The sequence below is a fragment of the Lactococcus nasutitermitis genome (genome assembly GCF_018403765.1).
GTDB classification, from domain to species: Bacteria; Bacillota; Bacilli; order Lactobacillales; family Streptococcaceae; genus Lactococcus; species Lactococcus nasutitermitis.
This window is the reverse complement of record NZ_BOVQ01000005.1, coordinates 230,687-277,178: the sequence shown is the minus strand read 5'-3', so window position 1 is coordinate 277,178 and position 46,492 is coordinate 230,687. Positions and strand designations below refer to the sequence as shown.

The following is a 46,492-nucleotide window of genomic DNA, read 5'->3' as shown; positions in this document are numbered from 1 at the left end:
CCTCCAAGTGTTTTCTTTTGACTTTGTCAAAAGAAAATGCGGTATTTACGTAGTAAATATAGCATTTTGAATTTTTTTATCAGTCGCCTTGACTTTCAATGACTGGCTCTTTTTGCTAAAATGATTAAATGAGAAAAAAATTAGCTGTTATATCAGATTTTCATATGGATATCAACCATTTTTCGTTAAATGATTTGGCGGTTTTTCGCAATGTTTTGCTGGAAAATGCTGTGACAGATGTTCATTTTGCTGGTGATATGTCCAATGATTTCCATCAGTTGACGGAACCTTTTTTGACAGAACTATCAAAAACTTTTTCAGTTACTTTTAATCTGGGAAATCATGATATGGTTACTTTGTCAGAAAATGAAATTGAACAGTCAGATTTTCAGGTCAAATGGTTTGGAAATACCGCTTTTGTCAGTTTTCATGGCTGGTATGATTATTCTTTCATGGAAAAAATTGATGTCAAAAAAATCGAACAATTTAAACACAATTTTTATTTTGACAGAAAAATTCATCGTGATTTTGATGATATTATCACGACAGAAAATATTTTGACAAAACTGTCAAAAATCTTGTCAGGTCTTGCTGCTAAGCGAATTATCATTGCGATGCACTTTGTGCCAGAAAAACATTTTATCATCAATACACGCTACGAAAAATTTGCACGGTTCAATGCTTATCTCGGTTCTGAACATTTTCATGAGATTTTCATGAGATTTCCAGAAATCACAGATGTCGTTTTTGGTCATGCGCATCATCGGATGCCCCCGCAAAAAATCATTGAGAATAAGCACGCAATCAACTATCATGCACGTCCGCTAGGTTATCCTTACGAATGGCAATTAGTCAGAACTTTTTTACAAAAATTTCCTCACTATCAAATTGATGAAGCTTGGCAACTTCGTCAGCAATACAAAGCTGTCAAAGATTTGACAGACTGGCAAAATTTCCGTCAAAAACATTTGGCTGAGGAATTTCGATCTGCTCTCACATTTTTCGACTTATCTGATTAAAATTATTTTTTGACAGTTTTGCCACAAGGCTAAAGAATTTATTCTCATTCTGTCAAAAAATTCTAATCAAAAACTCATAAAAAACAAATTTCCCTCTGTCAAAATTTCGTAAAAAGTGGTATAATATCAAATGAGAACTTTGAATTCGAGAAAGTGAGACAGCCTTGAAAATACCCAAAGAAGGCGACTTTGTCACGATTCAAAGCTATAAACATGATGGGAGCCTGCATCGCACTTGGCGCGATACCATGGTTCTAAAAACAAATGAAAATTCAATTATTGGAGTAAATGATCACACACTTGTGACTGAATCTGACGACCGTCGTTGGGTGACACGTGAGCCTGCGATTGTTTATTTCCACAAAAAGTTTTGGTTTAACATCATTGCTATGATTCGTGAGGAAGGCGTCAGCTACTACTGCAACCTAGCGAGTCCCTTCGTCCTTGATAACGAAGCGCTGAAATACATTGATTACGACCTTGACGTAAAAGTTTTCAAAGACGGCGAGAAAAAACTTCTTGACGTTGAAGAATACGAGCGCCACCGACGTCAAATGCACTATCCAAAAGAAATCGACCACATTTTAAAAGAAAATGTCAAAATTCTTGTTGATTGGATTAACAATGAAAAAGGACCATTTTCCAAAGAATACGTTGATATTTGGTACAATCGTTATCATCAATTAAAAAAATAGCCTTTTGACAGGCTATTTTTCTTGTAAATTTTTTGACAGGGTAAAATAAATTCTCTAGCATTTTTGACAGTTCTGTCAAAAAAATTTTTTAATCCTGAACAAGCTCTTGCGCTTCTCTCATCTGACGACGGTAACCAAGTGTATAAAAACCTGCCACAAGAATAGCTCCACCAAGCACATTTCCACTATAAACGAGAAGGAAATTGCGGATAAAATCAAGCCAAGTTGCACCATTTTCAAAAATCGCCGCAGGAATGACAAAAGCATTTGCCACGCTGTGCTGGAAACCAATCGCAACAAAAGCCATGACAGGGAACCAAATTCCCAACAATTTGCCTGCTGCATCTTTTGCTCCATAGCTCATCCACATCGCAAGTCCAACAAACCAGTTACAACCGATACCTGACAAAATCGCCTGATACCAGCTGACAGACAGCTTTGTATTCGCCAAATTGAGCAACTCTGTCTTGTAAACGCCAGCGCTCGTAAGTCCAAGCAAGTGTCCAAAAATAAAAGCAACGAACAGCGCCCCAAGAACATTAAATAAAGTAATCACCAACCAATTTTTTACCAAATCAGTGAACTTCACTTTTTTAGCAAAAAATGACACTGAAACAGCGGTCATATTTGACGTAATCAATTCCCCGCCAGCCATCAAAATAACAATCAGTCCAATTGGGAAAACACTCGCACCAATAAAACTCGCCAAACTTCCAAGTTGCTCAGCAACACTTGCTACCACTCGGATATAAAGCAAGTAGCCAAAAGAAATCATTGCGCCACCAATAAAACCAAGTACCGCTTTTTCTATTAACGGACGCTTCACTTTCTCTTGTCCGTGGTGGATAGTAGCGGCTAAAATCTCTGCTGGATTCATCATTCGAAAAATACTCCTAAAGTAAGATAATATAATGTCGTAAAAATAACAACTCGTTTATTTTATCACAAAAAAGTAAAAAAGTCAGAAAGGCAATAAAAAAAGCTACCAAAATAGCTTTTTTCTTTATCCTGCAATCAAATCCCGTCTCCGATAAGCAACCAAGCCAATGAGAACAAAGACAACAGCCAATATTGCAATCACAGAAACATTTCCCCAACTCATCGACTCAGTCGCAAGTTTTGGAATATGATAGAAAACGTCCAAATCATGCACCCAGTCAGGAAACTTAATAATACTACCAATATAACTCATGAAAAATGTAAATGCCACATAAATCCAAATAAAAGCTGAAAATCGTGGTAGCAATGCCATGAGTAAGCCAAGCAAGCCCAAGACAAAGAAGATTGCAACAACATAAACCATTCCCGGCTTCATCACTTCAGCAAAGCTCAGCGCATGACTACTTCCCAACTGCGCCAGATAAATACCAAGCGAAGTCAAAAACATTGCTAAAGCCCCCAAAATCCAAGCAATAAGCGTATAAGTCAGATAAACTTTATAACGACTAAGTGCTGTCGCATAAATCTGCTCTTGCCGATTTTTACGCTCCTCAGAAACCATGCGTGACAATGAAGTAATCGCAAAGCAAGTCACAATCACCGAAATAATCACAAATAATGTTGAAAGATATTGTTTTGTCATCATCAGCGCACCAGCTGTAGGACTGACCGCAAAAATTTGACTCACTGTTGTAGAACTCTTGATAAACTTACTGATTTGCCCAATCATAGAACCATACACAAATCCAAGAATAAACAAACCTGCTATCCAACCAATGATTGCGCCACATTGCTGACGCAAAACTAAACCAGGAAAACTAAGTAAAGTTTTTGAAGCTCTTGCTTTACCATTTCCCTCTGGAATGTAACCCGCATTGACATCTCGAGCATTTTCTAAAAGATAAGCAAATACAATCAACACAAAACTCAAAACAAGCGATAAAACAATCGGCAGCCAGTTATCTTTGACAAAAACATCCGTCAAATATGACCATGACAAAGGATTAAACCAACCAGCACTGACATTTTCAATATCCGTTCCCATCCGAACAATATAAAGCATTCCCAGAAGTCCGAAAGTCGCTCCTTTTGCCGAGCCAGCATTTGAGAAAATCTGCGCCAAAACAAGTGCAATCATGCCCCACATAAAACTCTGTACGCCGATCGAACTCGCAAAGAGTAGATTACTAGAAAAATCCGTCATTCCAGCAATATTTTGTACTTGAATAACCAATGCAAGTACAAAACTAATCAGAACTTGCAAAGCAAAAGTTTCAATAATAACAGCTGTCGTATTTGCCAATTTCCCAACTTGAAAAGAGCGAAAAAGTTCAGCAATTCCATCATCTTCTTCCTTACGTGTACGATTTATCACATAAATAACCGAAACAATGATAAAAGTAATGGATGTAATCAAAGGCATGGTATTTCCAAAAGCTGCGGCTGCCGTAAAATCTGTAGGATGTTTAACAGTTGTCGGACCAAAAAGTCCAACCAAAGCAGGATTTTGGAACATATCAAACACACTCACTGACTGTGCCGGAGATTGCATCAGAGTCACAAACTTGCCAGCACCAGAAGCTGCAAACGCAAGTACAGCAAGGAGCCAAAAGATAAGTTTGAGCCAATCTCTTTTTAAAAGTGCTGCTAACATCGAAAAGCTCTTTGTTAAAGCTTTCATCTCAAACCTCCCTATTTTTCTTCATAATGGTGCATAAAAAGTTCTTCAAGTGTTGGTGGCGTACTTTCAAGCTTAACCACACCAAGTTTTGTCAAATAAGTCAAAATGCTTTGTACCTTATCCGAATCTACCTGAAAAGTCGCTGTATTTCCTGTGATTTCAAGGTCATAAATCCCTTCAACTTCTTTTAAAGTTTCAGGATTTTGTAGAGTTTCCACATGAAATGTATCTCGCGTAAAATGTCGCAAATCTTCAAGGGTTCCTGTATCAACAATCTCGCCCGCACGGATAACCGCTACTCGGTCTGCTAGTTTTTCAACTTCAGATAAAATGTGACTTGATAAAAGAATGGCTTTTCCTTCAGCTTTTAGTCTGCCTACTTCTTCTTGGAACACAGATTCCATCAGTGGGTCCAGTCCTGAAGTTGGTTCATCGAAAATGTAGAGTTCAGCTTTACTCGCAAGTGCCGAAATCAAGGCAATTTTTTGACGATTTCCCTTAGAATAGCTGCGCGCTTTTTTCTTTGGGTCAAGTTCAAACTTCTTAATCAATTCATCACGTTTTGCTATGTCAGGACTTCCTTGCAATTTTAAGAAAAGGTCAATGATTTCTCCACCTGTGAGATTTCCCCACAAATAAACATCTCCTGGAACATAAGCGATAGATTTGTGAATTTCTATCGCATCGCTCCAAACATCTTTTCCAAAAATCTTAGCTGTGCCCCCTGTACTTTTTATAATGCCCAAAAGTGTACGAATTGTTGTTGATTTTCCTGCACCATTTGGTCCAATATAACCCAACACTTCTCCAGCATTTACATCAAATGTGACGTTTTTTAAGGCTTGAAATTTGCCAAAGTTTTTTTGAAGACCTTTTACTTCAACCATTTTTGCCATATTTTTCTCCTTTGATATGAGATTTTTCTCATAAATTGAACTATTCTTATATTTATAGTTCATATTGTACTATTTTACTTGAAATAGTTCAAGTAAAAAGTTATAATTTAAAGTAGAAAAGGTTAAGAAAATGAATCAGACAGAAAAAAAGAAAAAAGCTATTTTAGAGACAACATTTCAATTATTAAATGAGAAAGAAATTAAAGATATTACCATTGATGAAATTGCTCAAAAAGCTGTGGTATCAAAGGTTACACTCTTTAAATATTTTAAAAATAAGAATTATCTTATGAATCTTGTTATTTTAAATGCTTTTGAATTTATGACGCAACAAATTCAAGAAATTATTGGAAGCAGTCTTGATTTTGAAGCTACTTATCGCGCGATTACAGCGATGAAACTTGAACAAGTGAAGCGATTTAGCCTTATTTTTCAGGAAAATCTGATGACACAATATACGATAAGTCCTGATTTTTTTGAGATGGAAAATATCCAGATGACGCAACTTGATATTTATCGGAGTTTATTTCAAAAAGGATATGCGGAAGGGAAAATCGCAGCTGATGTCACTGAAGAAGATTTTTTATTTATCCTACATATCTTTACCGAGGGAATGAAAGGGATTGAAGCGAATTTTTTATTTGAAAAAGCAGAATTTTTAACGCGTTTCTTTCTCAATGGATTTAAAAAAGAGGAATAATTCCTCTTTTTATTTTTCAATCTGTTTTAGTTCATCTGCTGTGGCAATGAGTTTGCGTAGGCGATGATTCACTCCTGACTTTCCAAGTGGTGGTTCAAGGAGATTTCCTAGTTCTTGTGTTGTTAATTCTGGATTTTTGAGACGTAATTTTGCTATATCAATCAAGGCTGGAGCTAGATTTTCCAGTTCTTTTTTCTTTATCAGAAATTCAATAGCTGTGATTGCTTCTTGTGAAGCACTGACGGTTTTCGCTATATTTGCATTTTCAAAGTTTGACTGTCGATTAGCTAAACCGCGCATTTCGCGAAAAATCTTTGCTTCTTCAAACTTTAAGCGTGCTTGAATTGCACCAATCAAGGTTAAAAAATCTATGATTTCTTCTGCCTTTGTCAAATATACAATGTAACGATTTTTTCGAGAAATAACTTTTGCATTTAACTCAAAATTTTTGAAAAGCTGTTGCAAATCTTCTGCGTGTTCCTGATAAACACTGGAAATTGAGAGTTGATACTCTCCTTTTTCAGGATTGTGTAATGTACCTGTCGCCAAAAAAGCGCCACGTAGATAATCAATTTGCATTCGCTCATCTGTATTTACAAAGTCTGGAATCCCACTATCCATCATCAAAGAATCCGCAAGAGATAATTCATCTAAAAGATTTTCTACTTCTTCATCAATAAAAACGGAATAGACGCGATTTTTGGAGAGAGTTGTTTTTTGATGCACACGAATTTCAGCGCGCAAACCATAAAGTTCTAAGAGCATTTGGTAAATATACTTGGCAATAGCTGCATTTTCTGTCGTAATAGACAAAGTCAGATTGCCCGAAATTCCAAGAGAACCATTCATACGAATGAGCGCTAATAATGTCCCTGTCGTAGCTAGATTTTTTGTCAGTTCTTTTTTTGTCTCTGACGTAAAACTCAAATTTTTACCTCTTGTCTGTGACTGATAGCAATAATCTCTCTAGCAACTGCTTCTCCGTCATGAAATGCGCCACCATCACGTAATTTTAGAAGATTATTAGAAACCACTGTGACGTTCTCATTTTTTAATCCTTTGAAATTATGCTCAACTTGTACGAGATATTCATCAAATTTATTAGTGTTCATATAGCTTTCTGGGACTTTTTCAATATTTACCAAAACGGTATCAATAATTGATGCACCGATATGTTCGTGCAGGACACGTACATGGTCAGCATCTGTAAAATGCTCGGTTTCACCGCGCTGCGTCATGATATTGCAGACATAGACAATCTTTGCTTTTGTTTTTAAAAGAGCGTCACAGATTTCTGGAATGACGATATTTGGTAAAATAGAAGTAAATAATGAACCTGGGCCAAGTACGATTGTATCTGCTTCCATGATAGATTTCACAACATTTTTTGAGGCAATCGGTGCATTTCCTGTTTCAGTTTCTGTCAAATAAACATGGTCAATAATTCCTACATAATCCGCAATATGACTCTCTCCAGCGACTTCATGACCATCTTTGAAAACAGCATGAAGGGTGAGTGGACTGTCTGAGGAAGGATAAATATTACCTTCAATATGGAAAAATCGCGATAAGGTCTGAATGGCTTTATAAGTGGAGCCTTGCATTTCACCGACAGCAGCAATAATAAGATTTCCCAGAGGATGACCAGCCAACGGCCCATCTGCTTCATCAAAACGGTACTGCAAAATATCGGCATAAAAACGTGGCATATCACTCATTGCAATCAAAACATTGCGCAAATCTCCGGGAGGTGCGATATTGACGGCTGAGCGCAAGCGACCTGACGAACCGCCATCATCTGCAACAGTCACAATCGCTGTTAAATCAACATTTTCTCTGCGCAGAGAATTTAAAATCACAGGAATGCCTGTTCCTCCGCCAATAACGACTATTTTAGGTTTACTCATGAGCGATTTACCGTTTCTTTCCTTTTATCCTTATCCCGATGGCTGGTATTGAGATGCCAATCATCTTTTAATGCTTTGGAAACTCGTTCAGCAAAAGCAACGGAGCGATGTTGTCCTCCTGTACAGCCAAAGGCAATCGTCAGCACAGATTTTCCTTCTTTTTGATAGGCTGGCAAGATAGGTTCTAAGAGTTTCATGAGATTTTGATAAAAATCTTCTGATTCTTTGTGGTTCATCACATAATCATAAACTTCTGAATCCTGTCCTGTTTTATTTCGTAACTCAGGAACATAATGAGGATTTGGTAAGAAACGCACATCAAAAACGAGGTCTGCATCTAATGGAAGACCATATTTGAAACCAAATGACATAATTTCAATCCGAAAAGGTGAATTTTCATTTGTTGAAAACTCTTGTAAAATCAGTCCTCGCAGGTTACGCGGTGTCAAATCTGAGGTATCAATCACAACTTCTGCAAGATTTTTCAAATCATTGAGAATTTCACGTTCTAGCTGAATGCCATCAAGTACACGCCCATCAATAGCAAGTGGATGACTACGGCGCGTTTCTTTGTAGCGTGCAACAAGTTCCTCATCTCCTGCATCCAAAAAGAGAAGTTTGAAACTGACATTTGGCTGATCGGACAGTTCGGTAATCAATTCACGCATATGGTCAAAAAAGACGCGAGAGCGCATATCTACAACCATTGCGACTTTATCAATCGTGTTTGTCGCTGTGTTTAACAACTCGACAAATTTCTCAATCAGACTTGGTGGCATATTATCAATCGTGAAATAGCCCATGTCTTCAAAGCTCTGAATAGCAACGGTTTTCCCTGCGCCAGACATTCCTGTGATAATCACTATATTTAAATCTTTTTGCATATTTTTTCCTTTCATTTATGAAAATTTTATGTGAAATAATTTTTGACAGACTTGTCAAATCTTATTTTCTTTGATAATTATGAAAAAAATCTTAAACCTTTTGGAAAATAATTTTTGACAGTTCTGTCAGTTACTTTTGCAAAGCCAATTCCATTATTTTTGATTGCGAGTTGAACCCAGCCATTATTAATATTTTTATCAGTTTTTATTTCTTCACCTGCAACATATTTTTTGAATTGTTCTTCATCAATCTCTAATGAATTTCTTACTTCTTCTGTTGATAAAGTAAGTCCAAGTGCAAAACTTGGCTCAAAACGATTTTTCTTGAAAGTCCCCAAATGAAGTCCATTACGCGCAATCTTTAAAGTTGACAAATCAGGTAAATCTATCGGAAGCAAATAAAGTGCTTCTCCAAAAACTTGTAATTTTCCTTTTGACAAGTCTGTCAGTAAATTTTTCTTAGAAAATTCTTGCCAAAGTCTCATTTGCTCGCTCGTCAGTTGCGATTTGCTAGTGCTGTCAAACTTATTTTTGCCTTGTTTTTTGCTCTTTTTATTATCATTTTTTTTGACAGAAGTATCAAAAATTATTTCCTCATTTTTATCAATAAATTTGGCAACAAATTGACCTTCTCCACGAAATTTATGAGGCCAACAACGGATAACTTCGGGCATATTTAAGCCTGATGATAATCCATTCGTCTTAGGAATATTGACCAACTGTAAATCTGGATAATTTTCTAATATCCAACTCACATTATTCTCATTTTCTTCAGGCGACCAAGTGCAAGTGGAATAAATCAACTGACCAGCAGGAGCAAGCATTTTTAGAGCTTCCGCAATAATTTCTCGTTGAAGTTGCGCGCATTTTTCAGGATAATCAGCACTCCAATACTGCACAGCGCTCGGGTCTTTACGGAACATTCCCTCACCAGAACAAGGAGCGTCAAGAACAATCATATCAAAATATCTAGGAAAAACTTTCGCTAAATGTGCCGGACTTTCATTCAACACAACAACATTTTTTGCGCCAAAACGTTCAATGTTTTCTGTGAGAATTTTACTTCGTTTATGAGAAATCTCATTTGAAACTAATAATCCTTCATTGCCCAAAAAACTAAGTAGATGTGTTGATTTTCCTCCAGGTGCTGCACATAAATCTAAAACTTTCATTCCTGGTTTAGGCACCGCCACTTCCCCTACAATTTGCGCAGCAGGTTCTTGCGAATAGACCATTCCTGCAACGTGTTCAGCTGATTTCCCAGAAATTTTTCCATAATAGCCAAAACTTTCATTTTCAATTTTGACAAAACTGTCAAAACTATTATCTGCTAACTTTTTCAAAGGATTTATCCGAAAAGCAGTCACAGCTTCTTCATCAAATGAAGCCAGGAAATCTGCGTACTCATCTCCCAAAATATTCTCATATTTTTCTAAAAATTTATCAGGTAATTTCATCAAAACCTCATTAAATTAAATTTGACAGAACTGTCAAATTTAAAATTTCATATATTTTTCATTTTGACAAGTCTGTCAAAAATAATTTTACAACATCGGCGAAATCAAACGCGCCAATCCTTCTTTAAAACGAATAAAGAAACTCCGCTCCTCATAACGCTCCAGAGTTAACGCTTTGCTCAATTTCAAATCTTCCAAGAATTTCCGTCGCAAATCCTGCGCAATATCAAAATCATACAGCACAACATTTGCTTCAAAACAAAGTTGCAAACTCCGATAATCAAAATTCGCTGAACCGACAGACGCATATTCCCCATCAATAATCAACGTTTTCGCGTGCACAAAGCCATTTTCATAAGTATAAACTTTCGCACCAGCTTTCACCAAATCCGCAGAATAGAAATAAGTCGCCCAATAAACCAAAGGATGGTCCGGTTTATTCGGAATCAATAATTTCACCTGAACACCCGACAAAAGCGCCAATTTCAGCGTTTCATGCAAGGCATCCGAAGGAATATAATAAGGCGTCTGAATAATAATCTCCCGCTCAGCTCCAGAAATCATCTTCATATAAGTCAACTTAATCTGCTCTTTAGCCTCATCAGGCCCCGAAGTCACAAACTGCGAAGCCACTTTCCCCTTGCCAATCGAATCAGGAAAATAACCTTCCCCCTGCGTAATCTCAAAATGATGTTGACTATTCCAATCCAAAATAAAGCGATGTTGCAAAGAATAAACAATATCTCCCGTCAAACGCAAATGATTATCCCGCCAATAACCAAACTTCTTCGTCACCGACGCATATTCATCTCCAACATTAAAACCACCCGTATAACCAATCACACCATCAATCACAACAATTTTACGGTGCAAACGATAATTCGTCCGCGGATTGATAAGTGGCAAAATCAATGGGAAAAATGCCACGACATGACCACCCAAATCAATCAATTCCTTAAAATATTTTAATTTTGTTCGATTTGACCCCCAAGCATCAAATAAAACACGCACTTCCACACCACGTTTACGCGCCTCAATCAATGCCTGATAAATCTCCTGCCCCAGATTATCCATCCGAAAAATATAATATTCCAAATGAATATGATGTTTCGCCTGAGCAATATCTGCCAAAAGTGCATCAAATTTTTTACGCCCATCACTGAAAATCTTAACATCTGTATTTGCCGAAATAATCGAATTTTCCTCAGCATAAAGCATATTCATCATTTGACCGATTGCATGATTCTTACGCATTTTCTTCACAAAATTTGGGTCTTGCAAAGTAACCTCTGTCCGTTTAAGCTGCTTCTCAAAGCCAATTTGAAATCTTTTTCTATCCTTAAAAATTCGATAATGTGATATCCCACGACCAATTAAAACATACAAAATGAAACCAAATACAGGCAAAACATTAACCACAAAGAGCCACGACCACGTTGCAGCCGTACTTTTTCGCTCCCGAAAAATAATAACAAAAGACAGCAAAACATTCAAAGTAAAAATAAAAAGTTCAAAAATAGCTAGAAAATTGAAATTCATTGTTTTTCTCCTTACCATATTATAACAAAAAAACACCATCAATACTCATTCCACCAACAAAAAAATCCCTCGCCACAAGTGACGAAGGAACACGAAATTAAAATTATTTTGTCTTTTTCAAAGCACCGAACAAAACACCAGAAACAATAGCACCAATCACGATAAACAAAAGATACAAGATAGGATTATCGGTTAAAGCAAGAACAAAAATTCCGCCATGAGGAGCCATCAGTTTAATATCAGCAAGTCCAGTCAAACCACCAGCCACAGCTGCGCCAATCATAAAACTAGGAATAGCACGCGCAGGGTCAGCTGCCGCAAAAGGAATAGAACCCTCTGTAATAAAACTAAATCCCATTACAATATTAGTCAAACCAGAATTACGTTCTTCTTTAGTAAATTTATTTTTGAAAAGTAATACTGCAACCGTAGTCGCAAGTGGAGGAACCATCCCCCCCGCCATACAAGCCGCCATAACCACAGAACCACCATGAGCCACTGTTGCTGCTAAAGTTCCAGTTGCAAAGATATAAGCCGCCTTATTTATTGGTCCCCCCAAGTCAATCGCCATCATTCCGCCAATGACAAGCCCCATTAACACAGCAGACGAGCCTGATAAACCATTCAAGAAATTTGACAAAGCTGTATTAATATCTGCCATCGGAATATTGATAAATAGCATCAAAAATCCAGTAATGAACGTTCCAATCAAAGGATAAATCAAGATTGCTTTTAAACCGTCCAAAGATTTTGGCATTTTTCTTGTCAAGTGACGAAGCAATAAAATCACACCACCAGCTAAAAATCCACCAACTAAAGCACCCAAAAATCCAGAAGGAATCATTTTTGTAGGATCAAGTTTCCCAAAAGCCAATCCACTCGCTGCCATAGAACCAGCAACAAATCCAGCAACAAGCCCTGGTTTATCCGCAATAGAGTTGGCAATGAAACCAGCTAAAACAGGAAGCATAAAGGCAAAAGCAGCACCACCAATATTCTTAAAATAAGCCGCAAGCGGATGATAAACACCGAGATTTGCCAACTGACTATGTGGCACCCCCATTGCTTGGTCAATCAAGAAAGCAAGAGCAATCAAAATTCCACCACCTACAACAAAAGGCAACATAGCAGAAACTCCCCCCATCAAATGCTTATAAAAAGCTTTTCCAAATCCACCAGCACTTTCTTCATTCTGAACAACTTCTCCATCTGCTTCAAAAATAGGAGCAGTTCCAGCTAAAGTCGCCTCAATCAACTCTTTTGGATGACGAATAGCCTCTGCGACAGGCTTACTTAACAAAGATTTTCCTGCAAAACGTGCCATCTCTACTTTTTTATCTGCTGCCACCAATACACCGGAAGCCTTGGCTATATCAGCCGCTGTCAATCTATTATCTACACCGCGCGCACCATTTGTCTCAACTTTAATACCAACACCCAACTCAGCTGCTGCTTTGTATAAAGCTTCTTCTGCCATATAAGTATGCGCAATCCCAGTGGTACAAGCTGTCACAGCTACGATAAACTTATCCGCTTGTACATCAGTTACTCTTTCTTCTAACTTTTGACTGAATAATCCTTGCACCTCATCAGCCGTCTTTGCACTCAGCAATTTTTCTTTAAAACCACCTTGTAAAAGATATTTAGAAAGATTGGCTAGAGCTTCCAAATGTGTATCGTTAGCTCCCTCAGGTGCAGCAATCATAAAGAACAACTGTACATCTTTTCCATCCAGCGCCTCATAATTGACACCGCTTTCAGATTTAGCAAAAAGAACAACAGCTTCTTTCACTGCCGAATTTTTAGCATGAGGCATCGCGATTCCATCCCCAAGTCCAGTAGAAGTTTGTGCTTCCCGCTTTAAAATATCTGCTTTAAATGCGTCAAAATCATTTACATAGCCGTGAGCAACCAGTGATGCTATCATCTCATCAATTACGGATAGCTTATCCGTTGCTTTGAGGTCAAGTAACATGACTTCTTTTTTCAAAAGTTCCTTAATTTCCATTAGAAATCTCCTTTATCTTAATTTGATTAAAACACTTTTCTAAAAATACTTTGCTTGGCATATCTTCTGAAAATACTTTCGCCGTACCACAAGCTATACCACGTTTGAAAGCTGCTATTGCATCATGACTTTTACTCCATTCAGCAAGAAAACCAGCCATTGTTGAATCTCCTGCACCGATTGAATTTTTCACAATTCCTTTAACAGGTTCAGCAAAATAAACTTTATCATCAGTAAAAAGCAAAGCACCATCTCCCGCCATAGAAACAATAACGTTTTGTGCTCCCATTGCAAGCATTTTTTTCCCATAAGGAATAACTTCTTCTGTTTTCTCAAATTTCACAGAAAAAATTTCTTCTAATTCTTCCAAATTTGGTTTCACAACAATTGGACCTGCGCTCAATGTTTCTAGCAACTTCCCCCCATCAACATCAATCGCAAATTCAGCCCCATAAGATTTAACTTCTCGAATAAGTCGTTGATAAAAAGTCTCTCCCAAAGCTCTAGGAATGGTCCCAGCAAAGACAACACTATCATTTTCGCTCAAACGTTCAAATTCTTTCCTAAACTTTTTAACATCATCATCTGTTAAATTTGGTCCTGCAGCATCAAGGCTTGTTTCATTTGACCTCGTCTTAATCTTTACATTGATACGTGTTTCAGCAAAAATAGGAGTAAAAGCTGTTTGACTTCCCTCACTTTTAAGAAAATCATCAATAAATCGTCCTGCAAAGCCACCAATAAAGCCCAGCGCTGTATTTTCAACCTCTAAACGATTCATCATCCGACTTTCCATAATCCCTTTTCCGCCTGGAAGCATCTTCGTCAATCGTGTTCTATTTACTTTCCCTTCTTCAAACTGATTATATTCCATAAAATAGTCCAGCGCAGGATTTAAAGTCACCGTATAAATCATTTTTTCTCCAATTCTGTAATCATTATCACTTCATCTGCTTGCGCAAATCTAACAAAACTTGTTTGACCGATTTTGGACGAATCAATCAAAACGAAAGCCTCATCTGCTTGTAGTATCGCTTGTCTTTTAATTGCTGCTTCTTCACTATCTGGCGTCATCACTCCACTTTCCTCAACAAAAGCATTTGCACCAATAAAAGCAAGATTAAAACGATAATTTTTCAACTGACTTAAAGCGACACTTCCAGTAATGGCATCCGTTGTTTTCTTTACACATCCACCAAGGATATAGACCGTCAAATGCTCAGCTACAAGATTAGAAGCATGAGTTACAGAGTTTGTAACAATCGTCAATTCCTTTTTCAACTGTTTTATTCCTGCAATCATACTACCCGTCGTGGTCCCCGCATCAAGGAAAATAACATCTCCTTCTTTTATTTTTTTTAAAGCCTTGTTAGCAATTATTTGTTTTTCATGAACGTTTTTAGACGTTTTTTCAAAAATTGATAATTCTTTAGATAAGTCTTGAATAAGTTCTGCACCACCATGTACACGGCGCAACTTTTTTTCTTCTTCTAAATCATTCAAATCGCGTCGTAATGTGGATATGGAACTTTCTGTTACCTCTATTAGTTCCTCCAATGTCGCTCTACGTTGTTGCATAAGTAAGTTAATAATTTTTAACTTTCGCTCATTTACTAACATATCACCTCTCCTTGTAATTGCTTTCATTTTACATTATACATCATTTTCGTTCAAAGTCAACCAAAAACTATCAAAAAATACTAAAAAAAAAAATAGAATTTAAAAAATCCTATTTCTCGGATAAATATTTCAACATCTCAAAACTACTTTTCACATAATAATCAATAGCTACAGGCAATGCTTCATCTTGGATAATCATATCTGGTGCATGAAGTCCTGCCGTTCCCGCATCATTAGAACCTATAAAAGCAAAAACTGACGGAGCCTGCTTACGATAACTTGCAAAATCTTCACCAGCACTAGAAGGCTCAGGCAAAGTTACTTTATCAAAGTTTTTTTGAACCATAGCAGATAGAACTTCTGTCAATTCAGGGTCATTATAAGTCAAATCTGAACCCATAATCCATTCAATCTCAATTTTCACTCCATAAACTTTTGCACTCGCTTCAACGATTTCGATAAATCGTTCTTTTGTCATTTTACGTACTTCATCATCAAAAGTTCGGATTGTTCCCTCAAAAATTGCTGAATTTGGCAACACATTCCAAGTATTTCCAGCTTCAATATGAGTCACAGAAACAACTGCTGCCTCTAAAGGTGGCACATTACGCGATACAATGGATTGTAAATTTTGAACAATTCCCGACAAAGCAAGAATGGAGTCGATTCCCTCATGCGGATAGGCTGCATGACTTCCAACGCCCGTTATTCTAACATAAAACTGCTCAACGGCTGCCATCACACCCTTTTCACGTAAACCAATCACACTTGTCCCTAAGGTTGGAATATTATGATAACCCAAAAAAGCTTGGACATCATCTACCGTTCCACTTTCAAGCACCATTTTTGCCCCTGTTCCATGCTCCTCTGATGGTTGAAAGATAAGTTTGATTGTTCCCCGAAGTTCATTTTCACGCTCTTTTAAAATCTTTGCAGCACCAAGTAAACTCGTCATATGCAAATCATGCCCACAAGCGTGCATCACTCCAATATTTTTTGAAGCAAAATCCAATCCCGTCTCTTCTTTTACTGGCAAAGCATCAATATCAGCACGCAAAGCAATGACAGGCTTTCCTTGTCCAATTTTAGCAACAATCCCTGTTTTTAAATTACTGTCTAAAATTTCAACTCCCCAACTTTTTAATTTTTCTAGCAAAAATTTTGTTGTTTCCACTTCTTGCTCAGACAATTCTGGATGTTGATGTAAATAATGTCGAATTTCAGTGAGTTCTTTTTCAAATGTTTTTTCTATCATAAGAATTATTATAACAAAAAATAATAATAAGCTGGTCTTTTTATTGCGGTATTTTTATTAAAAGTTTTTATATATTTTCTTACTTCAAATTCAATTTTGTTAAATTGCAGCCATTCATTACACAAAAAAAGCTTTTACAAATATAAAAGCTTTTTTATTCTAAACTTATTTACTTTCTTCAAATTCACCATCAAATGTATTATCATCTTTTGGTGCTTCTTGAGTAGCTCCTGTTTCACCGGCAGCTTGTTGTTCAGCATTTGCTTGTTCGTAAAGTTTTACAGCAAGGTTTTGAGCGATTTCAGACAAAGCTTCTGATTTGGCTTTGATATCTTCGATATTATCGCCTTCAAGTGCTTTTTTGAGTTCTTCTTTCGCATCTTCCGCTTTTTTCACTTCAGCTTCATCAACTTTTCCTTCAAGATCTTTGATTGTCTTTTCAGTTTGGAAGACGAGCGCATCCGCTTCATTACGTGTATCTACTTCTTCTTTACGTTTTGCATCTGCATCTGCATTAGCTTCGGCATCTTTCATCATCTTATCAATTTCATCATCAGAAAGTCCTGAGTTTGATTTGATAACGATGGTTTGTTCTTTTTGTGTACCAAGGTCTTTGGCTTTTACAGAAACGATACCGTTCTTATCAATATCAAATGTAACTTCGATTTGTGGAATACCACGTGGTGCTGCAGGGATATCTGTTAATTGGAAACGTCCCAAAGTCTTGTTATCAGCGGCCATTGGACGTTCTCCTTGGAGGACATGAATGTCAACAGCTGGTTGATTGTCAGCAGCGGTTGAGAAGACTTGTGATTTAGATGTTGGAATTGTTGTATTACGGTCAATGAGTTTTGTAAATACGCCACCCATTGTTTCGATACCGAGTGAAAGTGGTGTAACATCAAGAAGAACAACATCTTTAACGTCACCAGTGATGACACCACCTTGGATTGCTGCACCCATTGCAACAACTTCGTCAGGGTTGACTGATTTGTTAGGTTCTTTACCTGTTTCTTTCTTAACAAGTTCAACAACGGCTGGAATACGAGTAGAACCACCAACAAGAAGAACTTCGTCAATATCAGATGTTGACAATCCAGCTTCTGCAAGAGCATCACGAACCGGACGGCGTGTACGTTCAACAAGGTCAGCAGTCAATTCATCAAATTTTGCACGTGTCAATGTATTTTCCAAGTGGAGAGGGCCATTAGCACCTGCTGTGATGAAAGGTAAGCTGATTTGTGTAGAAGATACACCAGAAAGATCTTTCTTCGCTTTTTCAGCAGCATCTTTCAAACGTTGCAAAGCCATTTTATCTGTTGCAAGGTCAATGCCGTTTTCTTTTTTGAATTCAGCAACTAAATAATCAATAACTTTTTGGTCAAAGTCATCTCCACCAAGATGATTATCACCAGATGTTGCTAAGACATCAAAGACACCGTCACCGAGTTCAAGGATTGAGACGTCAAATGTACCACCACCAAGGTCAAATACAAGAATTTTTTCATCACGGTCAGTTTTATCAAGTCCGTAAGCAAGTGCAGCTGCAGTTGGTTCGTTGACAATACGTTCTACTTCAAGGCCAGCAATTTTACCAGCATCCTTTGTTGCTTGACGTTGGGCATCATTGAAGTAAGCAGGAACTGTGATAACTGCTTTATCAACTTTTTCGCCAAGGTAAGCTTCAGCTGTAGCTTTCAAGTTTTGCAAAATCATTGCTGAGATTTCTTGTGGAGAGTAAGATTTCCCTTCAGCTTCGACTTTGTAATTTTCGCCCATGTGACGTTTGATTGAGATGATTGTATTTGGATTTGTAATTGCTTGACGTTTTGCTACTTCACCGACTTGGATTTCTCCATTTTTGAAAGCAACAACAGATGGTGTTGTACGATTGCCTTCTGGATTTGCAATAATTTTTGATTCAGAGCCTTCAAGAACTGCGACTGCTGAGTTTGTTGTACCTAAGTCAATACCGATGATTTTAGACATATTTAATACTTCCTTTTTTATTTTTACTTTGTGCCATGCACATTTTTTGCTTCTTCATAGTTTTTTGTCGTTGCGGACAATGTTTTATTTTATTGAGCAACAACTACCATTGCTGGTCTTAATACACGCTCATGGAGTTGATAACCTTTTTGAAAAACTTGAACAATGCTATTTGCCAGATGTTCGTCGTCTGTTGGAACAGTTTGAACTGCCATATGAAAGTTCGGGTCAAATTCATCTGCCGTTGAAATCTCACTGATTCCTTCTTCTTTGAGGGCATTTACTAAGCTCTCTTGTACCATTTCAAGTCCGCGTTTAACATCATCTGTCAAACCTTCAACAGCAAGAGCGCGCTCAATATTATCCAAACTTGGCAAGATTTTTTTTGCCAAATCTTGTGAGCGATATTTGATAAGAGAAAGACGTTCTTCGTTGCTTCTACGTTGAATATTTTGCATTTCAGCTGAAACACGTAGAAATTTATTTTCCCATTCATCAGCAGCTTTTTGAGCTTCTTCAAGGTCACTGATTTCATCTTCTACAATATCTTCAAGCGCTTCTTCTGTAAGTTCTTCTTGAACTTCTTGGTCTTTTTTTAATTCTTCTTTGTTTTCTTCGGTCATGTGACCCCCTTTTTTATTGAAAAATTTCATTTTTCTTATCATTTCCTAATTTCGTAGTGATTGCCGTCAAGATAACGATAATAATCACTGAGTTTCATTGTTAAAACCTTTGCTACTAAATCGAGAATTGATAATATCCGTTGATAATCCATCTCAACTGGTCCAATAACCGTTAAAGTACCTAAACCACGATAAGGAATAATGAACTTTTGACTGATAATGGTTAGATTTTCAAGAAAATCTTTTTTCTTGAACTCAACAGAGCGCATCTCGTCATTATCTGTGGCTTGTCTAATCTCATGTACCATACGTGTGTCATCGCTGAGCATTTTATAAAGTTCAGAGAGATTTTCTGTCGTATAATCAAAAATATTTTGACGCCCACTACTGATAAGTTTATCATTAAATAAATCTGAGAAAACTGTATCAAAAAGTTGTAGTACATCATTCACGACTTTAAAATATTGCTGTACAACTTGAGGAATTTCTGTACGTAAGGAGTAATGAATATCAATTACTTTTTTACCTACTAGACGTTCTTTGACTACATCGGAGAATACTTGTAAATCTGCTTCAGTCATGCTTTTTGGCATGATGAATTGATTGGTCCTGACTTCTCCAGTAGCAAGTGTCACCACGGCAAGAACGGAATGACTATCCAACATCACAAGTTCAAATGAAATCAGTTGCTGTTCTCTTTGAGGAATATTTAAAACAAAACTCGTCAAACCTGTTAAGCTCGATAATGTTCTACTCGCAGTTTCAAATAAATCTGATAAGCGATAAAACTCTCCATCAAAAGCTTTCATGATTTGAAAAAGGTCATTTTGACTAAATTCTTCAAGAGTGAGAACATTATCAACAAAATACTTATAACCCAAAATACTTGGAATACGTCCACTTGATGTATGTTCTTTTTGAATAAAGCCGAGTTCTTCCAAAACTTTCATATCGTTTCGGATAGTGGCACTTGATGCGTGTATTGAGTCAAGAAGTGCTTTTGAACCAATCGGTGTATGGTCTCTGGAATAAAGTGAAACAATCAGATTCAAAATCTGTCGTTGACGTTCTGTAATCATTTTTTGCTCACTTTCTTTTTTTATTAGCACTCGTACTTCCTAAGTGCTAAAATTATTATATCTCTTTTATTTAGAGCTGTCAAGAAAAAACTACAAAAAATTAGCACTCTTTTTATACGAGTGCTAATTTTTAATTCAAATCATGTCAACCACGCGTTTTTCAATCGCTGCTGTTTGTAAAATTTTTCCGATACGTTTAATCGTTCCTGAGAAGAAATAAATATAAAAATCATCTTCCAGCGTTCCAACTCGTGTTCGTCCCATAAAAACTCCTGTGGCTATTTTTACATCTGTCATACGGTCAAAACGGATACTTTCAACGGTGTGATGAAAAGGTCGCCAGTGAGCATAAATGAGACGTTGACGATTGGTTACTGCAAAAGCATAATAACCTTTTGTAGTTCGCCATTTTACTTTATCTTTATTTTCTTTTCCTGCTTGTGCTTGAATGGAATTTGCTGGCTGAAATCTGCCTTCAAAAGCAATCGCTACTTCCTCATCATCAAGTAATGCTTCTCTAATCAGTCCAAAATGTTTAATATCTAACCATGTTCCCAATAATGGGAGTAAATGATGTCCTAGCTTATATTTTTTGGAAAAAGCAGTCATATTCTTAGGTAATCTCATCTTTTATATTCCTTTATAGTAGTTTCGATACTTTGGCTGCAAGATAAATATTTCCTGCTGTGATAATTAAAACAACAACTGGATAATAATTTTCTAATAAAATTCGTCCATTGACTGCATAATAAGTCAACCAAACGACAACAAGAAATGTAAGTACGACTAATGCTATAAATGTGATTCGCCAAAAGACAACCATCAAAACGACTAGGACAATCGCAAGAAGAATAAAGATAATCGTTTCCCAATCGAAAATGAAGTGACTTACCTCTTTCCATTCGCTTGTGAGAAAGTTATTTGTTCCTGTGAAGGCACTCTTTACTTTTGTGTCTAAACTATTGACTGGTGTTGTTAATGCTTTTATCAATCCATTGATAGTATATAGCCATAATCCAATATTTACTAATAAAAATAGATAGGTTCTTTTCATTTTATTTTGTTTCCCCTTGTGAAATTTTCATATCCTTACTATTATACGAAAAAACCATAAAAAATGGGGAAATAAAATCAGATTTCTTAATATTTTTTTATTTTCTAAGAAATCTGATTTTATTTATTCTGGTAAAAGCTGTAAGTATTCTTCCAAGGTGAGATGATGGCTTGTCATGTATTCCGCATTTTGGACACCGACATAGCGAAAATGCCAATCTTCAGGATGTACTCCTGTACTGTTTTCGCCCCAACTTGTAAAACGCTGGACAAATCCATATTTGGGAGCAAGTGCTGCTACTTTTGAAGAAATAGCAAGCGGACTTGCATTTAAACTATTGACGTTACTCATATCAATCGCAAGTCCTGTTTCGTGTTCGGAACATTCTGGCGGTTGAGAGTAAGTTTGGACATTTTGAATGGCTTGTGCTTTGGAAATTGCTGTTCCGTTTGTGTTGACGGTTCCGTCTCCTGCCATTTCATCTGCGATATACTGGTTGTAGAGTTGAGTTTGGTAAGCAACTGAACGATAGCCTGAAATGAGATGTTCCTCTGGTGAAATTTGCTGGGCGGCGGTTAAGAAATTTTTTACTGCTGTTGCAATCCGAACATCTACTTGTTTTCCGTCAACCGTTGTGAGCTGTGGGTTCATTTCTGCTTTTGGATGTTGGCGATTGACTAATACTAAATCCCAATCGGTGCGATGAGCAATAGGGAGAGCTGTTCCTGTGCTACTACTGCTTGTGGAACTTTCAGAACTTTTGATGCTGCTTGCTATATTTTTTTCTAGCTGAGATGTTGATGCTTTAGTTTTTTCTGGTTTGTGAAAGGTATTACTTGGTAAAATAAGGGTTACTCCTATGACGAGAGCGATTCCTATTAAACTTAATATGATATAAATTGTTTTTCTTTTACTTTTCATGCTTTAAATAATTTTGTCCTAATTTTCGATAGCTCATGTCACCAACTTCTCCTACTGTGAAATTACCGTTTTCGTAGGTTAAATGAGTAACTGAACCATTGTCTAATCCGTATGCTCTAGGAAGGTCTGGACGCAAAAGCTTGATGAAGGTACCAATCGTCATTCCGTGACTAACGATAACGATATTTTTTGCAGCTACTTTTTCAGATTCTGCAGCAATATCATGAAAACCTGTCATAATACGTCCTGAAAGTTCTTCCCAGGTTTCTGCCCAGCCCGCTGTATCTACTTCGTAGATAGCTTCTGCGATTTCTTCGTAACTTCTTATTTTACCACTTTTGCCTTTTTCTGCAAAAATACGTGGAAGAACACCATCAAACAGTTCGCCATCATAGCCGCCGTCAAAACTGCCAAAACACCATTCGCGGATACGTTTGTCAAATTTATAGGGAATATTTTCATTGTCAGAGTATTTGAGGACAAATCCCATTGTTTGGATGGTGCGTCCTGAGTCTGATGAATATGCTCTATCAAACTTGATTTTCTTTTCTTTAAAGCCTATGCCAAGCTCGGTAACACCAAGTTCTCCATCTGCGGTTAATGGTGTGTCAGACCAGCCTTGAGCGCGACCGATTGTATTGAACATTGTTTTTCCGTGACGGACGAGATAAATATTTATCATGAATTTTTTCTTCACTTTCAGTGATTTTCTTTATATAAATTATATCATAAAGTCTATTTTTCAGCTGTCTTATTTGAATGTAACAAAAAACAGAATTTTATTTTGAAAAATCCTGTTTTTCCTGTTATAAATTTTTTTGACAGAACTGTCATAGAGACTGTTGTAAGTTTGTATCTCTGTCAAAAAATTTTTAGTTCTTAAATGAGTGAATGGGAGCTGGAATTTGTCCACCACGAGCGATAAAATCGGCTGAACTGGCTTGATTGACTCGCATCACTGGAGCAGTACCAAACAGTCCACCAAATTCGACTTGGTCGCCCTCTTTTCCAAGTGGAATGACACGAACAGCGGTTGTTTTCTGGTTAATCATACCAATCGCTGCTTCGTCGGCAATCATTGCTGCAATCGTTGTTGCCGGTGTGGCTTCGGGAATGGCAATCATGTCAAGACCAACGGAACAGACACAAGTCATCGCTTCGAGTTTATCAAAACTGAGCGCTCCGCTATTGACCGCGGCAATCATTCCTTCGTCCTCAGATACGGGAATAAAGGCCCCAGAAAGTCCGCCAACACGCTCTGCTGCCATGACACCGCCTTTTTTGACAGCATCGTTGAGCATGGCAAGTGCCGCTGTTGTGCCATGTGTCCCCACTGTTTCCAGTCCCATTTCTTCAAGGACGCGCGCGACAGAATCGCCAATCGCTGGTGTTGGTGCGAGCGAAAGGTCAACAATGCCAAATTCAACATTGAGGCGTTCGCTGGCGAGTTTACCAACGAGTTGACCAATTCGTGTGATTTTGAAAGCTGTTTTTTTAATCGTTTCTGCGAGAATATCGAAACTTTCACCACGGACTTTTTCGAGCGCACGCTTGACAACACCTGGGCCAGAAACTCCGACATTGATAATCGTATCAGCTTCGCCAACACCGTGAAAAGCGCCCGCCATAAACGGATTGTCCTCGACAGCATTCGCAAAAACGACAAGTTTGGCACACATCCATTTGCCTTTTGTGGACATTTCCTTGATAATCTCGCCCATGTCGCGAACGGCGGTCATGTTAATCCCAGCTTTGGTTGAGCCGACATTGACAGAAGCACAGACACGGTCGGTCACAGAGAGCGCATTTGTAAGGGAATCAAGGAGAATTTTGTCGCCTTTTTGATAACCTTTTTGCACGAGCGCTGAAAAGCCACCAATAAAGTCAATACCAATCTCCTTGGCAGCTTTGTCCATCGCAAGCGCGAGCGGTGTGTAATCCGTCGCGTCTGTCGCTGCGCCAATAATCGCAATCGGTGTGACAGAAACGCGTTTATTGACAATCGGAATGCCGAGTTCATCAGAAATTTCGTTGCCGACTTCAACAAGTCTGCCCGCTTTTGTGACGATTTTTTGGTAAATTTTTTCAGCTGCTTTGTCAATATCTGGGTCAATACAATCAAGGAGCGAAATGCCCATTGTGATTGTCCGAATATCGAAATTTTGCTCCTCAATCATCGTGATTGTTTCTTTTATATTTTGAATGTCCATTTTTTCTTTCTTCACTTGAAAATTTATTTTTGACAGGGCTACAAACTTACAACGTCGTTATAAGTTCACCCTGTCCGAGAAGGCTGAGAATAAATTCTCTAGCCCCTACGGCAGTTCTGTCAAAAAATTTTTATCATAAAAAGTTGCTGACAAGTCTATCAAAGCTTGTGCATTGCGTCAAAAATTGCTTGATTTTGCACGTGAATGGTAACTCCAAGCGCTTTTCCTTTATTTTGCAAAGTATCTTTTAGATTAGCAAAATCCGCTGTATCTGAAGTTTCAACAATCATCATCATTGTAAAAGCGCCACTCATCAAAGTTTGTGAAATTTCTATAATATTTGCTTGAAGCTCCGACAAAGTTGTTGTCACTCCTGCTACAATCCCAATCTTATCTGCTCCGACAACGGTTACTACTGCACGCATTTTTGTCTCCTTTTGATTTCAAAGTAATAATTTTTTCTATTATATCATATTTTTTAAGCATTCTTCTCTTTTCATTCAAAATTGTCAGAATTTTTTCGTTAATTTTCGGTATTTCCTTACATTTTTGTATCTCACTTCTGCTGTCAAGGAAATTTGTGATTATTTTTGTTATAATTTTCTTATGAACTTCAAAACTTTTCTTAATTTTGTGAGAATCCAAACCTTGCCTGTCGAAGCTTTTTCGCCAGTTGCAGGAATTTTATTTTCTATTTGGTATTTTCACAGTTTTCATCTTTTACCAACTATTTTATTTTTGATTGGTCTCATTTCAATCAATCTTTTTGTTTCAGCTTGGAACAATTTGATGGACTATTACAAGGCACTTGATCCAGAGTACAAACAGCGCGGCAATATTATTGCCAACCGCAATATCAATCCAAAACTGGCACTGGCAATTTGCCTCATTTTTCTTGGAATTGACATTATCGTTGGAATTGCCGTTGTTTTCTTGACAAATCTGGCGATTTTGCCGATTGGCGGAATTTGCTTTATTGTCGCGGTTTTCTACACTTTTGGCCCTTTTGCATTCAGTCGTTTTCCGCTGGGTGAAGTGTTGGCTGGACTTTGTGGTGGATTGTTCGGTTTTTGCTTAGCTGTCTATATCAATTCCTTTGATAAAGCTTATTTCGTTATTCATTTTATTGATTGGAAAATGCTCTGGACTTGGGATTTTAAAGCACTTTTGCCGATTGTCCTTGTGGGAATGATGTGCTTTGCGCAAAATTTCAACGTCATGTTTTCTGATAATATCTGCGACTTGGAGCAAGATGTCAAAAACGGTCGCTTTACCTTGCCATATTACCTTAAAACGCCTGCTAGTTTGGTACTTTATATTGCAATGTACATCTTTGCTGCAGCCTGTGTTCTGCTGGCAATCATTCTTGGAATTTTACCAATTTGGTGTTTGTTGATGTTGCTTGAAGCCCCAATAATTATCATGAACATGAGAAAATTCTTAGCAAAACAGGTTAAGTCTGAAACCTTTGTTTATCAAATTCGCAACCTTGTTTTGTACAATGGCGGACTTGCTGTGACCTTATTGATTGGAATTTTATTAAGAAAATGAGAGAAAAAGAAATTTTATCTGAGCGTTTAAATTCTCATGGACTTCTCATGAAAAAAGCGAATGTTCTTGACGTTTTGCGTCAAACTATAGGTATTCAAGCTCAAGCACAGCGCGAAGCCGAACTTAATCTCGCTCTACGCAGCCAAGATTTATCTTTGACAGAACTGTCAAAACTTTATGAAGAAGGAAAAATCGTTCGTAGTTGGGCAAATCGCTGGACTTTGCACCTTTTGACCTACGAAGATTGGGAATTACTCATCAATGCACGGCAAAATGAAAGCTTACCAAATTCTTATTTTTTAGGTGAAAAAGAACTTGCTCTAGCTGTTATCACTTTTCTGACTGACTTATTGAAAGTTCGGAAATCATTGACAAAATCTGAAATAGAAGCTCTAATTAGTCAAGATTTTCCGAACTTTAATCTCAAAAGCTATTTACTCCAAGCCGTCCTGCAAACGATGATGCAACAAGGAATTTGCTATTTTGATGCTGGAATTTCTAGCAGAGCCTATCGCCTTGTTTTTGCCGAACATTTCCAGCGAACAACTGCCGAGCGAGCAATTGAACTTCTCATTCAACGCTACATGACAGGCTTTGCGCCAGCAATTTTAGAAGATTTTATCAAATGGTCTGGCTTAAAAATTTCCATCGTCCGCCCCATTTGGCAAAAAATAATTTTTGACAGTTCTGTCAAAAATATTGAAAGCACTGGCGGAAAAACTTTTATTGCTGCACGTTTTGACAGTCTTTTGACAGGCTACGCGGATAAAACTTGGCTCACTTCCCAAGATAAAATTCCAGAAATGTGGAGTAAAAACGGCATTCTCATGGCACCGATTATTTTTGACAATCAGCTCGTTGGCAAGTGGCATTATAAAATATCTGCTAAAAAAATTACTTTCACAGTTGAGCATTGGCTTCCTCTAAATCAATCTCAAATCGAAGAAAAGTTATCTGATATTGCTCATTTTTTAGAGAAAAAAATGCAAACAATAATTTACAAACAAATTTAAAACGAGCTATCACTCGTTTTTTACTTTTTAATTTTTGCCGAAAAACCCAATTTTTCAATCGCAGCTTTTGTCGTTGCACCAATCGCAATAAATTCAAGTGGGTAATAATTTTTTTTATAAGAAGAATAAAACCGTGCCCAGCTTGACGGACTAGCAAAATAAACCGTCGAAATTTCCTTTTCACGCAAGATTTTTTCCAATACTAACTGATGTTCCTCATAAAATTGATTCTCGTAGCAAACAACAGATGTCACCTGACAATTGAGCAATTTTTGACTCAGACTATCATCTGCCAAATTACTTTTTGGATAAAAAATTTTAGCTTCTGCTGGAAATTTCGCCTGCCATTCCTTTATCAAAGCTTCCTTTGTTGCCACATCTGGTATAAAATCAACCGTCAAACCAATTTCTTCAACAACTTGTGCCGTTTTTTTCCCAAGCACAGCAATCCTTGGAATTTTTGACAATTCTGTCAAAAACGAAAACAACATTTTGACAGGAGCTTGACTCGTCAAAAACAACCAATCAGCTTCTGTCAAATCCGCACATTCTTTTTTTGTCAAATTTCTAACAAGCAAACGACTCAAAGGCACCTCTAGCACTTGATAAGCTCGCTTTTTAAAAAATAATTTATCCGCGCGATTATCCTCACGTAACAATAAAATTTTTTTCATTTTAATTGCTCAAAAGCTTCCTCTGCCAAAACAGACGGATTAGCACCTTCTAACGCAATTTTCCGTCCAACATCCTCTTGTGATTTTGCCAAGAAAGCATGGAAAATCCAGCTATCTCCTGATTTTTGTGCTAAAGCCCCAAGTGGAATATCACAGTTTCCATTCATCAAAGCAAGAAATTTTCGCTCCGCTTGAGCCGCTTCCGCTGTTTCTTCATCATTCAAACTTCTAAGCAAGCTCAGCATTTTTAAATCATCTTCCCGACATTCTAAGCCCAAAATTCCTTGCGCACAAGCTGGCACACATTGCTCTGCCGTCAAAACTTCCAACGTCAGATTTGCCTCATAGCCCATACGCTCAAGTCCAGCACATGCCAAAACAATACCATCTAGCTGTTCACCTTTTAATTTTTCAAGACGCGTTTCAATTTTCCCACGAATAGGAGCAATCGTCACATTTGATAACAGATTTTTCAACTGCTTTTCACGCCTTACCGAGCTCGTTCCTAGGCGAATCAAACCAGATTTATTCAGCGGATTTTCTCCTTCATAGACAATACAATCTAATGGATTAGCACGTTTAGGAAAAGCAGCCAAAGTCAAATTTAACGGTAAAAGGGCAGGCATATCTTTCAAAGAATGTACCGCAAAATCAATCTCACCAGACAGTAAAGATTTTTCAACCTCCGTAACAAAAATCCCCTTGCCACCAATAACTGATAAATCTGACTTCTGATCTCTATCTCCTTGCGTTGACAAACCCACCACTTCAATTTCCAAATCAGGGTTCCCCCTCAAAAGTTGTTCAATCACAAGTTCCGTTTGTCTCATTGCCAGCGGACTTTTCCGCGTTCCAACACGTAATTTTCTCATTTTTTATGCTCACTTACCACTTTAAAAGCAACATCTGCTGCTGCTAAAGTCTTCTCAATATCTGCATCAGAATGTGCCGTTGATAAAAAACCTGATTCAAATTGTGATGGTGCGAGATAAATTCCATTTTCAAGCATTGTCTTAAAAAATAATGCAAAAGCATTCGTATCTGAAGTTTTTGCCGTCGTAAAATCAATTACCTTCTCATTAGTAAAGAAAATTCCAAACATCGCACCTACACGATGTGTCACAAAAGGCACAGCATATTTATCAGCCACATCCTGTAAGCCATTCAAAAGTTTATCCCCCAAACGCTCTAATTCTTGATAAGATTCTTTTGTTAGCTGACTCAACGTTTCAAATCCAGCCGTCATCGCTAATGGATTCCCCGATAAAGTTCCTGCCTGATAAACACTTCCAACAGGCGCTACTTGCTCCATAAACTCGCGCTTTCCACCATAAGCACCAACTGGCAAACCACCACCGATAATCTTGCCAAAGCAAGTTAAATCAGGTTCAATACTATAAAGCCCCTGCGCGCAATGATAGTCCACACGAAAACCTGTCATAACTTCATCAAAAATCAATAAAGCACCATTTTCAGCAGTAATCTTACGTAATCCCTCCAAGAAACCAGCAACTGGAGGAACGCAGCCCATATTTCCTCCCACAGGCTCCACAATCACCGCCGCAATATCAGAGCCATAAGTTGCAAAAAGCTCAGCCACCGCCTCTAAATCATTGTAATTTACTGTCAAAGTATCCTCGGTTACACCAGCAGGTACGCCTGGTGAATCAGGCAAGCCCAACGTCAAAACGCCTGAGCCAGCCTTAACCAATAGAGAATCTTCATGACCATGATAACAACCAATAAATTTCACAATTTTATTACGTCCTGTCGCACCACGTGCCAACCGTAGCGCACTCATCGTTGCTTCCGTTCCAGAATTTACCATACGCAACATCTCCACAGAAGCTACACGTGAAATGACAAGTTCCGCAAGCTTTGTTTCAATTTCCGTAGGTGCCCCAAAACTCGTCCCACGCGCGGCCACTTCTTGCAATTTTCCAATTACTTGGTCATCTGCATGACCTAAAATCAAAGGCCCCCATGACAAAACATAGTCAATATACTCATTCCCATCAATATCATAAAGTTTTGAGCCTTTAGCATGGTCAATAAACACAGGATTCATCCCTACTGATTTAAAGGCACGAACAGGACTATTAACCCCACCAGGCATAACTTTTTGTGCTTCCACATAAGCTTTTATTGATTTTTCAAACATCTTTTCACTCCTCACATCCTTCTGTCAACCAGGTCGCCACATCTTTGGCAAAATAAGTGATAATCATATCTGCACCTGCACGCTTCATACTGACAAGTTGCTCCATAACAATCCTTTTTTCATCAATCCACCCCTTTTGACTCGCTGCCTTAACCATACTATATTCACCCGAAACATTATAAGTAACAATCGGTAAATCAAACCGATCGCGCACTTGACGTGTAATATCAAGATAAGACAAGGCAGGTTTAACAATCAAGAAATCTGCACCTTCCTCAACATCGGATTGTGCCTCACGCATTGCTTCACGGCTATTTGCAGAATCCATCTGATAGCCTTTGCGGTCTTTTGGACCCGTCCGTGGTGCAGAATCAGCCGCATCTCGAAATGGTCCATAAAAAGCCGAAGCATATTTGACTGCATAGCTCATAATAGGCACCATTTCAAATTCTGCTTCATCAAGTCCAGTCCGAATAGCTACAACAAAACCATCCATCATATTTGATGGTGCAATAATATCAGCACCAGCTTTCGCTTGAGAAACCGCCGTCTTAACCAACAACTCCAAACTTTCATCATTTAAAACACAGTCATGCTCAATTACACCACAGTGTCCGTGATCTGTATATTCACATAAACAAGTATCCGCAATCACTAAAATCTTCGGAAACTTTTCCTTAATCATCCGAATCGCTTGTTGCAAAATTCCTTCATCATTGTAAGCTTCTGAACCCACAGCATCTTTATACTCAGGTATTCCAAACAAGATAACTGCTGGAATCCCCAACGCATTTACTGTTTGCATCTCAACTTCCAACTTATCAAGTGAAAATTGATACTGACCAGGCATTGATAGAATTTCATTCCTGATACCTTTACCTTCCACAACAAATAGCGGATAAATCAAATCAGCAATATTTATTTGATTTTCACGTACTATTTTGCGCATTGTCGCATTTTGGCGTAAACGACGATGACGAGCAAATTTTATATTCATTTCTATTTTTCCTCCACATTTTCTTGCTTTAAATCAAAAATTTTTTGAAATAACTCAAGCTTTTCCTTTGCATTTTCTTCATGCGCTAGTTCTTTTGCTACTAAAATAGGTTCTCGTAATATCTGATTGACAATACTTTTTGTCAACTTATTGACAGTTTTATTTTCATGTTCATCAAGCTCTGGAAGTTTGCGTTCCAAAGTTTGTAAGATTTGTTGCTGAATTCTCATTCCCTTATCCTGCAAACGGCTGATGATAGGTACAGCTTCAAGACCAGTCAACCAATCTTGAAATTCTTCACTTGCAAGAAGAATCATCTCTTCAGTAATTTTTTCTGCTTTATGACGTTCTTCAACATTATTATTTATTAAGGACTGCAAATCATCAATATCATACAATTCAATTCCGTCAAATTTGATAATATCAGGGTCAATATCTCGTGGCACTGCGAGATCAATCAAAAAAAGTGAACTATTTTTTCGTTGCTTTTTAACTTCTGACATCAAATCTGACGTAATCACAAAATCCTTTGCGGAAGTAGAACTAAATACCACATCCGCCGTTATTAAAGCTTTTTTCAAGTCAGACAAAGCTATGGATTTTCCCTTATATTTTTCTGCTAATTTTTCTGCTTTAGAATACGTCCGATTACTAATCATCAGTTGCCCAATTTTTTGCGCCGAAAGATATTTTGCAGAAAGTTCACTCATTTCCCCAGCACCAATCACAAGACAAGTAGCTTCATGAAAGTTCACATCAACTTGTTTTGCCAGCTGAACCGCTGCCGTCCCCACAGAGACCGAATTATGACTCAGAGCCGTTTCAGTATGAACTTTCTTACTCAAAGTAATCGCCTCTTTAAACAAGCGGTTAAGAATGCTTCCCGTCGCTTTATTATCCTGTGCTAAAGCAAAACTTGCTTTCACCTGCCGCAAAATTTGCTCTTCTCCCACAATCAAAGATTCTAAACCACAAGTCACACGAAACAAATAGTTTACAACTTCTTTTTCCTGATAGATAACAACATAATCTTTAAAACTATCAAGCTTTAAATGAAACCAATTTGCCAAAAAACGCTTGATATAATCCTCTCCGCGATGAGCCTGATCTACAAGTGCATAAACTTCCGTTCGATTACAAGTTGATAAAATAACATTTTCTAAAATACCTTGCTCATTTTTTAAAGCCTGCATCGCAGTTTTTAATTCCTCCTCAGAAAAGGAGAGTTTTTCACGTATTTCTATCGGTACTTTTTTATAATTTAAACTAATCACTAATAATTGCATGATTTTCCTTAAAAGTAAAGAGTAAAAGGAAACTTACGTTCCCTTCTCACTCAACAAGAGTTAAACTCTTATTTTTTATTCAAATAATCAAGAGCTTTTTCTTCTGTTAATTTTCCTGCTGTTACATTATCAGGCAAACCCACACCCGTATAAGACATACCAGCAATAAACAGACCTGGAGTTTCTTTTTCAAGTTCATTATAAACTTTTACTAAGCGTTCTTTATGACCAACTGTGTATTGTGGCATAGAGTTCGCTAAGCGCGAAATTTCAGCAAATTCGGGCTCTCCTTGTAAATCCATAATTTTACGCAAATCAGTCAATGCCAAATCTACAATTTCATCATCTGACAAATTTACATAACGCTCATCACCTGGTTTTCCCATAAAACAACGTAGAACAATCTTACCTTCAGGTGTTGAGTGTGCCCACTTTTTATGCACCCAAGTACAAGCCGTAATCGAATAATGCGCATTCCTTGAAACTAAGAAACCCGTCCCGTCAATATCTTGCGGTAAGGAGCTTCTATCAAAAGCTAGAGCAACCGTCACAACCGAAGTCGCAGGTATTGTCTTAAATTCATCCAAAAAGTCATATTGGCTGAGCATTTTTTGCATTGTATAATGTGGAGTTGTCACAATCACACTATCAAATATCTCTTTATCCCCATTTTCGAGTGTCAATTCATACTGATTGCCAATTTTTTCAATATGTTCAATAGTTGTATTTTCAAATATCTGCGAGTAAGGTAATCTTTCTTTTATTTTATCAACAACTGTTTCTAAACCTGTATTGAAATTATAAAACATCCCTTGTTTTCCACCTGTATATGGTGTATTTTTCTTATTCATTTCATTTTGCAGACGCATTCCATCAATCAAATTTCCATATTTCTGCTCAACTTCATAAAACTGTGGATAGGTCGAAAGTAAACTCATCGTGTCAAGTTCACCACCATAAACCCCAGAAAGCAAAGGTTCTATCAAATTTTCAACGACTTCGTCTCCTAAACGACGACGGAAAAACTGTCCCATTGACTGGTCAGTATTAGCTGGTGACTTTCCAATAATCAAATCTTCATAAGCACGTTTTTTCCCAGCTTCAGAGACAAGCTCACTCAAATCAAAACTCTCTTTATTAGTTGGAATACCCATGATAGAACCTGCAGGAATTGGATGTAGCTTATCATTCAAAAGAATATAAGCCTTACCTGTTGCATTATGTACCAAACGGTCATCAATCCCTAGTTCTTTTGCTAAATCTACCATTGATGACTTACGTGCCAACCAAGAATCTGCACCTCGTTCAATAATATAACCGTCCCGATGTACTGTTTCGATTTTACCGCCCAAACGTTTATCCGCTTCAAATAATTTCCAATCAATATCTAACTTCTGTTCTTCAATTGTTTTTTGCAAATAGAATGCCGCTGTAAGTCCTGTAATCCCCCCGCCAATAATTGCAATGTGTTTCATTATTTTTTACCTGCTTCTGGATGTCCTGCTGGGTGGTCTCCCATACCAGTCTTTGGTCCTAAATTCATCGCTGCCAACTCTTCTTCGCTAAAGAATTGGTCGATATTGACTGTAATATCCATACAACCAAGATATTCCCCAGTTTCTTCATCACGAACCGCCATGAATTTTTGATACATTTGACCTTGCGAGCCGTCACGTTTAGGGAACCAAAATTCCCATTCATCTTTTGTACCAGCATGAAAGTCTTCCAAAAGTTTTTCTACGTGGTGAGCCACTTTTGGGTGTAATTTCAAGACAGATTCACCAATCGCTGATGTTCTCCGATGATGGACACGTTTTGGATTATCTGTATACCAGCGAAAATTATCTTCTGCATCGCAAAAGCCCATTTCAAAAGGGCAAAGTTTCAAAATTGTATCTAAAGTGCTCGCTTTAATCGCACCTGTTGGAAAGTCAATCACAACATCTGTTCCAACAACTTCTGAAGGTCCGGCCACTTTTTCTTCACGAATATCAAGTTTACCTTTTTCCGTAGGAAATTCTGGCAAAGTATCCGGTGTACGTTTACCTGTTTTTCCTTCAAAAATAGCAATGTCAACGGTTGCATCCATACTGCCAAGATAATGCTGTTCATCATCATAAACAGCAATGAATTTCTTATATCCTTTGTTTGGCTCACCTGCTGGATTAGGAAAACGTAAGACCCAGCTATCCATTTCACCTTTTTCAAAGCTATTAAGTAGGCGTTCTACTTTATCAGCAATCCGTGGATGAAGTTGTAACACAGGTTCACCAATCGTTTCAATCCGACGTGCACGCAATCGATTGGGTTTATCTGAGAACCAACGAAAACGATTGTTTTCATCACAATAGCCCAATTCAAATGAAATTTTCTTTAACATTAAATTCAAAGTACTCGCTTTGATTGTACCTGTTGGAAATTGAATTACCGCTTCAGGACTAACAACTTTTATTTCTTCTGACATTTTAAATCTCCTTTTTATGAACTTTCATGAGTTAAAAAATTATTGCTGAGTTACCATAAGATTTTTCAAATAACTCACAAAATCCCTTTCTTATATGAATACTCATGGACAAAGGCCGTGAGTTTTTTTAAAGTTTCAGGATTAACTTCTGGCATAACACCATGTCCAAGATTAAAAATAAACCCTGGTTTTTTCATCCCCATATCTAAAATTTCTTTTGTTTTTTGCTCAATAATTTTCCATGGTGCGAGTAAGACTGATGGGTCTAAATTTCCTTGGATAGCCTTTGTCAAACCTGACTGACGCGCATCTTTTATAGACAAGCGCCAATCCAAACCAATAACATTCACTGGAAGCTCTTGCCATTCCTTTATTAAATGACTTGCTCCCACACCGAACAAGATAAGAGGAACCTCTTCTACTTGTAGAGCTGTAAAAATCCGTGTCATCACAGGTTTTATAAACTTTCGATAATCTTCTTGTCCCAATGCCCCCACCCAAGAATCAAAAAGTTGAATGGCTGATACACCTGCTTCAATTTGTGCTTGACAATAAGCAATAATCATATCACCTAGTTTATCCATCAAAGCAAACCAAGTTTCTGGCTCAGACCACATCAAATTTTTCGTTTTATTATAATTTTTTGATGGTCCCCCTTCAATCATATAACTTGCAAGAGTAAACGGAGCACCAGAAAATCCGATAAGTGGGACTGCTAGTTGCTCTTCGGTCAAGAGTTTTATAGTATCAAGTACATAAGGGACATCATCTTTAGGTGAAATTTTTTCAAGTGCTTGAACATCTGACAAATTTTTAATCGGATGTTCAATGACTGGACCGATTCCAGATTTTATTTCAACATTTACCCCCATTGCATGCATGGGCGTCATAATATCTTTATAAAGGATTGCCGCATCCACACCGTAATTATCCACGGGGACTTTTGTGACATAAGCGCAAAGTTCTGGTTGATGTGTAATTTCAAAAAGTGAATATTTTTCTTTGATTTTCCGATATTCTGGTTGTGAACGTCCTGCTTGACGCATATACCAGACAGGAACATGGTCTGTTTTTTCGCCACGTGCTGCTCGTAAAAAACTATCATTTAGTATTTTTACCAAAATCAATGCCTCAATTTTCTGCTACTTTAGCTACAACAACGCCAGCCAAAGCTTCAATAAATTTAGGATTAACATTTGGCATCTCCGGACGATGATAATGCACCCCCAATTTATCCGTCAACTTTTTACATTCATAATCATTATCAAACAACACTTCTAAGTGGTCTGCCACAAAACTAACAGGACAATAAATATAGTGAATATAGCCTTTTTCATAGTGGAGTTTTTTTGTGAACTCTAAGACATCTGGTCCCACCCATGGAAAAGGTGTTCGTCCAGCAGACTGCCATGCTTCTTCATAATGGGTAAGTTTAGCTTTTTCAGCAATTAATTTTGCTGTCTCTTTAACTTGAGGAACATACAAATCTCCTGATTGTGCGGATTTCAAAGGAATACTATGTGCTGTGAAAACGACAACCGCTTTATTTTGTTCTTCTACTGGAATTTCAGCTAATGTCGTTTTAAGATTGTCAGCCCAAGCTTCGATAAATTTTGGAGCCTGATACCAACTCTCAATAGATTTCATCTGAATTCCCAACTCGGTAGCTACTTTTTGTGCTTCATCATTATAAAGCTTTAAACTTACACCTGAAAATTGTGGTGCAAGAACGATTGAAACAGCTTCTGTTAAGCCATCTTTATAGATTTGTTGAACAGCATCTTTAATGAAAGGAGCAACGTGTAAATATCCAATATAAAGTTTATATTCAATTTCATCTTGTTTATCATTGAGTACTTCTTCAATAGCTTTACCTTGCTCCTCGGTAATTTTCACCAGTGGTGAAGTTCCACCAATAAGCTCAAAACGTCCTTTTAATTCTGCAAGTAACTCATCTGTTGGTTTTCTTCCGTTACGAATATGAGTATAGTAAGCCTCAATATCTTCTATATTTGTTGGTGAGCCAAAACTCATAACTAATAACGCAATCTTACGCTTTATCATTGTTCTCCATTCTATGTTCTATAAACGTTTTTTATTTCAAACAATTAAATTCTATTTCATTATATAACAATTAAAAAATAAATGATAGTTTTTCGCAACTTTTCCATATTTTTATAATAAAAATTCTCGAAAACTATTAGTATTTATGGTATTTTCCTATTAGATGTTTGTTACATCAAGAAAAATTTAAACTTTCCCTTTCTTATGCAATCGTTTGCATGCTTGTTTTTTATTATAAACTCTATTTTATTGTTTGTCACCATCCAAAATACATTATCTTTTAATTTTTAGTCCATGAAAATATAAAAAGAGAATAGACTTTTTCTATTCCCTTTTTGTAGATTTATACAAGTAAATTATATAAGCTTTCATTGCCACGTAAGTTGACAAAAGTTTTATCAAATTGTCCGATGCGTGTAAGGAGTGGTTCATAATCATTTGGGTCTGTGAGGAGGATGCCAATCAGTACTGGTCCTTTTCCTTTGTTTGCGCGCTTGATGTATTCAAATCGTGTAATGTCGTCATTTGGTCCTAAGATATCTGTAACGAAAGTTCTCAAAGCTCCTGGTCTTTGTGGAAAATTTACAACAAAATAGTGCTTCACTCCTTCATATACCAAAGCGCGTTCTTCGATTTCTTGCATTCGATTGATGTCATTATTACCACCAGAAATCAAGCAAACAACTGTTTTTCCTTTGATTTCATCTTTGATAATTTCTAATGCTGCAACAGATGTCGCTCCGGCAGGCTCGGCAACAATTCCCAGCTTGGAGTAAAGTTCTAAAATTGTTTGTGAAATCAAGCCTTCATCGACGGCAACGAGTTGGTTAATCTTATCTTTAGAAGTTGCATATGTTTTCTCGCCAACTGTTGCTACGGCAATCCCATCGGCAAATTTATCAATTTTTTCTAAAGTCACCGGTTGTCCAGCGTTAAAAGCAGCACGCATACTCATTGCCCCTGTTGCTTCTACACCAATGATTTCAACACTTGGCTGCTTTTCTTTACTGTAAGTTGATACGCCTGAGATGAGACCACCTCCACCAATTTGTATCAGCATTTTATCAATTTTGATGTCTTGCTTAGCTGCTTGTTCAAAAATCTCTAAAGCAACTGTTCCCTGCCCTGCCATGACATTTTCATCATCAAATGGGTCTACAAAAGTTTTATGATGTTCTTTGGCAAATACCTTTGCTGCTTTTGCTGCTTCATCAAAAGTATCTCCTGTTAATTCGATTTTTACGTAATCACCACCAAAAAACTGAACTTGCGATACTTTTTGATTGGGTGTGGTTACAGGCATGAAAATCGTCGCTGTCAAATTAAGCTCGTTTGCTGCATAAGCAACTCCTTGAGCATGATTGCCGGCGGAAGCACAAACAACTCCTCTTGCTCGTTCTTCATCTGAGAGTTGGCTAATCGCATAATATGCTCCACGAAGTTTAAAAGAGCGCACACGCTGTTCATTTTCGTGTTTGAGATAAATCTCTGCACCATATTTTTCAGATAAATATTTATCCCGTTGTAGAGCTGTTTTTAGGACAACGGGCTTTAGAACTTGGTAAGCATTTTCTACATCTTTTGCTGTAAGCATAATTTTCCCTTTCCTAACACTTACAAAATTGACGGCACATCTTCTGCACCGTCAAAGTAAAATTTAGAGCAACTAATATTTTATTGATAAATCTTAAATTGGTCGTCATCACCAGATTGCGTAAATGGCATTGCTTTGCGGAGTTCAGCACCGATTTTTTCAATTTCAAGATTTTTAGCTGCTTCGCGATAAGCTGTCAATTTTGGACGTCCAGCCTTGAAGTCGTCAACGAAATCTTGAGCAAATTTACCAGATTGAATATCAGCAAGGACTGCTTTCATGTTTTTCTTAACTTCGTCAGTGATGATACGTGGTCCTGTCACATAGTCGCCAAATTCGGCAGTGTTTGAGATAGATTGACGCATTTTTGTGAAACCACCCTCGTACATAAGGTCAACGATGAGCTTCATTTCATGCAGCACTTCAAAATAAGCGAGTTCACCCGCGTAGCCTGCTTCTGTCAAAGTTTCAAAACCAGCTTCGACAAGGGCTGTCAATCCACCACAGAGAACGGCTTGTTCGCCAAATAAATCTTCTTCTGTTTCTTCTTTGAAAGTTGTCTCGATAATGCCGACGCGCGCGCTTCCAATTCCTTTTGCCCAGTCCATAGCAATTTCACGTGCATGTCCTGTCGCATTTTGATGTGAAACAAAAAGTGCAGGTGTCCCGAAACCTTCCGTATAAGTCCGACGTACCAAATGTCCTGGCGCTTTAGGTGCAACCATAAATACATCAACATTATCAGGTACTTGGATATATCCAAAATGAATATTGAAACCATGGGCAAAACCAAGCGCAGAGCCGGCTTTGAGATTTGGTTTGATGTCATTTTCATAAATAGCTTGCTGAAGTTCATCAGGTGCCAAAACCATGATAACATCAGACTTTGCAACGGCTTCGCCTACTTCAAACGTTTCAAAACCATCTTCTTTTGCCTTGTCAAATGATTTTCCTTTGCGTACGCCGATAATCACATCATGTCCACTATCACGCAAATTTTGTGCATGGGCATGTCCTTGCGAGCCGTAGCCGATAACGGCAATTTTTTTGCCAGCAAGCGCTGGAACTTTTACATCCTCTTCATAATACATTGTTACTGCCATTTTAGTTTCCTCTTTTTCTATTTCCGCCTCTTTGGGCCTTTTTTTATTAAGATAAGTCTTTTGACATTTCTGTCAAATCTGAAAAGATGATTATCATCTCATCAAATTTGACAGAAATATTTTTTGACAGACTTATCAAAAAATATACTGTTAAAATTTAACCTCTTGCAAAACCAGCTGTACCTGTACGCGCCATTTGCAAAATACCGTAAGGTTCAACGACATCAATCAATGCTTCAATCTTCGCTGAATCTCCTGTAAGTTGTATGGTAATATTGTCACGATTGACATCAATAACATTTACCCTAAAAGGGTCAATCATTGTAAAAATCTCAGCACGTCTGGAAGGTGGTGCTGTGACTTTTATCAGCACAACTTCACGAGCAACGTGCGGAATATCTGTAATATCCTCAACTTCAATCACATCAATCAAACGTTCAAGTTGTTTAATGATTTGCTCCACTTCTTCCAAATCATCTACTTCAATGACAAAAGTTGAATGTGTCATTTCTTGACTTTCTGTCACACCTGCTGTGATTGAAATAACGTTGATTTGTCGGCGATTGAAGACGGCGGTGAAACGGTTCATAATTCCTGTCACATTGTGGAGTTTTGCTGCTATCATTCTGCGCATTCAGGCACCTCCTTTTTCTCATCTTTAAAAACAACACCTAAAATTTCATCGTTGTGCATGCCCGCTGGAACCATTGGCAAAACTTTTTCTGCCTTAGAAATCAAAACTTCAACTAACATTGGTACATCTTCATTGATAACTTGCAACTCTTCTTCTAAGGTTTCTGGATTGGCAAGTTTGACATGTTTAATTCCATAAGCTTCAGCAAGGAGCTGAAAATTAGGTTCTTCATCAAAGACAGATTGACTACGGCGTTCTTCATAGAAAGCTTCCTGCCATTGTCGCACCATTCCAAGTGAATGATTATTTACTAAAATAATTTTAATGGGGACTTTATAGCCGTTTAAAATCGCAAGTTCTTGGTTGGTCATCTGAAAACCACCATCTCCGACAAAGCAAATGACATTTTTATCAGGATTGGCAAGTTTTGCACCAATAGCTGCCGGAATCCCAAAGCCCATCGTTCCCATACCACCAGAAGTTATCAACTGACGTGCATTTTTATAAGGATAATACTGCGCAGTCCACATTTGATGTTGCCCAACATCTGTGACAATAATCGCATCACCATCTGTGTATTTGCCAATCAATTCAATCATTTTCTGTGGTCTGATAAAATCATTCGTATCTTCATAGGCAAAAGGTGCGCGTTCTTTATTCTTCAAAACATGACTTGCCCATGAAGCGTAATCTGTAGGAACTTTATCGTAAGCATTAAGTTTTGCAAGTGCTTCTTTCAAATCTCCAACAACTGGAATATCTGTTGTTACAATTTTTCCAAGCTCTGCTGGGTCAATATCAATATGAGCAACTTTCGCATTTTCAGCAAAACGTAAAGGATTGGAAACTAGACGGTCATCAAAACGAGAACCTAGATTGATGATGTAGTCTGCTTCAACAAGTGCCATATTTGCCGCGTAAGAACCATGCATTCCTCCCATTCCAAGTTGTAACTTATCAGTTATCGGAAGAGTCCCAAGTCCTAATAAGGTTGAAACAACTGGAATTTGATACTTCTCAACGAAAGTCCGTAATTCTTCTGTTGCATCAGCATAGTTGATACCGCCACCTGCGATGATGACTGGCTTTTTACTTTGAGAAAGTGCTGTGAGAATTTCTTTTAATGATTGTTCATCTGCATGTTCTGTTTCATGATAATTTGGTAAGAAAATGCTAGGGTCGTTAATTTCATCAACTTCTATCGTGGAGACATCTTTTGGTAAGTCAATCTCAACAGGTCCCGGACGTCCAGTTGTTGCGAGATGATAAGCCTCTCTGACAATTCTAGGAATATCCTCTGTTGAGCGAATTTGATAATTGTATTTCGTGATAGGCGCGGTAATTCCAACCGTATCTGCTTCTTGGAATGCGTCTTTACCAATCGAAGGTCTGCCAACTTGTCCAGTAAAGACAATCAAGGGAACGGAATCCAGATAAGCATCAGCAATTCCTGTCACTGCATTGGTTGCTCCTGGTCCACTTGTAACAACAACAACTCCCACTTTTCCAGAAGATTTAGCATATCCTTCTGCTTCATGTGTTGCTCCCTGCTCATGACGCGCTAGAATGTGCTGAATACCCTCAAAACCATGAATAGCATCATAGAGTGGAAGCATTGCTCCTCCTGGATAACCGAAGATAATGTCCACACCGAGTTCTTTCAAGGTTTCAAGAACAAGCTGAGAACCTGATTTTGGTTTTTCTAATTTAATTTTTTTCACATGGACACTCCCCTCTGTATATTTAATAATTTTCCATAAAATAATTGTTATTAAGCATCAGTCACACATCCATGACTGGCATCAAGTACTGTTTTCGCGTATTTATAAAGTACACCACGTTTTGCTTTTGGTTCTGGTAGGACATATTTCACACGTCTTTTGGCGATTTCTTCATCGGATACTAGGAGGTTGATTTTATTTGTGACCGCATCAATCTCAATAATATCATCATCTTCAACAAGTCCAATCAGTCCACCATTAACGGCTTCAGGAACGATATGTCCAACGACGAAACCATGAGTTCCACCAGAAAAGCGTCCATCTGTAATTAAGGCACATGATTCACCTAGTCCTGCACCAATCAAGGCTGATGTTGGTTTTAACATCTCAGGCATTCCCGGAGCGCCGACTGGACCGATATTGCGAATGACTGCAACATCGCCTGCGTGCAATCGTCCACTTTCAATTCCTTCAATGAAATGTTGTTCGCCATCAAAGACACGTGCTGTTCCAGTGAATTTTTCACCTTCTTTACCAGTAATCTTCGCTACAGAACCGCCTTCAGCAAGATTTCCATAAAGAATTTGCAAATGTCCTGTTACTTTTATTGGTTTTTCAAGTGGGAAAATAATATCTTGTGTTTCAAATTCAAGTGGCTCAATATCCGCCAGATTTTCGGCAACTGTCTTTCCTGTGACGGTTAAACATTCGCCATGAAGCATTCCTTTATCAAGCAAATATTTCATCACACGTGGGACACCACCAATCTTGTGCATATCTTCCATCATGTATTTGTAAGAAGGTTTGAAATTTCCTAACATTGGTGTTTTATCTGCAATTTTTTGGAAATCGTCAATCGTGAGTGGCACATCAACGGCATTTGCCATAGCAAGAAGATGTAAGACGGCATTGGTAGAGCCACCAAGAACCATGACAATCGTAATCGCATTTTCAAAAGCTTCGCGCGTCATAATATCTGTTGGTTTGATATCTTTTTCGAGGAGCAATTTGATTGCTGGGCCGATATTATCACATTCGTTTTGTTTTTCAGGACTGACAGCTGGATTTGATGAGCTGTATGGCAAACTCATACCAAGTGCTTCGATGGAAGATGCCAAGGTATTTGCCGTGTACATCCCGCCACAAGCACCTGCTCCAGGGATTGAATTGCAAATCACACCATGATAATCTTCATCAGAGATACTGCCTTTGATTTTTTCACCCAAGGCTTCAAAGGCACTGACGATATTCAGGGATTCATAATCTTTGTATTTACCTGGTTTAATCGTGCCACCGTAAACCATGATGGACGGGCGATTGAGGCGCGCCATGCCAATAATAGAGCCTGGCATATTTTTATCACAACCTGGTACAGCTACGAGAGCATCATAGTATTCTGCGCCAGCATTTGTTTCAATCGAATCGGCGATAACTTCACGTGAGACGAGGCTGTAACGCATTCCGTCTGTCCCATTGGCAATCCCATCTGAGACTCCAATTGTGTGAAATTGCAAGCCAACAAGTCCATCTGTCGCATTGACTGATTTCTTGATTTGTCCGCCGAGCTGTCCCAAGTGCATATTACATGGGTTTCCGTCCCAATCCATACTGACGATACCGACTTGGGCTTTTGCGAAATCATCGTCTTTAAAACCAATGCCGTAGAACATTGCCTGTGTGGCAGGTTGGGTTTCATCTTGTGTCAATGTTTTTGAGTATTTATTTAGCTCAACTTCTTCTGCTTTGCCATTATACTTGAATTCCATATTCTTAATCACCTTCATAGAATTTTTTAATGATATTAGTTTATCACTTCTTCGGAAATAAAGCAAGAATTATCTGAAAATTCATAAATAAAATAAATTTAGTAAAAAATGTTTGACTTTTTTACTAACACTATTTTTGACAGTTCTGTCAAAAAATTTGAAAAGAAAAAAGTTTACTCATCAAGTAAACTTCTCATATTTTCATCATCTGGTTCTAATTCTAAGTAGTGATAAATAAAGGATTGCGCCTTTTCTTGTTGTCCAATTTCTAAGAGATAATGAATCATGTCTGATAAAAATTCTGGATTTTCTATCAGGGAAGAATTTGCTAATTCATCATAAAGTGCAAGAGCTTCAGCATCATTTTCCAACGCTGCATTCGCTTGAGCAAACAGCCATTTTGCAAGTAAATGTTCGTCTTCAAGCATAGGAACAAGATTGAGAACTGCTTCGTAGTCTTCTTCGGCAAAATAAAGGTTGGCAAGCAAAAAAACAGTTTCATCATGCAATTCTGGGAAATCCAATGCTTGCATCAAATAGCGCTCGGCTTCTTCTTTCTGTTTAAGTTTATAGCTTATTTTTGAGAGAAAATGCAATAAAGGAACGGAATTGGGTGTTTTGACAAGTCCTTTTTGAGCGATTTCTAGCGCTTTATCAAATTGATTGTCAACTTCGAGAGTTTGAGCGTAGGGAAGTTCGTAGCTGAGGAAGTCAATATCCAAGCCGTCAAGACGTTTATAAATGCTTAGAGCGCGCGTTTCATTGTGAATTTCTCCATAAAGTAGCGCTGTTTTATAAAGTGTTTCAGGATTTTTATCAAATTCATAAGATTTTTCTAAGAAAGAAATGGCATTTTCAAAATTTCCTAATTGCGCATAACTTTCGCCAATCCGCTGATAAATCGAAATCTTTGTATCATGCAAAATTTTACGTTCGGAAAGTTTTGCATAATCATTGATTGCTTTGGCATAATCACCTTGTTCAAAATATGATTCGGCAAGGGCAAATGTAACAAGAGGAGAATCTGAAAGTGCGCGCGCTTCTTCAAGTTTACTGATAGCTGTGTCAAAATCGCCGTCAAACTGGTACAAATCGGCAATTTTGACAAGCGCTGCGACGTAATTTTCATCGCTGGCGGGAATTTGATAGAGATAGTCCAGTGCTTGGTCAAGGTCGCCATCATCTTCCGCAATCTCAGCAAGATTGATTAAGTAATCTGTTGTGGCTGGATTATCTGCCAAAATCTTGTCATAAACTTGATGACTTTCATCAATGAAGCCCATCATTTGCAGATATTCAGCGAGGTCGGCGAGCAATTCTGAACTGTCATTTTTTAGGGCTTTGGCAAGGCTATTGTGCATTCCAACCAAATCTCCCTTGTGTAAAAAATCTATTGTATCTTCTGAATAAGACATTTTATGTTTTCCTTATCATTTTTTCACTTTAAAAGTTTTTGACAGTTTTGTCAAAAACTTTTATTCAATTTTTATATCATTTTTTTCTTGATAGAAGTCAGAACTTTCGCGGTACCACGCGTAAATACGCACGACGATAACTTTTATCGTTGCGTAAAATGGAATTCCCAATAGAACGCCCCAAATGCCAAAGATTTTTCCTGCTGTGAGCAAGACAAATAAAATCGTAATCGGGTGAATTGCCAAGGATTTCCCAAGCACTAACGGAGAAACCAACCGTCCTTCAATCGTTTGCTCAATAATAAAGACAATCAGTACCTTGACAAGCATGAAAGGTCCGCCAGTTGCCAGCGCCACAATCACCGCAGGAACTAAGGCAATGTAAAATCCCAAAAATGGAATGAGATTACAAAATCCAGCGACAATCGCTAAAGCCACAGCATAACGTAGTCCAATCACTGGCAAGCCAATCAAAAACATAATGGTAACTGCAAAAGCGACCAAAACCTGTCCGCGCACGTAATTTGAAAGTTGACTGTTAATTTCATGGAGCATTTTTGATACATCAGCGCGCCAATTAATTGGAAGCAAATGTGAAACATAACCATTGAGGCGATTACCATCACGCAAGAGATAAAAGAGAACGAAGGGAAAGATTACCAATGAAATCAAGACACTTGTCGTTTTCCCAATGATATCTGTGATTGAATTTACAGCCGAAGTGGAGAAATTTTTGGACCATTCAATCAACTGTTTGGCGATAGAATCTGAAACATTGTCCAACTGTGGGCGAAATTGTGCAAATCGAGGATTTTGCAAGAGAGAATTAATCTGCTTTTGCGCCAAATCCACATAATGTGGTACAGAAGCTGCAAATTTCTCCAAACCATTGGCAATGTTAGGAATAGCAACTACCAAGCCCCAAACAATCAACGCTGCAATGATTAAAAAGAGAATAATAATCGTCACAATCCGCGGAATTTTTTTCGTTTCCAGAAAATTGACAATGGGATTGAGCAGGTAATAAAAAACAGCAGCAAGTACTAGAGGAAGCGAAACAATCGTTATAAAATCAGCAATTGGCTGAAATAAAAAACCAACTTTATCCAGCAACATCACATTGAGTAAAAAAAGCAAGATAATCGCGAGAATTGTCACTACTTTATTGTTGACAAACCATTTAAAAAAAATACTTGCTTTAAAATTTTTAGGTTCTTTTTCCATTTTTTATCCTCGTCAAATCTCTTGCACTAGAACTTTCGTTGTCTTAATTATAGCATAAATCTAGCTCAAACTTTAAGGGCTAAAGTCTGATTTTTTCTCATAATTTTTTTAATAAACGAAGCCATTTTTCTTTGTATGGCGGATAACGCAGGGGAATATCGACTCTTTTAGATTTGTACAATACTGATTTGTAATGCGTAAAGCAATCAAAACCTGCCTTGCCATGATAAGCGCCCATTCCACTATTTCCGACACCGCCAAAAGGCAAGCTGGAAACGGATACATGGACGACTGTATCATTCACGCAACCACCACCAAATGAGAGATTTTTAAGAAAATACTGCTCATT

General features: G+C 37.8%; 42 protein-coding genes and 2 pseudogenes (1 of these 44 only partly in view). 5 read left to right on the top strand and 39 right to left on the bottom strand.

Features of this window, described 5'->3' with window-relative positions:
* Positions 1 to 128: 128 nt before the first annotated feature.
* Positions 129 to 1,019, top strand: coding sequence for a metallophosphoesterase (locus tag KJS36_RS07275; protein WP_213536149.1), 891 nt, complete (start codon positions 129 to 131; stop codon positions 1,017 to 1,019).
* Positions 1,020 to 1,183: 164 nt separating this feature from the next.
* Positions 1,184 to 1,714 (top strand): nucleoside tri-diphosphate phosphatase, encoded by a 531-nt coding sequence (gene ntdP, locus KJS36_RS07270; RefSeq protein ID WP_213536146.1) that lies wholly within the window; start codon positions 1,184 to 1,186, stop codon positions 1,712 to 1,714.
* Positions 1,715 to 1,802: 88 nt separating this feature from the next.
* Here ntdP and KJS36_RS07265 read toward each other — a convergent pair whose 3' ends face one another.
* The 3 genes from KJS36_RS07265 to KJS36_RS07255 form a co-directional block, all read right to left on the bottom strand.
* Positions 1,803 to 2,594 (bottom strand): formate/nitrite transporter family protein, encoded by a 792-nt coding sequence (locus tag KJS36_RS07265; RefSeq protein WP_213536144.1) that lies wholly within the window; start codon positions 2,592 to 2,594, stop codon positions 1,803 to 1,805.
* Positions 2,595 to 2,717: 123 nt separating this feature from the next.
* The gene (locus KJS36_RS07260; protein ID WP_213536141.1) at positions 2,718 to 4,334 is read right to left on the bottom strand and encodes an ABC transporter permease; all 1,617 of its coding nucleotides are present in this window, start codon (positions 4,332 to 4,334) and stop codon (positions 2,718 to 2,720) included.
* Positions 4,335 to 4,345: 11 nt separating this feature from the next.
* On the bottom strand, positions 4,346 to 5,230 hold the full coding sequence (locus tag KJS36_RS07255) for an ABC transporter ATP-binding protein (protein WP_213536139.1): 885 nt from the start codon (positions 5,228 to 5,230) through the stop codon (positions 4,346 to 4,348).
* A gap of 130 nt (positions 5,231 to 5,360) precedes the next feature.
* Here KJS36_RS07255 and KJS36_RS07250 point away from each other — a divergent pair, with 130 nt between their 5' ends.
* Entirely contained in the window at positions 5,361 to 5,930 is a 570-nt protein-coding gene (locus KJS36_RS07250) for a TetR/AcrR family transcriptional regulator (RefSeq protein WP_213536137.1), read from the top strand.
* 9 nt (positions 5,931 to 5,939) lie between these two features.
* Here the strand turns inward: KJS36_RS07250 and whiA are convergent, their stop codons facing one another.
* The 19 genes and pseudogenes from whiA to KJS36_RS07160 form a co-directional block, all read right to left on the bottom strand.
* Positions 5,940 to 6,857: a DNA-binding protein WhiA gene (gene whiA / locus KJS36_RS07245; protein ID WP_213536136.1), complete on the bottom strand. Its 918-nt coding sequence runs from the start codon at positions 6,855 to 6,857 to the stop codon at positions 5,940 to 5,942.
* On the bottom strand, positions 6,854 to 7,837 hold the full coding sequence (locus KJS36_RS07240; RefSeq protein WP_213536135.1) for a YvcK family protein: 984 nt from the start codon (positions 7,835 to 7,837) through the stop codon (positions 6,854 to 6,856). Before KJS36_RS07240 ends, whiA begins: the two co-directional genes overlap by 4 nt.
* Positions 7,834 to 8,721, bottom strand: coding sequence for an RNase adapter RapZ (gene rapZ, locus KJS36_RS07235; protein WP_213536134.1), 888 nt, complete (start codon positions 8,719 to 8,721; stop codon positions 7,834 to 7,836). The genes KJS36_RS07240 and rapZ overlap by 4 nt, the downstream gene beginning before the upstream one ends.
* Before the next feature lie 77 nt (positions 8,722 to 8,798).
* The gene (locus tag KJS36_RS07230; RefSeq protein ID WP_213536133.1) at positions 8,799 to 10,178 is read right to left on the bottom strand and encodes an RsmF rRNA methyltransferase first C-terminal domain-containing protein; all 1,380 of its coding nucleotides are present in this window, start codon (positions 10,176 to 10,178) and stop codon (positions 8,799 to 8,801) included.
* Positions 10,179 to 10,265: 87 nt separating this feature from the next.
* Complete coding sequence (gene cls / locus KJS36_RS07225; protein ID WP_213536131.1) at positions 10,266 to 11,717, bottom strand: cardiolipin synthase; 1,452 nt, start codon at positions 11,715 to 11,717, stop codon at positions 10,266 to 10,268.
* Positions 11,718 to 11,820: 103 nt separating this feature from the next.
* Positions 11,821 to 12,912, bottom strand: a pseudogene (locus tag KJS36_RS10950) (PTS fructose transporter subunit IIC); the annotation flags it as partial.
* 74 nt (positions 12,913 to 12,986) lie between these two features.
* Positions 12,987 to 13,725, bottom strand: a pseudogene (locus KJS36_RS10945) (fructose PTS transporter subunit IIA); the annotation flags it as partial.
* Positions 13,715 to 14,641, bottom strand: a complete 927-nt coding sequence (gene pfkB / locus KJS36_RS07215; RefSeq protein WP_213536127.1) for a 1-phosphofructokinase — start codon at positions 14,639 to 14,641, stop codon at positions 13,715 to 13,717. The gene pfkB and the pseudogene KJS36_RS10945, both read right to left, overlap by 11 nt.
* Positions 14,638 to 15,345 (bottom strand): DeoR/GlpR family DNA-binding transcription regulator, encoded by a 708-nt coding sequence (locus KJS36_RS07210; protein WP_213536125.1) that lies wholly within the window; start codon positions 15,343 to 15,345, stop codon positions 14,638 to 14,640. Before KJS36_RS07210 ends, pfkB begins: the two co-directional genes overlap by 4 nt.
* A 109-nt stretch (positions 15,346 to 15,454) precedes the next feature.
* Complete coding sequence (locus tag KJS36_RS07205; protein WP_213536124.1) at positions 15,455 to 16,600, bottom strand: amidohydrolase; 1,146 nt, start codon at positions 16,598 to 16,600, stop codon at positions 15,455 to 15,457.
* Positions 16,601 to 16,765: 165 nt separating this feature from the next.
* Positions 16,766 to 18,589 carry a molecular chaperone DnaK gene (dnaK, locus tag KJS36_RS07200; RefSeq protein WP_213536123.1) on the bottom strand — a complete coding sequence of 608 codons (1,824 nt, stop codon included), beginning with the start codon at positions 18,587 to 18,589 and terminating at the stop codon, positions 16,766 to 16,768.
* Between the two features lie 89 nt (positions 18,590 to 18,678).
* The gene (grpE, locus tag KJS36_RS07195) at positions 18,679 to 19,212 is read right to left on the bottom strand and encodes a nucleotide exchange factor GrpE (RefSeq protein WP_213536122.1); all 534 of its coding nucleotides are present in this window, start codon (positions 19,210 to 19,212) and stop codon (positions 18,679 to 18,681) included.
* A 38-nt stretch (positions 19,213 to 19,250) separates the two neighbouring features.
* On the bottom strand, positions 19,251 to 20,291 hold the full coding sequence (hrcA, locus tag KJS36_RS07190; RefSeq protein ID WP_213536175.1) for a heat-inducible transcriptional repressor HrcA: 1,041 nt from the start codon (positions 20,289 to 20,291) through the stop codon (positions 19,251 to 19,253).
* Between the two features lie 135 nt (positions 20,292 to 20,426).
* Entirely contained in the window at positions 20,427 to 20,918 is a 492-nt protein-coding gene (locus tag KJS36_RS07185) for a hypothetical protein (protein ID WP_213536121.1), read from the bottom strand.
* A gap of 13 nt (positions 20,919 to 20,931) precedes the next feature.
* Complete coding sequence (locus KJS36_RS07180) at positions 20,932 to 21,345, bottom strand: hypothetical protein (protein WP_213536119.1); 414 nt, start codon at positions 21,343 to 21,345, stop codon at positions 20,932 to 20,934.
* Between the two features lie 123 nt (positions 21,346 to 21,468).
* Entirely contained in the window at positions 21,469 to 22,266 is a 798-nt protein-coding gene (locus KJS36_RS07175) for a M15 family metallopeptidase (protein WP_213536117.1), read from the bottom strand.
* Positions 22,256 to 22,948, bottom strand: a complete 693-nt coding sequence (locus KJS36_RS07170) for a histidine phosphatase family protein (RefSeq protein WP_213536115.1) — start codon at positions 22,946 to 22,948, stop codon at positions 22,256 to 22,258. The genes KJS36_RS07175 and KJS36_RS07170 overlap by 11 nt, the downstream gene beginning before the upstream one ends.
* Before the next feature lie 190 nt (positions 22,949 to 23,138).
* Positions 23,139 to 24,476 (bottom strand): PFL family protein, encoded by a 1,338-nt coding sequence (locus KJS36_RS07165; protein ID WP_213536113.1) that lies wholly within the window; start codon positions 24,474 to 24,476, stop codon positions 23,139 to 23,141.
* A 158-nt stretch (positions 24,477 to 24,634) separates the two neighbouring features.
* Complete coding sequence (locus KJS36_RS07160; protein WP_213536111.1) at positions 24,635 to 24,901, bottom strand: ACT domain-containing protein; 267 nt, start codon at positions 24,899 to 24,901, stop codon at positions 24,635 to 24,637.
* Between the two features lie 181 nt (positions 24,902 to 25,082).
* Between KJS36_RS07160 and KJS36_RS07155 the strand changes: the two genes are divergently transcribed.
* Positions 25,083 to 26,027, top strand: a complete 945-nt coding sequence (locus KJS36_RS07155; protein WP_213536109.1) for a UbiA family prenyltransferase — start codon at positions 25,083 to 25,085, stop codon at positions 26,025 to 26,027.
* Positions 26,024 to 27,040 (top strand): winged helix DNA-binding domain-containing protein, encoded by a 1,017-nt coding sequence (locus KJS36_RS07150; RefSeq protein WP_213536106.1) that lies wholly within the window; start codon positions 26,024 to 26,026, stop codon positions 27,038 to 27,040. The genes KJS36_RS07155 and KJS36_RS07150 overlap by 4 nt, the downstream gene beginning before the upstream one ends.
* 20 nt (positions 27,041 to 27,060) lie before the next feature.
* Here KJS36_RS07150 and KJS36_RS07145 read toward each other — a convergent pair whose 3' ends face one another.
* From KJS36_RS07145 to KJS36_RS07065, 17 genes are all read right to left on the bottom strand, one after another.
* Entirely contained in the window at positions 27,061 to 27,714 is a 654-nt protein-coding gene (locus tag KJS36_RS07145; protein WP_213536104.1) for a uroporphyrinogen-III synthase, read from the bottom strand.
* On the bottom strand, positions 27,711 to 28,586 hold the full coding sequence (hemC, locus tag KJS36_RS07140; RefSeq protein ID WP_213536102.1) for a hydroxymethylbilane synthase: 876 nt from the start codon (positions 28,584 to 28,586) through the stop codon (positions 27,711 to 27,713). The genes KJS36_RS07145 and hemC overlap by 4 nt, the downstream gene beginning before the upstream one ends.
* On the bottom strand, positions 28,583 to 29,875 hold the full coding sequence (gene hemL / locus KJS36_RS07135) for a glutamate-1-semialdehyde 2,1-aminomutase (RefSeq protein WP_213536100.1): 1,293 nt from the start codon (positions 29,873 to 29,875) through the stop codon (positions 28,583 to 28,585). Before hemL ends, hemC begins: the two co-directional genes overlap by 4 nt.
* A gap of 4 nt (positions 29,876 to 29,879) precedes the next feature.
* Positions 29,880 to 30,866 carry a porphobilinogen synthase gene (gene hemB / locus KJS36_RS07130; RefSeq protein ID WP_213536174.1) on the bottom strand — a complete coding sequence of 329 codons (987 nt, stop codon included), beginning with the start codon at positions 30,864 to 30,866 and terminating at the stop codon, positions 29,880 to 29,882.
* A gap of 8 nt (positions 30,867 to 30,874) precedes the next feature.
* Positions 30,875 to 32,158 carry a glutamyl-tRNA reductase gene (gene hemA, locus KJS36_RS07125; RefSeq protein ID WP_213536098.1) on the bottom strand — a complete coding sequence of 428 codons (1,284 nt, stop codon included), beginning with the start codon at positions 32,156 to 32,158 and terminating at the stop codon, positions 30,875 to 30,877.
* Positions 32,159 to 32,226: 68 nt separating this feature from the next.
* Positions 32,227 to 33,633, bottom strand: coding sequence for a protoporphyrinogen oxidase (gene hemY, locus KJS36_RS07120; protein ID WP_213536096.1), 1,407 nt, complete (start codon positions 33,631 to 33,633; stop codon positions 32,227 to 32,229).
* The gene (locus KJS36_RS07115; RefSeq protein WP_213536094.1) at positions 33,633 to 34,622 is read right to left on the bottom strand and encodes a PAS domain-containing protein; all 990 of its coding nucleotides are present in this window, start codon (positions 34,620 to 34,622) and stop codon (positions 33,633 to 33,635) included. Before KJS36_RS07115 ends, hemY begins: the two co-directional genes overlap by 1 nt.
* Positions 34,623 to 34,696: 74 nt before the next feature.
* Entirely contained in the window at positions 34,697 to 35,743 is a 1,047-nt protein-coding gene (hemE, locus tag KJS36_RS07110) for a uroporphyrinogen decarboxylase (RefSeq protein ID WP_244842811.1), read from the bottom strand.
* A 10-nt stretch (positions 35,744 to 35,753) separates the two neighbouring features.
* Positions 35,754 to 36,686, bottom strand: a complete 933-nt coding sequence (hemH, locus tag KJS36_RS07105) for a ferrochelatase (protein WP_213536092.1) — start codon at positions 36,684 to 36,686, stop codon at positions 35,754 to 35,756.
* Positions 36,687 to 37,029: 343 nt separating this feature from the next.
* On the bottom strand, positions 37,030 to 38,280 hold the full coding sequence (gene ilvA, locus KJS36_RS07100) for a threonine ammonia-lyase IlvA (protein ID WP_213536090.1): 1,251 nt from the start codon (positions 38,278 to 38,280) through the stop codon (positions 37,030 to 37,032).
* A gap of 80 nt (positions 38,281 to 38,360) precedes the next feature.
* Positions 38,361 to 39,383: a ketol-acid reductoisomerase gene (gene ilvC / locus KJS36_RS07095; protein ID WP_213536088.1), complete on the bottom strand. Its 1,023-nt coding sequence runs from the start codon at positions 39,381 to 39,383 to the stop codon at positions 38,361 to 38,363.
* 157 nt (positions 39,384 to 39,540) lie between these two features.
* Positions 39,541 to 40,017, bottom strand: coding sequence for an acetolactate synthase small subunit (gene ilvN, locus KJS36_RS07090; RefSeq protein WP_213536085.1), 477 nt, complete (start codon positions 40,015 to 40,017; stop codon positions 39,541 to 39,543).
* Positions 40,005 to 41,738 carry an acetolactate synthase large subunit gene (locus KJS36_RS07085; RefSeq protein ID WP_213536083.1) on the bottom strand — a complete coding sequence of 578 codons (1,734 nt, stop codon included), beginning with the start codon at positions 41,736 to 41,738 and terminating at the stop codon, positions 40,005 to 40,007. The genes ilvN and KJS36_RS07085 overlap by 13 nt, the downstream gene beginning before the upstream one ends.
* A 50-nt stretch (positions 41,739 to 41,788) precedes the next feature.
* Positions 41,789 to 43,504: a dihydroxy-acid dehydratase gene (ilvD, locus tag KJS36_RS07080; RefSeq protein ID WP_213536081.1), complete on the bottom strand. Its 1,716-nt coding sequence runs from the start codon at positions 43,502 to 43,504 to the stop codon at positions 41,789 to 41,791.
* A 173-nt stretch (positions 43,505 to 43,677) separates the two neighbouring features.
* The gene (locus KJS36_RS07075; RefSeq protein WP_213536078.1) at positions 43,678 to 44,919 is read right to left on the bottom strand and encodes a tetratricopeptide repeat protein; all 1,242 of its coding nucleotides are present in this window, start codon (positions 44,917 to 44,919) and stop codon (positions 43,678 to 43,680) included.
* 60 nt (positions 44,920 to 44,979) lie between these two features.
* On the bottom strand, positions 44,980 to 46,143 hold the full coding sequence (locus KJS36_RS07070; protein WP_213536076.1) for an AI-2E family transporter: 1,164 nt from the start codon (positions 46,141 to 46,143) through the stop codon (positions 44,980 to 44,982).
* A 97-nt stretch (positions 46,144 to 46,240) separates the two neighbouring features.
* Positions 46,241 to 46,492: the final stretch of an aldehyde dehydrogenase gene (locus KJS36_RS07065; RefSeq protein WP_213536074.1), read on the bottom strand. 1,113 nt of this gene lie beyond the right edge of the window; 252 of the gene's 1,365 nt are visible here — the last part of the coding sequence; its start codon lies beyond the right edge, outside the window — the gene reads right to left on this strand; its stop codon occupies positions 46,241 to 46,243.

What these genes read in the sequence shown, in the direction of transcription:
- KJS36_RS07275 (WP_213536149.1), top strand. Translation starts at nt 129, where the DNA reads ATGAGAAAAAAATTAGCTGTTATATCAGATTTTCATATGGATATCAAC.
- KJS36_RS07265 (WP_213536144.1), bottom strand. Translation starts at nt 2,594, where the DNA reads ATGATGAATCCAGCAGAGATTTTAGCCGCTACTATCCACCACGGACAA.
- KJS36_RS07260 (WP_213536141.1), bottom strand. Translation starts at nt 4,334, where the DNA reads ATGAAAGCTTTAACAAAGAGCTTTTCGATGTTAGCAGCACTTTTAAAA.
- KJS36_RS07255 (WP_213536139.1), bottom strand. Translation starts at nt 5,230, where the DNA reads ATGGCAAAAATGGTTGAAGTAAAAGGTCTTCAAAAAAACTTTGGCAAA.
- KJS36_RS07250 (WP_213536137.1), top strand. Translation starts at nt 5,361, where the DNA reads ATGAATCAGACAGAAAAAAAGAAAAAAGCTATTTTAGAGACAACATTT.
- KJS36_RS07240 (WP_213536135.1), bottom strand. Translation starts at nt 7,837, where the DNA reads ATGAGTAAACCTAAAATAGTCGTTATTGGCGGAGGAACAGGCATTCCT.
- rapZ (WP_213536134.1), bottom strand. Translation starts at nt 8,721, where the DNA reads ATGCAAAAAGATTTAAATATAGTGATTATCACAGGAATGTCTGGCGCA.
- KJS36_RS07230 (WP_213536133.1), bottom strand. Translation starts at nt 10,178, where the DNA reads ATGAAATTACCTGATAAATTTTTAGAAAAATATGAGAATATTTTGGGA.
- cls (WP_213536131.1), bottom strand. Translation starts at nt 11,717, where the DNA reads ATGAATTTCAATTTTCTAGCTATTTTTGAACTTTTTATTTTTACTTTG.
- pfkB (WP_213536127.1), bottom strand. Translation starts at nt 14,641, where the DNA reads ATGATTTATACGGTGACTTTAAATCCTGCGCTGGACTATTTTATGGAA.
- KJS36_RS07210 (WP_213536125.1), bottom strand. Translation starts at nt 15,345, where the DNA reads ATGTTAGTAAATGAGCGAAAGTTAAAAATTATTAACTTACTTATGCAA.
- KJS36_RS07205 (WP_213536124.1), bottom strand. Translation starts at nt 16,600, where the DNA reads ATGATAGAAAAAACATTTGAAAAAGAACTCACTGAAATTCGACATTAT.
- dnaK (WP_213536123.1), bottom strand. Translation starts at nt 18,589, where the DNA reads ATGTCTAAAATCATCGGTATTGACTTAGGTACAACAAACTCAGCAGTC.
- grpE (WP_213536122.1), bottom strand. Translation starts at nt 19,212, where the DNA reads ATGACCGAAGAAAACAAAGAAGAATTAAAAAAAGACCAAGAAGTTCAA.
- hrcA (WP_213536175.1), bottom strand. Translation starts at nt 20,291, where the DNA reads ATGATTACAGAACGTCAACGACAGATTTTGAATCTGATTGTTTCACTT.
- KJS36_RS07185 (WP_213536121.1), bottom strand. Translation starts at nt 20,918, where the DNA reads ATGAGATTACCTAAGAATATGACTGCTTTTTCCAAAAAATATAAGCTA.
- KJS36_RS07180 (WP_213536119.1), bottom strand. Translation starts at nt 21,345, where the DNA reads ATGAAAAGAACCTATCTATTTTTATTAGTAAATATTGGATTATGGCTA.
- KJS36_RS07175 (WP_213536117.1), bottom strand. Translation starts at nt 22,266, where the DNA reads ATGAAAAGTAAAAGAAAAACAATTTATATCATATTAAGTTTAATAGGA.
- KJS36_RS07170 (WP_213536115.1), bottom strand. Translation starts at nt 22,948, where the DNA reads ATGATAAATATTTATCTCGTCCGTCACGGAAAAACAATGTTCAATACA.
- KJS36_RS07165 (WP_213536113.1), bottom strand. Translation starts at nt 24,476, where the DNA reads ATGGACATTCAAAATATAAAAGAAACAATCACGATGATTGAGGAGCAA.
- KJS36_RS07160 (WP_213536111.1), bottom strand. Translation starts at nt 24,901, where the DNA reads ATGCGTGCAGTAGTAACCGTTGTCGGAGCAGATAAGATTGGGATTGTA.
- KJS36_RS07155 (WP_213536109.1), top strand. Translation starts at nt 25,083, where the DNA reads ATGAACTTCAAAACTTTTCTTAATTTTGTGAGAATCCAAACCTTGCCT.
- KJS36_RS07150 (WP_213536106.1), top strand. Translation starts at nt 26,024, where the DNA reads ATGAGAGAAAAAGAAATTTTATCTGAGCGTTTAAATTCTCATGGACTT.
- KJS36_RS07145 (WP_213536104.1), bottom strand. Translation starts at nt 27,714, where the DNA reads ATGAAAAAAATTTTATTGTTACGTGAGGATAATCGCGCGGATAAATTA.
- hemC (WP_213536102.1), bottom strand. Translation starts at nt 28,586, where the DNA reads ATGAGAAAATTACGTGTTGGAACGCGGAAAAGTCCGCTGGCAATGAGA.
- hemL (WP_213536100.1), bottom strand. Translation starts at nt 29,875, where the DNA reads ATGTTTGAAAAATCAATAAAAGCTTATGTGGAAGCACAAAAAGTTATG.
- hemA (WP_213536098.1), bottom strand. Translation starts at nt 32,158, where the DNA reads ATGCAATTATTAGTGATTAGTTTAAATTATAAAAAAGTACCGATAGAA.
- hemY (WP_213536096.1), bottom strand. Translation starts at nt 33,633, where the DNA reads ATGAAACACATTGCAATTATTGGCGGGGGGATTACAGGACTTACAGCG.
- KJS36_RS07115 (WP_213536094.1), bottom strand. Translation starts at nt 34,622, where the DNA reads ATGTCAGAAGAAATAAAAGTTGTTAGTCCTGAAGCGGTAATTCAATTT.
- hemH (WP_213536092.1), bottom strand. Translation starts at nt 36,686, where the DNA reads ATGATAAAGCGTAAGATTGCGTTATTAGTTATGAGTTTTGGCTCACCA.
- ilvA (WP_213536090.1), bottom strand. Translation starts at nt 38,280, where the DNA reads ATGCTTACAGCAAAAGATGTAGAAAATGCTTACCAAGTTCTAAAGCCC.
- ilvC (WP_213536088.1), bottom strand. Translation starts at nt 39,383, where the DNA reads ATGGCAGTAACAATGTATTATGAAGAGGATGTAAAAGTTCCAGCGCTT.
- ilvN (WP_213536085.1), bottom strand. Translation starts at nt 40,017, where the DNA reads ATGCGCAGAATGATAGCAGCAAAACTCCACAATGTGACAGGAATTATG.
- ilvD (WP_213536081.1), bottom strand. Translation starts at nt 43,504, where the DNA reads ATGGAATTCAAGTATAATGGCAAAGCAGAAGAAGTTGAGCTAAATAAA.
- KJS36_RS07075 (WP_213536078.1), bottom strand. Translation starts at nt 44,919, where the DNA reads ATGTCTTATTCAGAAGATACAATAGATTTTTTACACAAGGGAGATTTG.
- KJS36_RS07070 (WP_213536076.1), bottom strand. Translation starts at nt 46,143, where the DNA reads ATGGAAAAAGAACCTAAAAATTTTAAAGCAAGTATTTTTTTTAAATGG.